Genomic DNA, 57,671 nt, shown 5'->3' on the forward strand with positions numbered 1-57,671 from the left:
GGGCGGGTGAACGTGATCGCGCGCGCCTGGGCCGCGAGATTCTCGATCTCGGCAACCTGGAAAATGAGGCCGACGGAATCGAGCACGGATACCGCTACGACAACTCGCCGGTCGTCTGTGCAGAACCCGGCAATCCCCCGGCCAATCCCTCGCACCGATACCTCCCGAGCACCGTGCCGGGTGCCCGGCCACCGAGTGTCTTCCTGCCGGACGGTACGGCTCTGTTCGACCTGTTCGGGTCCGGATTCACGCTGCTGCGCTTCACCGACGTCGACGTCATGGAGTTGGTCGCTGCGGCAGAGGATCGTGGCGTCCCACTGACCGTCGTCGATGTCCGCGACACGCATACCCGGAAGCTCTACGAGCGTGACCTGGTGCTGATCCGTCCCGATCAGCACGTGGCATGGCGCGGGAACAGCGGCCCCACCGACGCGGCGGCCGTGATCGACCGGCTCCGCGGCGCGGTCGGCGCCTCGATTCTGACTCCGCGAAAGGAGTACTCACGATGAGCAACAACACGATCGGCGCCCACAACGGTCTGCACAGCGCAGACGGAGCCCTCAGCGGCGAGCACCCGGGCCGCTCCCACAACCCGCTGACCAAGGTCGTCGACGTCGCGTGGCTGGAGTTCGACAAACCCGATCTGGCGCGCGCCGAGGCCTTTGCCCAGGCGTTCGGCTTCGGTACCGCACTCCGCACCGACACCGAATTGCACTTGCGCGGTAGCGATCCCGACGCCCCGTGCGTCCTCATCCGGCGTGGCCCGCAGACTCGGTTCCGCGGACTGGCGTTCGTCGCCGCGGACGACGCAGACCTGGTGCGACTGGCCGACAAGACCGGCTCCCGGGTCACCGCGCTACCGGAATCGATCGGCGGACTGGGTGTGCAATTGACCGACCCCAGCGGCATCCCGGTACGCGTGGTGTCCGGCACCCATCCGCTGAGTCCGCTGCCATCGCAGGTACCTCACACCCTCAACTTCGGCGACGACGTCACCCGGATCAACGCGACGCAGCGGCCGCCACGGGTGCCGACGACGGTGCAGCGACTCGGCCACGTCGTCCTACAGACCACCAAATACCGTGCGGCACTGGACTGGTACCTCGACACGCTCGGCTTGATCGTCAGCGACTTCCTGTACTTCCCGGGACAGCGCGAACGCGGGCCCGCCATGAGCTTCATCCGGTGCGACCGCGGGTCGATCCCGACCGACCATCACACCCTGGCGTTGGCGCTGGGGCCAGCGAACCGCTACGTGCATTCGGCCTACCAGGTCAGTGATCTCGACGCCCTCGCCGCGGGCGGTGAATACCTCAAAGACCATGGCTACCAACGCTCCTGGGGCATCGGGCGACACATCCAGGGCAGCCAGATCTTCGACTACTGGCGCGACCCCGACGGGTTCATGGTCGAGCACTTCACCGACGGCGACATGTTCGACAGCACGCTCGAACCCGGATGGGCAGAGTTCACCGCCTCCGGCCTGGCGCAATGGGGACCGCCCGCCACCGCCGACTTCCTCGGCACCAGTCCCAGGCACGCGCGCAGCGAGGCGCGCGAACTGCTCACCGCGCTACGCGGCAACAACGAATTCGACGTCAACCGCCTCATCGGCCTACTGAAAGCTGCCAAGTCATGACCATCTCCGTTCTTCGCACCTCCGACGCCTGGTGGGTGTACACCGCCACCGGCGCAACCAAGATCGCCACCGACGCGACCACCACCGGTGCGCTGCTGGCCGACCGCGCCGCTATCGAGGCCGCCGCTTCCGACCCCAGCACGGTGCCGGTCGACAGCCTCGATCTGCTCTCCCCGGTGACCGCACCGTGCCGCGTCGTGGCCCAGATGACCAATTTCGCCTCGCACGTCAGGGACGCCGGGATGGAACCGGCCTCGATCCCGTTGACCTTCTTCCGCAAATCGTCGGCGTCGATCACCGGCCCAGCGGACGCGATCGTCAAACCCAGCCACGTGCGGTTTCTGGACTATGAAGTGGAGATCGGTCTGGTCATCGGCACCGACATCCCGGTGGGCAGCACCATCGACGAGTCCAACCTGTCCGACTACGTGGCCGGGTTGGTGGTGACCAACGACGTGTCCGCCCGCGATATCCAGCTGCCGCAGACTCAGTTCTACGAAGCCAAGTCCTACCCCACCTTCACCCCCGTCGGGCCGGCGCTGGTGCTGCTGACCGCCGCCGAACTCAAGCGCTTCGGCGACCTGCGTCTGCAACTGCGCGTCAATGGCCAACTGCGGCAAGACATGCTCGTCGCCGGCGACATGATCTATCCGCCACTGCAGGCCCTGCGGTCACTGACCCGCTTCCAGGATCTCAGCGCCGGCGACCTGATTCTGACCGGAACACCCGTCGGCACCGCGTTGAGCGCACCGCCGAAACCGATCCAACTCATCGGGTCACTGCTGCCGCCGGCCGTGAAGTGGAAGGCCTTCTTCAAGAGCCAGGCGGAGAACCCCAAGTATCTGCACGACGGCGACGTCGTCGAGGCGACCGTCGCCACCGACGACGGCGCGATCGACCTCGGCGCCCAACACAACACCGTGAGGTATGCGTGAGCTCGAACCTGTTGTGGCCCAGTTACTCTGAACCAACGGACCTGGCCGACATCGAGTCGGTGCCGCTGTCCGACCGCGGCCTGCCCGACTCGACGTACGCGATGCTGGTCCGGGCCGCCCAGTTGTGGCCGGGCCGGGTCGCGGTCAGTGTCCTGCCCGATGGCCAGCGGTGGGAGCAGCCGGTTCAGCGTACCTTCGGACAGCTGTTGCACGACGTGCACCAAGCCGCCAACCTGTTGTACGACTTGGGTGTTCGGCGCGGCGACGCGGTCGCGCTGATCGCACCGAATTGCGACGAGCTCATCACCGCGACGCTGGCGGCCCAGCTGGCCGGTATCGCCGCGCCGGTCAATGGCGCACTCTCGCCCGGGCACATCAGCGAACTGGTACGGCGGTCCGGTGCCCGAGTATTGATCTCCTCGAATCCCGAACTCGACGCATCCGCGTGGGCGATTGCCGAACGACTCGTTGCCGACGGCCTCATCGACACCGTCCTGCTGATCGGGCCCACCGGTGCTGGCTCGAACGCCGTCCCCGCTCTCGCGGGTGCGAACGTGGGCTCTCTGGCTCGGCTGGCCGCAGACTACGACAGCACGCAATTCAGTGGCGACGCACCGCAATCCAGCGATCTGGCAGCACTGTTTCACACTGGCGGCACCACCGGCGCACCCAAACTGGCCGCGCACACCCACGCCAATGAAGTAACCGACGCCTGGATGATCGCCGCCAACACGGTGCTCGATGAGACTGCGGTGTTGTTCGCGGCCTTGCCGCTGTTCCATGTGAACGCTCTCGTGGTGACCACGTTGGCCCCGCTGCTGCGTGGGCAGCAGGTGTTGTGGGCCGGGCCGCTCGGCTACCGGGACATGGGGCTGTACGGGAACTTCTGGAAGATCGTTGAGCGCTACCAGGTCTCCACAATGAGCGCCGTCCCCACGGTGTACTCCGTGCTCAGCCAGCTCCCGGTCGATGCCGACATCTCCTGCATGCGGCTGGCGATCGTCGGCGCCTCCGCGCTCCCCGACGCGGTGCGCGGCGATTTCCAGTCGCACACCGGCGTCACGCTCGTGGAGGGCTACGGGTTGACCGAGGCGACGTGCGCGAGTGCCCGCTGCTTCCCCGAGCACCCCCGCCTGGGCTCGGTAGGTCAGCGGTTGCCTTATCAGCAGGTCAAAGCTGTCCGGATCGATGGCGACGGGACCTGGCACGACCTGCCGCCCGGGCAGATCGGAACCTTGGCGATCGGCGGGCCCACCGTGTTCCCGGGCTACGTCACCGGCCGCAGCGCGGATGGTTTCGTGCTCGACGGCAACGGCAAACTCGTCGACGGCTGGCTCGACACCGGGGACCTCGCCTGGATCGGCGACGACGATTTCGTGCACCTGTCCGGACGTGCCAAGGATTTGATCATCCGCGGCGGGCACAACATCGACCCGGTGCTGATCGAGGACGTCCTGCTGGCGCATCCCGACGTGACCGGCGTCGCCGCGGTGGGCCGTCCCGACGCACACGCCGGCGAGGTGCCGGTCGCGTACGTGACGGTGCGTCCCGAGGCAACAGTCACTCCGGAGTCGTTGCGCCAGTGGGCTGTTGAGCGGGTAGCCGAGGCGGCCGCCACACCGAAATCGGTGACCGTGATCGACGCCATCCCGCTCACCGCCGTCGGGAAACCGTACAAGCCCGCGCTGCGCGCCGACGCCGCCCGCCGCGCGATCATGGACGCACTGGCGGGCGTACCCGGCGTCGTGGATGTCGAAGCCACAGTCGACGACGGTTCCATCGTCGTGACTGTCGGCACCGCCTCCGACACCGACACGATCACTGCAATCCTGGGACGGTATGCGCTCACCTGGGGCATCAAGGAACGATCATGACTGCTCCCGTCTCGACGTCGTCGACGCAAATTCCTTACCCTGTAACGAAATCCGTCCCCGTTGTCGTCGTCGGAGCGGGGCCGACCGGCGTCGCCGCGGCGACGCTGCTGGCCGACTACGGCGTGCCGACGCTGGTTCTCGACCGATGGAAATCGGTCTATCCCCAGCCGCGGGCAGTCCACCTCGACGACGAGATTCATCGCATCCTCGCCCGCATCGGCGTGGCCGAGCAGTTCCGCGCGATTTCTCGGCCGGCGCTCGGCTTGCGGCTGCTCGACCAGAACCACCACACGCTGGCGCAGTTCGACCGCGACCCCACCCGCAGCAGGCACGGGTACCCGCAGGCCAACATGTTCGACCAGCCCGAGCTGGAATTGCTGCTGCGCGCGAACCTGACCAAGCGCCCGAATGTGCAGTTGCGCGGCAATGTGGACGTCACCGCCGTCACTCAGCTTGAGCCCGGCCGCGTCCGGGTCACCTACACCGACCGCGATGCCGGAACACAGCACGCCATCGAAACCAGCTACGTCTTGGGCTGCGACGGGGCCAACAGCATCGTGCGCGCCTCGATCGGCGCAGAGATGGACGACCTGCGGTTCGAGCAGCGGTGGCTGGTGGCCGATGTGGTCACCGACGCCGAGCTCGATCAATGGGATGGCGTGCACCAGGTGTGCGATCCCATTCGGGCCGCGACGTACATGCGGATCGGGCACAACCGCTACCGCTGGGAATTCCGTCTGCTGCCGTCGGAAGTCGCCGCCGACTTCAGCACGCTGAAAACCCTTCGGCCCCTGATCGTTCCGTGGATCGGCGACGTCGCTGACGACGAACTCGAGCTGGTACGCGTCACCGAGTACACCTTTCGCGCCCAGCTCGCCGACAAATGGCGGGACGGCCACGTCTTCCTTCTCGGTGACGCCGCGCACCTCACGCCGCCTTTCATCGGACAAGGCATGGGAGCGGGCCTACGCGACGCGATGAACCTCGCGTGGAAAATCGCCGCCGTCATCAACGCGGACATGCCCGCCGCCCTGCTGGATACCTACGAGCAAGAACGAAAGCCGCACGCACGCACCATGATCGGCCTGGCGTTGGGCATGGGATGGGCTATGACGGCCGGCGGCCAGGTCGGAAACACGGTGCGGCGCGCCGTCGCACCTCGCTTGCGGTGGATTCCGGGGCTTCGTGACAAGCTCACCAACGGCACCACCCCGCGGTTGCATCAGTCTGCCTTGGTGATCAAAAGCCGGACGCCGTGGCACCTGGCCGGAACCCTGTGCCCCAACCCCGTTGTAGCCGACGGCAGACGCCTGGACACGTTGCTGGGCAATGGCTTCGGTGTGGTCACCACGACTCGCCCGCTGGCATTTCAGCTCTCGGAGCTCGACGAGAACGGCATTGTCGTGCACGTCGCCGAACCCGGAGGTGAACTGGAGCGGTGGTTACGCCGCGGCCGTGCGACCGTCGCAATCATCCGGCCTGATCGCACGGTGATGTGTGCGGGCGGCGGCCTATGGAGACTGTGCGCGGCCATCCCGGGGTTTTCGGCGGCGTCCGGTCAGCGTGCTTGGGCGCGCGCCACCCACCGGCCCGCGTCCCGCACGGACACCGAACTGCAGCTGCGCGGTGCCGATCCCGGAACACCCAGCTGAGGCGCGCCCGCATTCTTTCGTCCACCGCCAATGACATGAGAGGGACATCAATGCAACGCCGACCCGCTGGCCTACCCAGCTACGAACCAGACATCTACTCGGTCGACGGCATCACCGACCCCTACCCGCACTACCAGAGACTGCGTGACCTCGGTCCGGTGGTATGGCTGGCGAAGCAACGAGCGTATGCGCTGCCGCGGTACGCCGAGTGCAAAGCGGTGCTACGCGACGACAAGAACTTTCTGTCGGGTCACGGTGTGGCACTCAATCCGATCACCAACCGAATGTCGCACGGCACCACGCTCAACAGCGACGGTGTCGAGCACGAACAACGCCGCAAGAGCGTCGCGCATCGCATGCTGCCGCGTGCGCTGCGCGCGATCAGTGACACCGTCGATGACGCAGCCCGCCGCGTCGTTGAAACTGCGCTCGACAAGGGGGAGATCGATGGTGTGGCCGACCTCGCGGCTGCACTCCCCTTGGCCGTCGTCCCCGACCTCATCGGTTGGCCGCGCGATCAACGCGATCACCTGGTTGCTTGGGCTGGAGCGACATTCGATGTACTCGGCCCGCTCAACTGGCAGGCGATCAAAGCGGTACCCAAAACCATGCTCATGCTGCGCTTCGCCAGGCGCGTGGTTCGCGAGCGCAACGTCATCGAGGGCAGCATGGCTCATGAGCTACTTGCCGCCGCAGACGAAGGCAAACTGGCGCACCGCGAATGCCCGCCGTTGCTCGTCGATTACCTCGCCCCGTCGATCGATACCACGATGAGCGCTATCTCCAACGCGTTGAGTCTCTTCGCCAGCCGCCCCGACCAGTGGCAACTGCTCAAGGAGGAGCCCGGCCTCATGGCAAACGCCGTCAACGAGATAGTCCGCTACGAGCCACCGCTGCGCGCCTTCGCACGGTGCGCAGCGCAGCAGAGTGAAATCGCTGGCGTGCGAATCCCCTCGGGCGCCCGGGTTCTGGTGATCTATGCCTCGGCCAACCGCGACGAACGCGAATGGGAAAACCCAGCGGTCTTCGACATCCGACGTGACGCCGGCCGTCACATCGGTTTCGGACACGGTGCCCACGCTTGCGCCGGACAGGGCCTGGCGCGGTTGGAAACAACCGCGATGTTGCACGCGCTCCTCGAGCGCGTGGACCGGATAGAGCTGACCGGTACGCCCGAGTGGGCGGTGAACAACATCATCCGCCGCCATGAACGCTTGCCTCTCAAGCTGATTGCCGCTTAGCCGCGCGTAACCGGGTCAGCGGACTGCCTTGGCGCTGCCACCGATGTCCTTCCTGATCCGCCACCGCCCGTCCTGCTTCTCGACCAGACCGCTGATCTCCAGCAGTGCCAGCGGTCCGAGTATGCGTTCGGGAGGTAGCGCCGCGCCGACCGAGATCTGTTCCAGGCTGCGGAATCCGCGGGCCGGCAGCGCCTCGTAGACCTGGAGCTGGTCAGGGGTCAGGTCGTCCAGCGGTGTGTCCGGATGGTCGGGTTCATCGGCGAGTTCGCCTATCCGGCCGATCAATTCGACGATCTGCTCCGCCCGGTCGACCAAGGTCGCACCGCTACGCAGCAAGACGTGACACCCCGCCGAAGCGGCCGAGGTCACCGGGCCCGGCACCGCACACACGTCGCGGCCCATCGCGCGCGCCCAGGCTGCCGTGTTGGCCGCACCACTGCGCAGACCCGCCTCCACGACCACTGTCGCGCCGGACAAGGCCGCCACCAATCGGTTACGGGTCAGAAACCGGTACCGCGTCGGCCGCTCCCCCGGCGGATACTCGCTGAGCAGCAGCCCGGACGTGGCGACGCGGTGCAGCAGCGCGGAATGCCCGGAGGGGTACGGCACATCGACAGCACCGGCCAGCACCGCCACGGTGACGCCGTCTGATGCCAGTGCGGCTCGGTGCGCCGCTCCGTCGATGCCATAGGTTCTATCGCTAGTAATAATTGTTGCACTGGAATCCCGTCGCTGTAAGCGAACTACCAGTTCGTAGACGTGGCTGCGTTGACTCGACCATACAACAGTTGTTCGGGTCCACCAGGGCATCAATGTAGACATCGCTGCAGCTGCGATGTGCCTAGTCGACATCGGTGAGGGTAGGCCGTGGGCAACTACGTTATCTGGGGTTGAATTCGGCCGTGTATTGCTGTTCCCGCTGAGGTGATGGTGGTGGGTTTGAGGTAGGCGGGAACAGCTGTGGTTGCGGGTGTTCCCGCTTTCGTTTGTCGATGTTGTGGTCGCTGGTGGGCGCAGGTTGTGTCGGCGTTGTCAGGTGGCGGATGGCGTGCCGGGGGTTGTGATGTTTAAAGCCGGTACATTTCGCGTTCCATGAGCGCTTCTCGGAAGAGTTTTTCGTGCTCGCCGTGGAAGTAGGGGTACTTGCCTTGTAGGAGGCGGGGCCAGTGGATCGGGCAGGGGCGGCGGCGCTTGGTGTTGTCCGGTGTGGTGGTGTTGGCGCCGGCTGGTGCGCGGGTGGGCTGGTCGGCGGCGACGCTGTCGATGGTTGGTTGGGTTTGGGTCGTGGCGGCTCGATGCCGGTGTGGGAGTAGCATTTTCATGGCCGGGTCCGTGTGGGTTGTTTTTGGGGCCACCAGCTGGCTTCGCGCAGGAGGGTGGCGATGGCCGGAACGGTGAGTGTGCGCACGAGGAAGGTGTCCAGCAGTAGTCCGCAGCCGACGATGAGGCCGACTTGGATCATGATGGCGATGGAGCCGGCCATCAGTCCGAACATGCTGGCAGCGAAGATGAGTCCGGCGGAGGTGATGACCGAGCCGGTTTTGGCGACGGTGCGTAGGACTCCGACGCGGATGTTGTGTTCGGATTCTTCGCGTAGTCGTGATACCAGCAGCATGTTGTAGTCGGCGCCGACCGCGACGAGGATGATGAACGCCAATAGTGGTACGGGCCATGCGATTTGGTAACCGAGTATCCATTGGAAAACGACGACGCCGAAACCGATGGAGGCCAGGTAGTTCAGCACGACGGTGCCCAGGAGGTAGAGCGGGGCCAGCGCAGCGCGCAACAGCAGGACCAGGATGAGTCCGACGACGACGAGGGTGGCGACGGCCAGTTGGGTGAAGTCGGCTTGTAGTAGGTGCTGGATGTCGGCGTTGACGGCCGGGAATCCGGCCACGGAGATGGTGGCGTTGGTCAGGGAGGTGTTGGGGCGGGCGGCTTCGGCGACGGTGACCATGTGGTGGGCCAGTGCCATGGCGGCGCTGCTGTAGGGGTCGAGTGTGGATTCGATAATGAAGCGGGCGGTTTTTCCGTCGGGGGTGATGAATTGTTTGGCGACGTCAGCGAATTGGCGGTTGTCGAAGGCGGTTGGGGGTAGGTAGAAGCCGCTGGCGGTGTCAGAGTTGGCGCTGGCGCGTGCGGAGTTTTGTAGTTGTGCAGCGATCTGGCTCATCCCGGCGAGCAGTTGAATGTTGCTGTCGGCCAGGGCGTGCACGCCGGTTGCCAATGCTTGTGCTCCAGAGGCGAGTTGGCTGATGCCGTGTTGCAGGCGTGCGATGTTGGTCGCCACGTCGGCGGGGTCACCCAGAGTGCCCAGGGCATGTTGCAGGGTGGTGATTGAGGTTTGGACGTCGGCGAGGGTGGCGGTGACGGTGGCGTTGGTGGCGGGGTTGTAGTGGTCGCCCAGCTCAGCGATGCGGTCGAAGAATCCGTTGGTGCGCAGGGCGTCCAGGACGCGCATCTGGTCGCGGAGTTCGGTGCATTTTGGTGTGGTGACGCACCAGGGTGCGGTGTCGAGGATGTCGCGCAGTGGCGAAACGGCGGCGATGGCGTTGCGAGCCTGTTCGGCCTCGGGGCGTAGTCCGGGTCCGGCTTGGATGGCGTGATCGATGTCGGGGGCGGTGGCCGACAGTTGGTGCAGCAGCGGGGTGAATCGCTGCATTTGGCTGCTGGCGGTGTGCGCTTGGTTGAGCAGGCCGCTCAAGGGTGTCAGCGCGGTGCGCAGGGTGCGGTCGAGTTGTGCCAGGCCGTTGGCGAGTTGGTCAGCGCCGCCGGTGAGTTGGGCCAGGTCGTTCTTGCGGGCGTTGCCGTCGGCGGCGGCGGTGGCCATCTTGTCGCCGATTTGTTGGTTCTGCCAGGACAATTGGGCTTGTTCGAGTCGGGTGCCGCCGGGGCGGGTGACGCCAGATACTTTGCTCACGCCGGGCAGTTGGGCGATGCGGGAGGCGAGTTCGTCGAGGTCGGCGAGGCCTTTGCCGGTGCGCATGTCGGCGGGGTTTTCCACGACGAGGAATTGTGTGAAGACCATGTCGGTGGGGAAATGCCGGTTGAGCAGCTGGTAGCCCAGGTTGCTTGCGGTGTCGGCGGGTTGGCCTTTGCGGTCGTCGTAGCTGATCTTGATGGTGGTGGCTGCCGCGGCCAGGGCCAGCAGGATGATGAGGCTGACGGTGAGCAGCGGCACGGGTTTGCGCACGACGGCGACCGCGATGCGGTTCCAGTAGCGGCGGGTGCGGTCGGGCTGGGGGTCGCCGATGCCGCGGCGGGCGGCCAGCGCCAGTACCGGTGGCAGCAGGGTGACGGTGGCCAGAAATCCGACCATCACGGCCACGGCGCAGGCGGGGCCGAGCGCGGCGAACACGCTGAGTTTGGCGAAGGTCATGGCCAGGAAGGCCAGTGCGACGGTGGCCGCTGAGGCCAGGATGACTCGTCCGATGCTGGCGGTGGCGTCGATCGCGGCCTGCGGCGGGGCGATGTCGGCGCGTCGCTGTTCGTGGTAGCGGCTGATCAGGAACACGGTGTAGTCGGTGCCGGCGCCGAGCAAGATCGCGGTCATGAACGCCACGGTGAATTCCGATACCGGTAAGCCGCATTCGCCGAGGGCGGAGAGCACCCCCCGCCCGACAGCCAAACTCAGCGCGATGACCAGCAGTGGCAGTAGCGCGGTGAATGCCGACCGGTAGACCAGCAGCAGGATCAGGGCGATGAGGCCGGCGGTGGCCATGGAGATGAACAGCAGATCGTGTTCGGCGCTGGCGATCTGATCGCTGAACGTGGCGGCGGGCCCGGTGACGTGCACGGTGGTGGTGCTGGCGGCGAAGACGCGGTGGGCGATGGCGCGCACGGCGCTGACCGATTCGGCGGCGGTCGGATCGCCGAGGGTGCCGGCGATGCCGACCGGCAGGTACCACGCGTGTCGGTCGGCGCTGATGGCGTGCGGTGCGGTGACCGGGTCGGCCAGCAGGTCCTGCACGAGCAGGACATGGCTGGGGTCGGCGCGCAGCTGCGAGACCAGCTGCGCGTATTTCTGGCGGGTTGGCGGGGTCAGGCCGGCGGGGTCCTCGAACGCGACGAACAGCACGGTCTTGGACCCCTGTTCGCCGAATGCTGCACTCATCCGGTCAACGGTCAGAAACGACGGCGCGTCGTGGGGCACCAAGTCCACCGACTGTTGGCGCACCACGGTTTCCAGTTGCGGAAAAAGCACCGCCAACAACACCGCGGCCCCGATCCACAGTCCGATCACCAGCGCCTTGTGGCGCAGGGTGAACGCCCCCAGGCGGGCCAGCGCGGGGCTGTATTCACTCGACGGCGCGGTCTCGGCGCGTGTGCGCCGGCGGCGCGGCGGTAGCCCGGGTGCGGCGGTGAGGGTCGGTCCCCCGCGCAGCGGATCGCTCACTGGCTGGCAGGGGCCGTGTCGTAGTCGGCGCTGTCCGCGGCGGGCACATCATGTCGGACCATCTGCACCCGGCCTCCGGGCATGCAGGCCATGTATCCGTGGCGCTTTCCGTACAGTTCCCATGCCGCCACGTGGGCGTCGGGCTCCACGTCGATCGAGTGACCGTCCGAGAACTGCAGGTGCAGGGCCCCATCGTCATCGCTGTGTGCTCGCACGCACACCGACCCGGCCAGGTCCAAAAGAGCGCGGTGCGCCGGCGCCACGTTCAGCGGGTCCAGCTCCACCACCTCGGCCGGGTACGGGCCCACCGGCGGCAACCCCAGACGGAGCCGCCGGGAGATGACCACCTCGTTGTAGTCCTCGAAGCTGAGCACCAGACCTTCATGCAGCGACACCCGCTGCAGGGTGCACCGTTCAATCCACTGATCGACCATGATCGCGTCCCCTGTCTCCGCACCAGCAAAACGATACTAAGCAGTATCGAAACGCTACACCGTGTAGCGATGTGGGGCAATGGTGGCGGGTTGGGCGCGCAGGATGAGAGCCATCGCCCGGTCGATGTTGTCCCGGGCGGCGGCGGCGGGCACCCGGCCGCTGATGAAGGCGGCCAGATTGGCCAACCACACGTCGCCGAGTAGGCAGGCCAGTTGCTGGTTGCGCGGCGACGGGGACGGGCCGCCCAGCGCGGCCGCTAGCAGCCTGTTGAGCACCGCCATTGTCCGCTCGACCTCGGCGGCCGCGGTGCTGTCGGCAACGACGAGCGCCCGGGTCAGCGCCTCGGTCAGCGGCAGATCACGCTGCCACTGCTCGTGCAGGCAGTTGCTGAGCGCGACAAGTCGCTGCTGGGGGCCGCCGGGCACCGCCGACCAGTCGCGCAGGGCCTGCACCTGCTCGACCTCGCGGGTTAGTGCGCAGACCAGCAAATAGGTCTTGGAGGGAAAGCGGCGGTAGATGGAGCTGACGGCGATGCCCGTGCGCTCGGCGACCGTGCGCATGTGTACTGCGTCGTAGCCGCCCATCGAGGCCACCGAGACGGCGGCATCGAGGATCGCGATGTCCCGGCCATCGCGAGCCGACAGGCCTGCCGCGCCTCTCATCGCTGCGTCCCGAGCCGGCGCCGATGCGGTGACAGCCATCCCCGGCAGATCGGGGTGCGCGGCGCCAAAAACGCTGATAGCCAGGTGTGATCAGGCAATCCCACATCTCCTGGTATAGGCGGTTTCGCTGCGCTACACGCGGTAGCATAGCTGTCCTGGGGTGTGGGCATCGACGATTCGCCACACCGGAGGCTGCGGACAATAAAGTGAGTGACTGTGAGTGAGTGGCCCGACTTCAGCGCCGACGGCTCTGATGATGACGATGATGTGGACCCGCGGCGTATCCGGTCACGCAACCGGCTCCTGGAGGCGGCCGCGGCCCTGCTGAATGCCGGCGGCGTTGAAGCGGTCACCGTCGACTCGGTCACCAAAGCCTCCAAGGTGGCCCGCACCACGCTGTATCGCCACTTCAAAACCTCCTCGCACCTGCTGGCCGCGACCTTCGAGCGGCTGCTGCCGCAGGTGACCCCTCCGGCACCACGCAGCGGACCGCTGCGCGAACAGCTCATCGAATTGCTCTCCCGGCAGGCAACGCTGTTCAACGACGCCCCGCTGCACATCACGACCCTGGCCTGGCTGGCACTGGGCCCGACCACCACCAAACCCGCCACCGAGGACCAATACCCGGCCGGCGCCGTCCGGGCCCTGGTCATCGACCAGTACCGCCAACCGTTCGACGCCCTGCTGCGCAGCGAGCAGGCCCGCGCCGAACTGGGCGACTTCGACCTGGAACGGGTGCTGTGCCAACTGGTCGGCCCCTTGGCCTTCGCCCGCATGACCGGCTTTCGCGTCATGGGTCACGACGACTGTGTCGCCATCGTCGATGACTTCCTGAGCGCCCACCGCCGCATCTCGCCAGCACCCACCGAAAGCGCCGACGCCACAGGTGCATGAGCCGCGCTGCGCGCGGTCACGCTCAGGTGGTGCCCTAGTGGCGGTCTTCGAGTTGCCCGTAGAGCAGTTCAATCATGGCTTGTTGTTGTGCCACGGTGGTTTTGAGTGTTCTGATCTCGTCTGATTGGGCGGTGATCTTGCGGCGCAGTGCGGCCACGATGCTGCTGTCGCGGCCAGGTTGCCGGCGTCACGGTGGTGGCGCTGGTGTGGGTGCGATGCGCGTCGATAACGGCCATCAGGTCGTCGTGCTTGTAGAAGACTGTGCCGCTGGCGATTTCAGGTACTCGCCGAATTCGGTGAACAGCAGTCGCACCGCGGCGGACCTGGTTGTCGTCGTCGGCACCCAAGCCCACGTCGACCCGGTCGGCGGCACCCCATCGAAGTCTGGGACACCGACGAACCATCCCTACGCGGCGTCGAAGGCATCGAACGAACGCGTCACCGACCTGCACGCACGCCTGACCGGATCACCTCAGTCACGCTGATCCAGCGCCGACCGCGGAGCGCCGCCGGGCGACCAAGCCCAACTTGTCGCCCAACGGTGATCCGGTGCTATTGCTTGCGTTCGCGCGACGAGGTTACGTTGCGCTTGGGGCGCCTCGCGGCCGATTGGAGCGGCGGTGTTCGACGTGACGCAATATCGGTCACCGGCCGGCTTTGCGTGCTCGTCGCTCGTTCCGTGGCCAGCAGCTGGATCACGTTGGCGTACAGCTTGATCTTCTGCTCCAGTTCGGCGCAGTGCGCTAGCAGCGCTCGATGTGCATCTTGCAGATCATCGAATGCGGCGGCGGTGCCCTGGAACGGAGCCGGCGTCCTACCCTCGTTGCGGACGCGCGCTTGAAACATCTCTTTGAGATCGACGTGCTGATGGGTGAGGTGCCACCGCGCCACACCGGCCTCGATGGCCAGCTGGGAGACGTTGAGCCGTCCGGTGGAGCGTAGCGGTTTGCCCGCCATCAAGCGGTCCATGGCGGCGAGGATCTTCTTGCGAACAGGGTCGGTTTCAGTGGCCTTCATCGTGCTCCCTGATGATCATGTCGATGCGAGCGAGTTCTCGTTGTTCTCGCTGATGCCGCAGTGGTGGGGCGGCACGATCGGCCACCGTTTCGGCAAGCCGATCTCGGTGTCGGCGGACTGTCTCCAGGTCACGATCGGTCCGGGCGATATTGCGGCAGCCGGGCCGGCAGTCGTCGACGTCGGGTGTCACCAGCGGATCGTCGCGAGCCCCCCGCAGCTGGCACGCGGCCTTCGTCGCGTCGAACACGCAGGTCATTCCCTCCCCGTGATAGATCTGCAGTAGAGGGTTGGCCAGCAGATCGCGAGCCTGCTTTTTGCTGGTCAGGGCATATCCGGCGAATCGACCGTTGGCGGCGCTCAGACGCTGGCGGTAAGTCTGTGAGGCCGGTCCGGATACGTGTTCCCCGTCGCTCAGGGCCTGTTCATCATCAGCGAATTGTTCCAACCGGGCAAGGTAGTCCTCGAATGCCAGCTCGTCGGGGAAGCCCGAGTCGTAGGCACCGGCGTAACCCTGAATCATGCGGGTATGCACGTGACCGTATTGGATCGATGCGGCGACCAGCCCGCGAGGCCGGCGGCGGATGAACCACGCGAGCGTTCGACGAAACCGGCTGATGGTCAGCTGGCCGTGTGGGTCCGACGGAATGGGGTCGATGCGGTGGTGAGCACACAGCTGGTCCACGAAATCGATGAACCGGTGCACGCTGTCGGTGGCGACCTGGGTGTTGAAGGCTAATCCCCCGGTACGGCGCTGCACGTAATTGCGGCTCAGGTCAATGCGGTTGGTGAACAGCAGGTCTTCGTCATGGAGCCGTTCAAGTACCTCGATCGCTCGCGCGACAGGCGCCACCACCACCCAAGGATCAGCCCGCGGCAGACCGGCGGGCACCTTGTTGCCGTGCTCGTCGACGGCATTTTTGAAGTACACGCCCGACATCAGGTACATATCGTTGGCATCGTCACGGTCGACGCAGCCACGACGCAGGTTCAACACCTCCGCGGGCCGAGCACCTGAGAGGTAGGCGACCACGATCAGGCCGGCGGTGTGCAAATGCCGCACGAGGTAGCGAGTCTGGTTGTAGGAAAAACGTCCGGGATGCCACGGCCGTCCCGCCACGGTGGCGGTGACCAGAGTGGACAGGTATGCGTCGTCATCGATCGGCAGACCGGAGGAGGCCAGCGCGGACTGGGCGGTCGCGTAGGACGCCCGTGGTAGCCGTGGGACCCCGATCAGCCTGCCGATAAACGGATAGTTGATTTCCCGCTCGCCGGCGTCGTTGATCCTGCCCGGCAACAAGCCTTGCTGTTGCCGAACCGATTCGGCGTAGTCGGTGACCAGTTTGATGGCCCCGCCTTGTGGCAATCGTGGCCGATCCGGTTCGTGCCCGGCCGTCACGTCCGGCCCGCGTGCATGCAGGAACACGAACTCCTCGCGGGCGGCGATGATGTCGTCGGCAAAATCTTCGACGAATCGCAGCGCCCACAGCAGCAGTGCTCCCATGGTGTCCTCATTGATACGTGGGGTGAGGTTCTCCATGTACGAGCGGACGTTGCCGAACAGCGCTCCGGCCGAATCACCGCCCCAGGGCGGCGTTTCGGGCAGCCGCATTGATTCCGGTAGCACCGAGCGGTACCCCCAGAGGCGGCGGACCTCGACGACGCATCGGTGCATCTGTCCCACGCTGTCCTGGTAGCGGCTCAGATATACCAAGTATTCGTCCAGCATCTCGGCTGTGACATCGCAGAACTGCCCAACACGGCGTTTGTGAAGCCAATTGAGGAAGATCCGCAGCGGATACCAGCACATCCTGACGGTGTACAACGACGGGCGAGTGGCCGTTGTGCGCCGCAATTGCATTGGCGGGTCGGTGTTGACCAGGACCCACACGTAGTGCTTTACCGCTTCTCGCAACGGTTTTGGTGCCAGTTTGAAGTTGATACTGATGATCTTCGAGCTCTCCTCGAAGATTCCTTGATCGAAGTGCCACACGTCGTCTGCGTACCGAGACAGCCCGGCCGGATCAGCATCTGGACGCAGCACCCGCCGCAAGAGCACGGTCGTGGATGGGTCAGGCCATTCCACGTGGTCGTCGTGCAACGCTGCGTGCCGCCGCTGCGTCGTCATCGCATGTCCAGTTCTCGGTTGAGGAAGCGGCCCACCATCTCTCGATGGGCATCGGTGGTTGCTGCTCGCACTGCACTGAGCTGCTCGTCGTCGAAGCCAGCGAGCAGATCGGATAACTGGGCATGCGGGAGTGCGAACCGGGTCGTCCAGGCCAACGGAGTCATGTGGTGGCGACGCTCAGCGAGACGGTCGAGCACCAACGTCTGCACCGGTAGGTGTCGAGGCAACCCGCGAGCGCACGGACAACTCAGGCACAGCATGAATGAGGCTCTACAGGGTTGGCCCGTGTCACCGTATGGCCCGTGCTGATTGTCAATGCACGCATTCATCACGGTGTCTAACTTGCCCTTCAGCATCCGGCGAACATCGGTGTGGGACAACGATAATTCCGACGCCAAAGTCGTCGGGTCGGCGTGCGCCTGAGCAACTTCGGCCGCCGAAAGCGCGGACATGAGGGGCAGTGCACGAGCCTTGGCCACCTGGTCCTGCAAGGCATCAGCGACAACGCGGCGGTACTCAACCAGGCTGCCGCGGTTTCGCCCCAGATAGTCATCGACGAGGGTCTGTTCGGTGTGTGCCACCGGTTTCTGGTGCAGCTCAAGGTATGTCATCCGCAATCGAACCAGCGACACTTCCAATGGTTTGGCAGGTGCGCCCTGGACCGCGTCACACAGCAGGCCCTGTTGGCGCGACCACGGCCTAACCCATCCCTCGGCCGAGCCGTGCGCACGAATACCGCGACCGTTGTGCCCATTTGCGCAGTAGGCAACCATCAGTCGGCCGCTGCCCTCGATCCGCCGGCTCGACGCGGTCAGCTCACACAGCAACATGTAGACGCCGAAGGCGGTGTGCAGTTCATCGCGGCGCGACATCGCGGTAGGGTCGTCAGGGATGCTGATCCAATCTGGAACGGCGGCAAGGGCCACATCCATGTCGGCGCGGCTGCCGCGGCGGGGCTTACGCATCTCGACAATCGCGGTCTTGGGTCCGCCTGCGTTGCCGTCGGCACGATGATGCCGTGCCGGACATTTCATGATGACGTACGGATTTTGGCCGGTCAGCACAGCCAGCAGCACTGCACCGGCGCTCACTTCCAGCGGACTCAGATGTGCCCAGCGAATGATGTCCCGGGTCCCGCCGAAACCACGCACCCACTTGGCCGTCAGCTGCGATTTGCTTGGGAAGTCGCCGCCACGGCGCGGCACGTCGGCATGACGTTCCACGTAGTCGAGCAACTCAAACCGGCGCGTTGGATCGTCGAGGTGACCCGACCGGTACTGCTCCAGCAGCACGCGGTTGCCTCGGATGCGTTGCGCGGCCCGCCGCAGGTCCGCGCGTGCAGCAGACGCTATCCGCAGGAACTCGGCACGGCTGTAGCTCTCGTGGCGCTTACCTGAACGCCGCGGCCGCGGGTGGGGCTCGGCGAGTTTGGCCACCATGGCCGGTTCCCACGAATCAAGCTGGCGTAGAATCATTTTCACTCCGCGCAGCTCCTCGGTGAGCTTCGCTGGCGCACCCGCGGCGCGACGCGCGGCCAAGAAGCCATCGATGTGGCGCGGAAGTAGGTCCGCCTTGCGGGCGGGTGGACGCGGCAAACCCGCGAGGTACCGCGTGAACAGACGCATCGATCGGAACGCGTCCCCGATCGACGACATTGACCGTAGACCGCTGCCGGGTCCGGTGCGTTTGGCGAACGCCTCGGCAAACATGCGCTGCAGCTCTGGGCTCACCGTCAACAGCGAACAGTCGAAGTCTTTCGGCTGGCTATTACCGTCCTCAAAGCAACGTACCGTGGTTCCGTCGGTGAGAACACCGCGCAGTGTCGCAGAGCCAGATTCAGGAAGCCGCGCGGCACGACCACGACGATTCATCGGCGCGCCACCGGATCTCCGAGAACCATCGAGTGATTGTCGAAAAGCTCGGCCAGCAATCCCGACACCGGCAATCCCTGTGTCTGGGCCAGCAACACCTCCACGTCGAGCGCTCGGAACGGTTCCAGGTATACGTCCCTGGTGGTTTCGACTCGACGGTGTCCCAACATCGTCTGCACCAGATGCCAGGTGTCACCGAATTGGACTCGGAAGTCGCGTGCCTCCACGTCCGAAAGGTGGCCCAGTCGCGACGAATAGACCAATTTGCCTACCGAGAACCACCGCAGGGCGAAAGAGTGTCGCAGCATGTGCGGTGTGCAGGTGAAGTTCTCCACACCCTGCGCTGCGATACGGTCGTTGGCCTCAGCGAAGGTGTGGTGCCATCCGTGTGGGTCGCGCGGGAGGCCATTTTCGTTCAGCCACAACCACAGTGGCTCAAGACCAGCTGGAGTGCGGCGAAATAGTCTGCGGCGCAACGCCAGACTAGTGATATTCCAGGCGCGATCGATGAATCCGCCGTTGCCGTCGGGCAGTCGCACCGATCCGGGACGCTTCGCGTCACCCACCTCGATCGTATCGCTCAGTTCCGCATAGCGGCCGCTGTCTTGGGCGCCGCGGATAGCTCGGGCACGGGCACCCTCCGCGTACGCATACATCCCGGCAAGCACGTGCCGCGGCATCCAATACGGGTGCCCATAGCCACCTTTGGCGCATTTGTCGGCCAGGTGACACTTGTAGAAAGGCCGGTCCGCACCGAGCGTTGGAAGTTCATCGATCGTGACCGAGGCCCATTCCGACAGCCGCAACCCTGTTCCATAAAGTCCGTCAAAAAATGCGACATCGCGCTGCTCATTTCGAGTACGGCACGAGCGGTCCCTGCGCCCGTGGAGATCGCGGCCACGCAACCCAACGTCGCGCCATCGATCTACCGCGGCAGGATCGAGCCATCGAACTCTGGCCGACCGCTTGGACGGCGGCGAAGCGACGTATAGGAAGACGTCGACGACATCTGCAAACCTCTCCGCTGTCCACGAATAGAACTTTTTGCACGCTGCAATATCCTTCGAAAAAGCAGAAGCACCAACGAGACTCGGGTTGTTCGGGTCGGTGCGCCTCCAGAACTCGAAATCCTCTGCGTCTTCCTCGGTCGCTTCAGACCACACGCGTCCGCTGGTCTGCAAGAAGTTCAGCCACAAACACAGCGACTGTGCGTAGTCACGGTTTGTGTTACTCGCTAGCGTTCGCATGCGAGCTGAAGACAGGAAGGCATTGACTCGTACGTCGACAAACCCATCGTTGCGTATGAGGAAGCGCTGTCCGTCAACGGCCCGCCAACGCGCCAACACGTCTCCGATATCAGGAATCGGACCCGTGACCTCCGTCGGCCAATCTGCGGCGAGCACATCAATGTCGTAGCGCACAACCGACCATGTCTGCATGTTGGCTCCCAGCCCGAGGGTGGCAGGAGCATAACAACAACAAGCCAATGGCTATAGAACCAGCACCCCGCCCGACACCACCGCGGCGTCGCGTTCGACGAGTCCCGCCGCGATCTCGGCGGTGACATGCTCACCGTACGACGTGCACGCCCGGGTGCCGACGATCGCCGCCGCTCGTTCGGCGACATCATCCAACCGGGCCGGACCCAGAGCCCACAGCACCATGGGCGGATAGCCGGATGGCCGATCCATCACCGCCTGGCTCGCGAAAGCGACGAACGACAGGTACGGCCACTCATCGTCATCGGGTGTGATCAGCCGCCCACCCCGGCGGTCCAGAATTTCCAAATCCCGGGCGGCACAATCGACCTCTCGACGGGCGGCCACGCTCCCCGTGAGGTCCTTGTCCTCCTGTCCGCGACGAATCATGTCCGCCGCCTCCACCGGACCGCAGTCGGCCACCAGCGTCGTCAACCGAGGGCACGGCGGCTCGGCCACTCGCGACAGGTACGCCCACGCCCGTCGTTCCGCATCGTCGGCACTCATCGCGCATCCCCCTCACGGAAACTCAGGGCCGTGCTGACGTCCTCGAGGCTCGGTGAATCTCGGCCGGCCAGATCCGCCAACGACCATGCGACCCGCAACGTGCGATCGACGCCGCGGATACTCAGCCGCCCGGAATCCAGCGACTTGCGCAGCGGCGCCATGGCATCCCGGCTCGGCCGGAATCTACGGCGCAGCAGCGGCCCCGGCACCTCCGCGTTGGTCCGCACCCCGACGTCATGCCAGCGCTCGGCCGCAGCCGCCCGGGCCGCCGCGACGCGAGCACGGACATCACTGGTGGATTCCGCAGCGTGGTCGCCGAACGCCCCGGCGAGTACCGGATGCATGTCGACCCGCAGATCGACCCGGTCCATCAACGGCCCGGAGAGCTTGCCCAGATACCGACGACGGTCGGCCGACGGGCACACACAGTCCCGCGGGTTCGGCGGCGCGCACGGGCAAGGGTTGGCCGCGAGCACCAGCTGAAAACGGGCCGGATAGCACGCCACGCCGTCGCGGCGGGCCAGCCGAATCTGTCCTTCCTCCAACGGCGTTCGCAAGGCTTCGAGCACGCTGACCCCGATCTCGGCGCATTCGTCCAGGAACAGGACGCCGCGGTGCGACCGGCTGATCGCGCCGGGCCGCGCCATCCCCGAACCGCCGCCGACCAACGCCGAGACACTGGACGTGTGGTGCGGCGCGACGAACGGCGGACGGGTGATCAGCGGCGTATCGCCGGTGAGCAGGCCCACCACCGAATGGATGGCGGTGACCTCCAACGCCTCGTCGTCGGTCAGGTCGGGCAGCAGCCCCGGAAGCCGTTGAGCCAGCATTGTCTTCCCGATCCCGGGCGGCCCGGTCAGCATCAGGTGGTGGGCGCCCGCGGCGGCGATCTCGACCGCCCACCGGGCTTGGGTCTGCCCCACCACGTCCGCGAGGTCGACGCTGTCGTCGGCGGCCGGCGCCGTTGTGTCGACCCGCTCGTCCAGCCCCGCCTTCCCGTTGAGCCACGCCTGCATCTGCCCGAGAGTGCGGACGCCCCACACCTCGATGCCGTCGACCAGACTGGCTTCGGCCAGATTCTCGGCAGGCACCACCGCCGACGGCCAACCCTCGCGCTTGGCAGCCATGACGGCCGGTAGTACCCCCTTGACCGGGCGCACCCGACCGTCGAGCGCCAATTCGCCCAGCAGGACCGTCTTTTCGAGCCGTGCCCAGTGCATCTTCAAATGCGCCGACAGCACCGAGGCCGCGATGGCCAGGTCGTACATCGACCCGCCTTTCGGCAAGGTGGCCGGCGACAGCCCGAGAGTGAGCCGTGACATCGGCCAGCTGTTGCCGCAGTTGGTGATCGCCGCCCGGACCCGATCCCGCGACTCCTGCAACGCCGCATCGGGCAAGCCGACCAGATGCACCCCCGGCAGCCCCGAGGTGATGTCCGCTTCGATTTCGACCATGACGCCGTCGAGCCCGCGGATGGCCACCGAGTAGGCCCGTCCGAGCGCCATCAGCCGATGCCCTTCAGGTGCACCAGTTCCGGCTCCCGGCCGCCGAGGCGCACGCCGACCACATCGATCCGGATATCAGGCCAGTGGGCGTTCTGCTCGGCGAGCCACACACTGGCCAGCCGGCGCAGGCGGCGTGCCTTCTCGGGCGTCACCGCTTCCTCGATACCGCCGAACTCCGTGGTGGTGCGGGTCTTCACCTCGACGAAAACCACTGCACCGTGGTCCTTTTCGGTGACAATGATGTCGAGCTCACCCCACCGGCAGCGCCAGTTGCGGGCCAGGACCGTCATCCCGAGCGAGATCAGGTGGTCGACCGCGAGTTGTTCGCCGAACGCGCCGATCTCTGCCCGGGTCATGCGTGGTGGTGTGTTCATGCCGCTACCGTGACCACTGTCACCGACATAACGAGGCGCCCTAGACCCCGGATCCGGCGCCCGGCAGCGAGTTATCCACAGTGCGTGATTCATCCACAGGGCGTGTTACCGACTGATTACTGCCGAGAAACGATCAATTGCTGCCAACACCCCATCTGCAGAAATACCCCCGCCGCCCGTCCCGTTGAACCAGGCATCAAAGCTTCAGATACAAGGAGTTGGGGACAATGAAGAAGCTCGGACTGGCCGCACTGTTGGCAAACGGAATGGTGGCCGCGGTGCTCGGACTGGCCGCACCCGCATCGGCGGACTACTCGCACCACGACTGGGTCAACGACATCCACCCGCGGGCCGAGGCGCCGCAGGTCGATAGCAGCGTGCACCAGAGCCGCTGACTGGCAACAAGATTCGGGGCGCCCCACTCGGGGCGCCCCGTTTTTTGTGTCCGGTGTCCCTGACCCCGGGCTGAGCAGGTTTACCAGCGGAAGCAGTGAGACCGAACGAAATTGACGGGTGTAAACCCGATTCGTTGGTTACCGTGATCAAGTGCTGACCGCCCTCAACGAACTGGTCGAGGGGGTCGCTCATACCCTGATGGCCGCCGACGCGGACAACTACGTCGCTGCCAGCGAGCAGGTTCTGACCGACGTGGCGGCGCATTTCGGGCTGGACGTCGCGTTCCTGCGGCACAACGATCACACCATTCGAGCGACAATCCTGATCGCTCAGTGGCCGATCAGGACCTACGTCCCGGACCCTGATCCCATCGGAACGGTGTACTTCAAGGACGCCGATCCGGTCTTCGCGATGGCCGAGCATGTCGAAGAGCCCGTGATCCTGCGACCGGGCGCCGAGCCGGATGAATTCCAGCAGCGCATCGAAGAAGGCACCACCGTCCCCGTCGTCTCGATAGCCGCCGTGCCGATGAACGTTGCGGATACGACCGAGGGGTCCGACGGCTTCATCACAACGGGCACACTGGGCTTCATCAAATACGGCGACCTTGCGTGGACAGACGACGAGATCACGGCGCTGAAAGTCATCGCCACCATGTTCGCTCACGTCAAGGCGCGGGTTGAAGCACAAGAATCCATCAGACACCTGGCCGAGCACGATGACCTGACGGGCTTGCGCAATCGCCGGAGTCTGCTCGACCACCTCGAGCATCGGCTTGCGGCAGGCCAGCCTGCCCCTGTCGCGGCGCTCTACATCGATCCCGATCAACTCAAAGCGGTCAACGATCTGCTCGGTCACGAGACCGGGGACCGGGTTCTTGTCGAACTCACGCAGCGGTTGCGCGAGCACACCGCGGACGTGGCATTCCTGGCTCGCCTCGGCGGCGACGAGATCATCGCGGTGCTCAACGTACCCACCACGCTCGCCGACGCCTACAAGTACGCCGAACAGCTGCGCCAGATGCTGGCAGCACGGCTGCTGCTGGGCTCGACCTACATCCGACACCGAGTGAGCATCGGCGTGGCCGTTGGGATTCCGGGCACCGACTCGGTGTCCGACCTGCTCAGGTATGCCGAACATGCGTTGACTGCTGCCAAGACCGCCGGCGGCAACACTGTGATCGCGTTCAGCGACGAGCTGGCGGCACGATATTCGCTCCAAACCGACATCGAAGTGCACCTGCATGACTGCGTAGAGAGCGGCGCGCTGTTCCTGCGTTATCTGCCCGAGGTCGATCTGCAGAGTGGAGAACTTGCCGCGGTGGAGGCCGTGGTGCGGTGGAACCACCCCACCCGCGGACCACTGCTGCGCGAGGAGTTCATGCCGATCGCTGAAGCCACCAACTTCGGTGGCGCCGTGGGGCGCGAGGTCTTACGGCTGGCTTGCGCGCAGTTCCAGCGCTGGCGCCGCGCGGGACTGGCGCACGAGACGATGCTGCGGGTGAAGCTGTCCCCCGCCCAGGTGGTGACCGACGGCTTCACCGAACACCTCACCGCGACGCTTACGGAATTCGACATTCCTGCGGCCGCGTTGTGCTTGGAACTGCCCGAAGACCTGCTGGTCGCCGAGGCACAGCGCTGTGGCCAAATTCTGCTGGCGCTCAAGAGCATTGGGGTTCGGTTGGCTTTGGACAATTTCGGGACCGGATACAGCTTCCTGCCGAGCTTGAAAGAGCTGCCCATCGACTCGTTGAAGGTCGGTCGCGAATTTGTGCGCACGCTCGATCGTGGTGGCGAGAATGAACTGTTCGTGCGGTCGATCGCCGCCCTGGCCGATGCATTCGGCCTCGAATTGACCGCTGATGGACTGGAAACCGAGTCCGCGGCGCAACGACTGGTCGCCATGGGTTACCGCCACGCGCAAGGCCCTCTGGTGTCAGGCCCGCTGGACGCGGACGCCACGGAAGCACTCTTGAAGAAGCCGACACTGCGGCAGCCGATGCGCGCCGGTGCACACCCGTAAAGCCTGCGGAGACCTCAGGCAGTTGAGCCTGCCGAGTGGTGGTGCAGCGTTGGCGTTTCTCGGTCTCGACGGTGGATATCCACCTATGCAATAGTGAGGAAATGCCGAGCCAGCATCGAGTGCCTGCCGGTATCTATCGCGCCGACGAAACACTGCGCAAGCGGGCGATCGAGGCTGCAGGACAAGTCGATTCGTGCTTGAACGCGCACATCAACGCGTTTCTCCTCTGGCTGGTCGGTGACACCGATGAAATGCCCGTCCGGCCCGCTCCGCACCGGATAGCCGACGCAAACAATGCTGACGGGCGTTGCGCTGAATTGAGAGTCGACAATGCAACCATCTGACGCGGACGAATACCGCCCGCAATTGCTCGATCCGACCAACGCGGCGGACGCGGCCACTCTGGGTCGACTTCGATCCGACCCGTACATCCAGGTCCTCGACCACCACGGCACCGAGTTGGAGAACCTGCGCCGGCTACGCCCCAGCCCCGCTGCGGCGCTCCTGGACGAACCCGGCCGCTGGGCCTGGTACCCGTGGCGGCGAAGCCTCGTCTCGATCCTGGGTCCGGTCGGCTTCAAGGCACTGCGCTTGGACCGCAACCGAAACACCATCACCGTCGAAGAACAGACTCGCCTGGCCGAACTCACCGTCGGCGTCGCCGGCCTGAGCGTCGGACACGTGATCGCTCACACCCTGGCCGCCCAAGGTCTCTGCGGGCGCCTGCGACTGGCAGATTTCGATCGCATCGAACTGTCCAACCTCAACCGGATACCGGCCACCGTGTTCGACATCGGCCTCAACAAGGCAGTCGCCGCAGCCCGCCGCATCTCCGAACTCGACCCCTATCTACCGGTCGAGGTATTCCTCGGAGGTCTGACCACCGACACCGTCGATGACTTCCTCGACGGACTGAATGTCCTTGTCGAAGAGTGTGATTCGCTCGATATCAAGGCGATCGTGCGCGTCGCCGCCAAGCACCGACGCATCCCGGTACTGATGGCCACCAGTGACCGCGGCATCGTCGACGTCGAGAGGTTCGACGACGAGCCCAACCGCCCGATCCTGCACGGGCTGCTCGGCCCGCTCGATATCGGCCTACTGCCGGGCATGAGCAGCAAGGACAAGATTCCGCACATCCTGCGTCATCTGGAAGCCGAAAAGCTTTCGCCGCGCACGGCGGCGTCGCTGATCGAACTCGAACGCACCCTGGCCACCTGGCCGCAGGTGGCCTCCGAGGTGATCATCGGCGCGTCAGCGGTCAGTGAAGCCGTGCGCCGCATCGGGCTTGGTGAGGAGCTGCGCTCGGGGCGGTGCCGCATCGACATCGGATCGTGCCTCGACCAGTTGACAGAACCGGCCATGGCCGCACCCCGACCCGTCTCGCCGACGGAACAACCACTCGTCGCCTCCAGCGTCACAGGTCTGGTCGCGGTCGCCGCGATGCGCGCCCCGTCGGGCGGCAACGTTCAGCCGTGGTTGATCGAAGCCGGCGAGGACGAGATCGCCATTTGCCTTGCCCCGCAGTACAGCCCGACAATCGACGTCGGGTTCCGGGGCAGCGCCGTCGCCGTGGGAGCGGCGGTTTTCAACGCGCGGGTGGCCGCCGCCCACCACGGCATCCTTGGACCCGTGACCGTCGACGAGCATCCCAGCGGGTCGTGGTCACCACTGCACGCCACACTCTGGTACGGCGCCGGCGGCTCGCAGGACCTCGCGGACCTGTACGGAGCGGTGCTGGTCCGCGAGACCAATCGGGACAAGGGCATTCCCACGCCGATCACCGACGACCTAGCTGGGGCTTTGACCGCCGCCGCTGACCGCGAGGGCGGGCACCTGCGGCTCATCACTGACTCCGCCGATTTGGCTTCGGCCGCAGAGATTCTGGGTGCCTCCGACCGCATCCGCTTCCTCACCCCGCACCTGCATCAGGAGATGATCGCCGAGCTGCGCTGGCCTGGCGATCCCGATCCGGACGCCGGGATCGATGTGCACAGCCTCGGCTTCGACGACGGCGGTCTGGTCATGCTCGAACTGCTGCGCCGGCCCGAAGTGATGGCCCAGCTGGCCGACTGGAATGCCGGCGATGCACTCGGCGATGAGATGCGCAGCCGCGTCACGGGCAGCTCGGCACTGGCCGTCGTCACCGTCACCGGCGGCTCGCTGCGGGACTATGCCGTCGGTGGATCGGCCGCCGAGTCGGTCTGGGTACACGCGCAGCAGCGCGGCCTGGCCGTACAACCGATCTCGCCGGTCTGGCTGTTTGCGCATGACCCTGCCGACCTCGAGAAGCTGTCCGGCAGGTTCGCCGACGAACTCGGCAGACTGCAACGCGAATTCATCGACCTGGCCGGCATTTGTGCCGACGAAAGGATCGCGTTGATCCTGCGGCTGAGCACCGCCCCACCGCCGGCCGTCACGAGCCGGCGCAGCGTCACCCGAGTCCGGCTATCCGAATAGATATCGCCGGGCTCATCGCCGCCTACGCGTCAGCGCCGGGATCGGCGCGCCCGCGACCATCGTGAAGGGCACGGCAAGCGGGAAGTCCGTTGTCAGAGAATTGATTTCAACGGCGCGCACGATCGTGGCGAGCGCGAGGGTGGCTTCCAGTACGGCGAAGTGATCTCCGATGCACGTTCGTGGCCCCGCACCGAATGGGATGTACTGCCAACGGTCGCGATCGTTGATGTTCTCCGGGCTGAACCGGCCGGGGTCGAATTGCAGTGGGTCTGCCCACAGTTTCGGGTCGCGCTGCATGCCGAAGATGCCGACCAGGACCATGCTGCCCGCTTCGATCTTGTAGCCGTCGACGGCGATATCCCGCAGGGCGGTCCGTCCCGCGACCACCACGGGCGGGCACAGGCGCAGAGCCTCGCGCAGGACCTGCGTGGTGTATTCGAGTCGGGGCGCATCCTCGTGAGTTAGGTCATGACCTCCGATGGCGGTGACTTCCTGGGCCACCTTGTCCTGAATTTCAGGGTGTCGCCCCAGCGCCCACAGGGCGTACGCGATGGTGGTGGCCGTGGTGTCGTGGCCGGCGACCATGAACGCAACGAGATCGTTGCAGATGTCCAGGTCAGAGAGCGCGTTGCCGGTCTCGGGATCGGTGGCGGCAATCAGTGCGTGTACGAGGGGCGCATCGCGGGTCGGGTCAGCGCGGCAGGATTCGAGGACGTCCATGGCGAGCCGGCGGAGCGTTTCCGTGGCGGCTCGGGCGCGACGTCGCGCCGGGGTGGGCAGCCACCAGGGGGCGCGGACGGGCCGCATGCCCCGATCGGCGACGTAGGCCAGGGCGATGTTGAGGGGATCGGCCAGGGCTTCGGCGCGATCATCCAAGTCCAGTCCGAGCACCGAACGTCCCAGGACTCGCATGGTGAGCCGACGCGCTTCGGCGTCCAGGTCGATTTGGGCTCCGTCGGGCCAACTGTCGCTGATCGTCGCGGCCGCCCCGGACATGTGCGCCCCGAATGCGGCAACACTGTGTCGCGTGAACACGGGTTGCAGCGTCCTCTTGCGGGACAGCCAGGGCGCGTTGGGCAGATCGGCGAGATTGTCCCCGAGCAGCCGCCGCATCTCGTGATGGACGAGCGTTCGATCGCATGCGTCGTTGTTGCGCGCCAGCGCATCACGCGCACCTTCAGGCGTCATGACGAACACGATGCTGGGGCCGAGCCAGCGTGGTCCAAGCCCTACTCGCGTAATGCTGCCACCGGCCTCACGCAGTACGACCTGCCCGTGGTGGTTTTGGCGGGCCCATTTCATTCGTTCGCCCACCGGTAGTGGGTTCATGGGAACCAGGGGCAGCTGGCCAGGATCGGGCAGAGCGTCGTTGAGATCGGCCATTGCCGTGCAAGTGCCCTTCAGCCGGAGACGGGAGCTATGCCAGGTGCCTTTCGAGAAAGTCTGTCATACGTTTCCAGGCGTCTTCGGATTCGTCGGCGAAGTAGGACAACCCGACCGCGCTTTCGATCTTGCGCATCGCCGGGGGCAACCGCCAATCGTTCATGAAGCTGTGTCCGACGTTCGGATACTCCTTGATGTCCCTCGGTACGTCACCACGGGCCAGCGCGGCGTCAAGCTTGGCCGCGCTGCCGCGGGCCACGATGCGGTCGTTGGCGCCGAAACTGGCGACCACCGGGCACGATTCCTTCAGCGGTTCAAGGTCACGCGGGAGGACACCGTAATTCGGTGCACTGACATCGAAGAGTCCACCTGGCGAGAGGTGGACGACGAATTGGGCACCCATGCAGAAACCAACCAGCCCAACCTTTCCCGTGCAGCGCCCGTCGGCAAGAAGGTGGTCGCGAGCAGCGATGAGGGCTTGCTGGGCGCCGCCCCGGCCTACCACGGCGGCGTAGATGGTGCTGATCATGCACTTGATCTTTGGACCGCGGCCGTAGAGGCCGGGGACCAAGGCCAGATAGCCGTTCTCAGCGAGTCGGTCGGCCGTTCGACGCAGGTCGGCGGTCATCCCCAGGACGTCCTGTACGACCACCACGCCCGGCCAAGGACCGGCGTTGCCCGGTACTGCGAGGTAAGCGGGTACCGGACCACCGGTGCCATCCTCATAAACAATGTCGGGCATGGTCCGCTACCGGGATTGGCCGGCGGCGGAGGCTTGGTTACACGCTGTTTGCCATGCCGCCATCGCTCGCAGCCCTTCCATTTTTGGGTATATTCAAAATTCGATAGGAGCAGTATGTATATGCTGCTCACCGATACGGCTATATTCTTCCACAAGATAGCTGTATGGTCGATGTGTGGCAGAGACCCGGCTATTTCCGTACAAGCCGCCCGCACCCCCAGAACCATCCACCGAGGAAAAGATCCTCGACGCGGCACTGACGGTGTACGCGCAGCACGGAATCACCGCCGCGTCGTTCCGCATGATCGCCGAACAAGCCGGGGTCTCGGTGGGCGCCGTGCAGCACCACTTCCACACCAAAGCGGATCTGACTGCAACAGTCGACAATTACGTCCTGCAAGTACTCGCCGAAGGCCTCGAGCCGGAGGCGATGCCGGACAACGGCGCCCTCGAAGAGGCCGGCAGGCGCATGACCCGCCTGATCGCTGATCATCCCCGCGTCATGGACTATCTGGCACGCGCGCTCGTAGAGATCGATTCAGGTTCAACAATCGGCGAAGTGATATTCGATGGACTGACCGCCATCAGCGAGGCGCAGGGCAAGCAATTTGTCGAACGGGGCGAAGTCCTCAATGACCTGGACTACAAATGGTTGATTCTCAACCCGCTGATCCTCCGCGTTGGACCCATGATCTTGCGTCGGCATATCGAGCGGTATCTCGGCGAGTCTTTCTACGATGGCGAGCAATTGGAACGCTGGGATAACACCATCACCGGTTTGTTACGGCATGGCGCATTCCAGCCCAAGGCCCCCATCCAGGACCAACCCTGACCTGACACGGCGCCACAAGCACGGCGCGCGCCCTGAAACGTGGTCACCAACACACCAGGTTTGACGGGCGAACCGAGTAGCACTGTGGCGCGGAAACTTCAGCGCTCTACAGCTTTCGGGCCGCAAGCAACAACGCCGGAAGGTTCGTCAACCCGAATTCATCGGTAGGGAAATTGCGTTCAGGGTGTCCCGGAAACTCCGGCGGCTTGACCGCGACCGAAGCGGGCTGCAGCCTGACATCGGACCAGTATTTGGCGACCGCCTCGGTGACTTCAGCTTCGGTCACCAAATTCGGAATCGGGAATGGGGAGTCCGGCGGCAACGCTTCGGTGGTGAACACCAACAGGTACAGCGCCGCACCGGGTTCCGCGGCGGCGTAGATGCCGCGCATGTAGTCGTCGCGCCCGTCGACGGGCAAGGAATGAAACAGCGTGCAGTCGAACACCGTATTGAAACGGTGGGGCAAGCCAAGGTCATCGAGACGGCGCATGTCTCCTTGCAGGAACTGAACGGTCGAAAGCCCGCGCGCTGCGGCGGCGGCTTCAGCCTCGGCGATGGCAACAGTCGAGATGTCCACCCCGGTGACGTCGTAGCCGCGTTCAGCGAGTGCCAACGCAAGGTCACCGACGCCGCAACCCGCGTCCAGGATCGGGCCGTGCACGTCCCCCTGCTCAACGAGCGTCAAGATTTCAGGTTGTGGAGCGCCGATATTCCACGGCGGTGGCCCCAAGAAAAGTTCACCACGATAGGCCTTGTCCCAGTCCATCACTTCGCCCATGGCCCAGAGCGTAGCGTCACGGCCTTCGGCACCGGCACGAAAAACCGCAGAGTGGCCTGGGCGCGATCCGACTTGCCAGGAAGCCGCACCGCCAGATCGCTGAACGCGTCAAAAGCAGGTTCCAGCACGCCATGGAGTGCACTTCATCCCCGCCGACACACCGCAGAAAATGACCCGATAACGTACAACAATTGTCGCGTATTGGTAGCTGGTAGTGTTGTATTGCAGTACGTGACGTGGGTATTGTTGGCTCACCAGGAACATGGCCACGACGACGTCGCCGCCACGGCCGCAACCGGCAAAGGCGGACCGTGGAATGAGCGCGACAGCACCCAACGCGCCCGCTCACCGACACCAGTGGCGGCGCCGGTCAATGTCGAGGGGTCATCGACCGGCGCTGCCGTACCGCTCCCGACACCTACCCGGTCGCCAAACCCAGACGGACTAACGCAGGGTGATCCTCGCGGGGACCGGACCACCGGCAACAACGGTGAACGGTGCAGCCATCGGGAATTCGGCGTCAAGAGAATCTATTTCGGCCAGACGCACGATGGTCGCCAACGCGAGAGTGGCTTCCAGCATCGCAAAGTGATCGCCGATGCATGCCCGTGGCCCACCACCGAACGGCACATACTGCCAGCGGTTACGAGCCTTCGAGGCTTCCTCGGTGAAACGGTCGGGATCAAACCGCAGCGGATCGGTCCACAAGCTCGGGTCCCGCTGAACAGACATGCGACCGACAACCAGCATCGTCCCCGCCGGAATCCGGTAGCCCGCCACCTCGACATCCCGCGTCGTCATGCGCGAGCCGGTGGCACCGGGGGGGCACAACCTCATCGCCTCTTTGAGGACCTGCACGGTATACCCGAGTCGAGGAACATCGTCTGGCGTGAGCCGAGCAGTACCCAGTGCGCAGACTTCAGCGGCAACCCGATCCTGAATATCAGGGTTTCGCCCGAGCTGCCACAGCGCATACGAGATCGACGTCGCGGTTGTGTCATGTCCCGCGAAAATGAAGATGATCAACTCATCAGCAATCTCGTTGTCCGTCAGGGGCTTTCCTGTGGCCGGATCCTTCGCCGCGATAAGTTGCTGCACGAGGGGCGCGCTGCGAGTCGGATCGGCCTTGCACGCCGCCACGATGCCCAGCGCCGCGTCACGCAAGTTGGCTGCCGCTCGGCGTGCCCGCTGCCGCGCGGGCGTAGGTAGCCAGCGAGGCGCCCGTATCGGGCTGATGGCCCGCGAGACCGCATAGCTGACGGCCTCCCGCATCGGTGCGGCGAGCGAATCGTTCTGACTGGTGAGCTCCAGGCCCAATACGGAGTGTCCGAGTGCACGCATGGTCAGCTTGCGCGCCTCAACATCCAGGTCGATCTCACCGCCGTCGCGCCAGGCACCACACACAGATTCGGTCGCCTTGGACATGTGGCCACCAAAGGTGTTGACCGACTGCTTCGTGAACACCGGCTGCAGAGTGCGGCGACGTGACTTCCACTGGTCGAAAGGAGTAACGAACAAGTTGGGGCCGATGAGACGCTGCATTTCCACGGTCACGCCGGCGGTTTTGTCGATCGAACTGTCACGGCATGCGACAACATCGCGAATACCTTGTGGCGACGTGACGACGACCAGCGGCGCCATCAACCATCTGGGTGCCAACGTGAAGCGAGTTACGGGACCACCTGCGTCACGCAACACATCGGTCCCGGTGTGAAAACTGCGGCATGCCGCCAGACGCTCCTTATACGGCAGCGGGTTCACCGGCGGTAGCGGCAATGACGCGACATCCCGAATCTCCGACGACACCGCCATAACGACCCTCCCCGAGAATGATGCGCCGACACAACTCCGGTTTCGCCGACACTGCCCCGCGGAAATAGGTCACACGTGGCCACGGTACCTATCCTCGGCTAACCGAATCGTCTTGTGCACATGCCGTTTACACCCCTAGGTTAGCCGATGGAAATGGTGCCGAGAACGGGCAACTCCACCCATCTACTCGGCACGGTGCCCCCGCACATCGCCGACCTGCGCGACGCCCGCAATTAGGAGAGCATCCTCCCGCGCAGCACTGCTTTCTGACCCCGCTTGTTTGGTGAACAATGCGCAAAAACGTGCTTCACCGATAGGCCTTGACGGACGATCAATACCTTCAAATTGTGAACGATATGAGCATATTGGTACATTCGATTGCGTTTCGCGTTCGCCTGAGACCACCCACCTGGGTGGCCACCGACCGACTCGCCACTGCTCAGGTTTGGGGGAACCAATTGAGTCCAGATCATTGCCGCGTCATCGAGGTACCCGCTCGGGGAGAGGCGCGAAAGTGACTGCGATGCTGCAGAAGCCGGCCGTTCCGGTGCAGCTGCCGCCGTGCCTGTCCGACCCGGACCGGTGGGCCACCGCCGGCGACGACGCCGAACCCAAGGCGTTGTGCCGCAGCTGTCCGCGTCGCCGACGCTGCGCCGGCGAGGCCATCAGCATCCCGGGAATCTCTGGCGTCGTTGCCGGCGTACACATACCCGAGGGAGGCCGCCCCCGCGCGTTCGCCTTGCGGCAGTTGCGGGCAGTGGCTGCCCTTGCCGGACAGGCCGGTGAACCCCAGTCCGAGCGCTGATTACAGCAGCGGCGGCACCGCCGCGTCGATGAGGTACGGCCCCGGAGTGGCATAGCCGAGGCGCAGCAGGTCTGCCAACTCCGCGGTGGTCGTGGCCTTGGCCGAGGGCACACCCATGGACGCCGCCAAAGCCGCAAAATCCGTCGTCGGGCCCGAGAGGTCAAGCATGGCAGCGGCTTTCGGACCGCCCGCCTCGGCGCCGACCCGCTGCAGCTCCATCCGCAGGATCGCGTAGGCGGCGTTGTTGAGGAGCACCGTCACCACGTTGAGCTGCTCGTGCGCCATGGTCCACAACGCCGAAATCGTGTACATCGCACTGCCATCGGCCTGCAGACACAACACCGGACGGTCCGGTCGGGCCACCGCGGCACCGACGGCATTCGGCAGCCCGAAGCCGATGGCCCCGCCGGTCAGGGTCAACAGGTCGTGCCGTGGCGCACTCATCGTCGCCTGGGGCAACAGGAATCCGCTGGTATTGGACTCGTCCACGACGATCGCGTCGTCAGGCAGCGTCGCCGCCACCACGTCGACCCAGTTCTGCGTCGTCAGTCCCGAATCTTCCGGCAGCTCAGGCGTTTTCAGTTCCGTCAACACCGGCTCGCCACCCGGTGCCACCGCATCGGCCAATGCCTCCAGCCGCTCGACGACATCGCCACCTACGGTGTGTACCCGGCAACCGACGGGCACCAGGTCGCTCGCCTTGCCGGGGTAGGCGAAGAACGACACCGGGGACCGGGCGCCGGCCAGCACCAGGTTCTCGGCACCGGTCAGCTGGAATTGGGCGGCTTCGGCGAGATACGCCAGCCGTTCGAAGTTGGGCCGTCCAGCGCCGCGTTCCAGCCTGGCCGGGAAGGTCTCGATCAGCACCTTGGTCCCCGTCGCCTGCGCGATCCGGCTGGCCGCACGCAGGCCGCGTTCGCGGCACGCCGAGCTGCCCAGCAGCATGACGGTGCCGGTTCCGAAGACCTCGGCACCGGCGTCGAGCAGCTCATGCTCATCCGGGTCGACGCCGGCGCGGTAGTCGAACGACGCCGGGCCCGTGGCCGGCTCCCCCGCCGACGGCTCGGCGCCTTCCGTCCACGAGACGTCGGCGGGCAGGATCAGCGTGGCCACCTGTCCCAGTTGTGCGGCCTCGATGGCAGCCAGCGCGTCGGTGGCGATGTCCACCGGCTTTTCGCAACGGCGCACCCAGCCAGACACCGTGCCGGCCATGGCGTCGATATCGGATTCCAGTGGCGCGTCGTACTTCTTGTGCCCCAGCGCGTGGTCGCCGACGACGTTGACCATCGGCGAATAGGCCCGTCGGGCGTTGTGCAGGTTGGCGATGCCGTTGCCCAGGCCCGGCCCCAGGTGCAGCAGGGTGGCCGCCGGCTTGTCGGCCATGCGCGCGTAGCCGTCGGCGGCCCCGGTGACCACGCCCTCGAAAAGGCAGAGCACGCCACGCATCTCGGGCACCGAGTCCAGCGCCGCGACGAAGTGCATCTCGCTGGTGCCGGGGTTGCCGAAGCAGACGTCGACACCGGCGTCGACCAGTGTGCGGATCAGTGCCTGTGCGCCGTTCATCGTTCTCCTTCAGGTGTTCCCGCAGCAGCCTGCGGACGACGGTACTACCGGTCCGCGATCAGGCCTTCCTGCACCAATGTCGCCACGCGGGTGCCATCCGCGCCGACCAGGGTCCCGGTGATGACTCCCCGGCCCCGGCCGGTGGCAGGCGAGCGCGATTCGAACAGATTCCACCGGTCGGCCCGGATCGGGTGGTGGAACCAGATCGAGAAATCGGTGGTGCCACTGCGGTGGGTGCGTGCCTGCATGGAGTGGCCGTGCACCTGCAGCGCCGGGTCGATCCCGTACAGGTCCGTTACGTAGCAGGCAATCATCATGTGCGACAACTGTTCCGGCGGCATGGGCACCGTGGCCCGCCACCACATGCGGCGCACGAACTCGCCCGACGACCGGTCGTCGACGATCCGGATGTCGAGTTCGTCCAGCGGTACCGCGGGCGCCGGTCCCGGCGGGCCGGTCACCGGCAGCAGCTCGGGATCGTCTGGGAGCGTGCCTGATTCATCGTGCTCGGGGCCCGCCAAATCCACGGAGAAGGACACGGTCGCAACGGTCAGCAGCCGCCCCGCCTGGCAGGCCTCGATCCGCCGCGACGCCGCGGTCCGCCCGTCGTACACCCGGGCCACCGCGTAGTCGGTGGCCGCGCCGGCCTCGCCACCACGCAAGTACTGCAGGTGCATGGCGGTGGGGCGCATGTCCGGGTTGACGGTCTGGCACGCGGCGGACAGGCTCTGCGCCATCAGCAGACCGCCGAAGGCCCGCTTACCCTCCGGTCCCCCGGCCTCGCCCACCCAGGCGTCGGCCCCGTCACCGGGTGACACCACCAGCAATCCAGGCAGCACGGTCACGCCACGGTCCCCGCTTCCGTGAGCCGCACGACGTCGTCGGCGCTCAACCCGAGCCGGCCGGTCAGCACTGCGGTGGTGTCGTCGCCGAGCGCCGGTGCCGGGCGGGCAGGCGGGTACTCGCCGTCGATCCGCAACGGCAGTCCCGGTGCCAGATACCGGCCGATACGGGGCTGGTCGAGTTCGGTGAACAGCGGATTGTCGGTCACCTTCGGGCTCACGGCCACCTCGGAGAAGTCGCGGTAGCGCTCCCACAGGATCGACGTGGCACCCAGCGCCGCAGCGATCTCATCAGCGGTGTGCGCACAGAACCAGACGGTGAACAGGCCGGTGAGGGCATCCCGATGGCGGTAGCGCTCACCTTCATCGCCGAAGTCCGCTCCGAACGATTCCGACAGTGCGGCAACAGCTTTCGTGGTACCGGTAATCTCGACCAGGTCCCGGAAATGACGCCCGGTCAGCGCGACGATCATGAACGCGGCGCCGTCGGCGCTGACGAACTGCTGCCCGTACTGGCCGAAGATCGAGTTGCCGATGCGTTCACGACTCACCCCGTTGACCATCACCTCGGTCAGGAAGCTGAGATTGCCTGCGGTCGCCAGGGCCACGTTCTCCAAGGGGATGCTGACCCGCTGGCCCTCGCCGGTGGTGTCACGGTGCCGGAGCGCCGCCGTCACCGCCAGTGCCAGGTAGAGGCCGCAGGACACATCCCAGGCTGCCAGGACGTGGTTCACCGGGGTCTGGAGTTCGGACGGGCCGGTGACCAATGGGAAGCCCAGCCCCGCGTTGACGGTGTAGTCCACCGCCGTGCCGCCGTCGGCCCGCCCCGACACTTCGGCGTGGATCAGGTCGGGCCGCAGCGCGGAGAGCGTCTCGTACGAATGCCATTGCCGGCCCGCCACATTGGTGATGAAGACGCCGGCGTCGACGATCAGCCGGGTGACCAGGTCCTGGCCTTCCGGCGAGCGCAGGTCCACCGCGACCGATCGCTTGCCCTTGTTCAGGCCCGCCCAGTAGATGCTGTCGCCGTCGTCGGTGACCGGCCAGCGGTGATAGTCCGCGGCGCCGCCGACCGGATCGACCCTGATGACCTCGGCGCCGAGCTGTGTCAGCGTCATCCCCGCCAGGGGCACTGCGACGAAACTGGAAATCTCGACGATGCGCACACCCGCCAGCGGACGCGCAGACTCCGGCACGGTCATTTGGACACCATAGAGGCCCTACGCAGCACAATCCGGCGGCCCCGGGCGGCTCGCGTCCCGCCGGACGGGAGGTGGTCGTCGCCGCGTGACATCCGCACCGTAATTTGGAACGTATGACTGAGCTGAAGGAAGTCCAGACCGAGCGCGGCACGCTGCGTTATTACGACGAGGGCACCGGCCCTGTAGTGCTGTTTCTGCATGGGTCCGGACCGGGCGTCACGGGCTGGCGGAACTTCCGCGGCATCCTGCCGACCTTCGCGGCGCACTTCCGCTGCCTGATCCTGGAGTTCCCCGGCTTCGGCGTCAGCGACGACTTCGGCGGCCACCCGATGATCGACGCGCAGTCCGCGGTGGTGCCCTTCCTCGACGCGCTCGGCGTCGAGAAGGTGGACATCGTCGGCAACTCGATGGGCGGCGGCGTCGGCATCAACTTCGCCATCAACAACCCCGACCGGATCGGCAAGCTGGTCACCATCGGCGGTATCGGCACCAACATCTTCAGCCCCGGTCCGTCGGAGGGCATCCGGCTGCTGCAGGAGTTCACCGAGGACCCCACCCGGCAGCGTCTGGTCGACTGGCTCAACTCGATGGTCTACGACGAGAAGATCGTCACCGAGGAGCTGATCGAAGAGCGCATGAAGCTGGCCTCCGATCCCGAGACGCTGGAATCGGCTCGCCGGATGTACGGCAAGGCCGCCTTCAAGATGATGATGAAGTTCATGCGGTCGGCCGACGCGCCGCCGCAGCCGTGGGCGCAGATGCACAAGGTGAAGGCGCCGACGCTGCTCACCTGGGGCCGCGACGATCGCGTCAGCCCGTTGGACATGGCGCTGATCCCGATGCGCACCATCTCCAACGCCGAGCTGCACGTGTTCCCGAACTGTGGGCACTGGGCCATGATCGAGGCCAAGGAGGCATTTGAGAGCACGGTGCTGGGCTTCCTGCAGCGCTGACCTTCTGCCGCGAGCGGCCGCGTCCGCACACCGATGCGATGGTGTGCGGTACGCGGCCGCTTGCGTTGGTAGTGCGGATCCGCTGCGCCCTACCTCATCACGATCGCGGCGACTGCGAATCTGCGGAATATATTGTCGGGCTTACCAATTGACCAGGGCGGAACATGCATCCCGGTGATGGAGATGCCGGGCGGCGTTGTGCGCCAACACGATTGCAGGTTCCCGACTCGCGGAGACAACGATCACACCCCGAAGTTCGTACCAAACGGCCGATTTCGCGCCAGCACCTCCACCAGCGCCTTAGGATCAGCCCCATGAATCGCTTGTCCGGTGCAGACGCCACCTTCTGGTTCGCGGAAACCAACAGCTGGCACATGCATGTCGCCGCGTCGTCGATCTACGACCCTACCGACGCACCGGATTTCACCTTCGAGTCGGTGAAAGCACTTGTCGCGGCGCGACTGCCGGAAATGCCGCAGTTGCGCTGGCGGGTCACCGGCGCCCCGCTCGGCCTCGATCGGCCGTGGTTCGTCGAGGACGAGGAACTCGATCTCGACTTCCACGTGCGCCACATCGCGGTCCCGGCGCCCGGCGGACGCCGCGAGCTGGACCAGTTGGTGGGACGGCTGATGTCCTACAAGCTGGACCGCTCCAGGCCGCTGTGGGAACTCTGGTTCATCGAAGGCGTCGAAGGCGGCCGGGTCGCAGTGCTGATGAAGATGCACCACGCCATCATCGACGGCGTATCCGGGGCGGGACTCGGAGAGATTCTGCTGGATTTCACTCCCACCCCGCGGCCGCCGGCCGCTGAGCCGAGCGGGTCGCTGGTCGGCGTCAAAGCGCCGGGGATCGAGTTGCAGGCGCTGGGCGGGCTGATCAACATCGGCATCAAGACGCCCTACCGGGTCGTGCGCTTCCTGGAGCAGACCGTGCGCCAGCAGATCGCGGCGCTCAGCGTCGCCAACAAGCCGCCCGGCTACTTCGACGCGCCACCCACGCGGTTCAACGGCCCCATCTCGCCGCATCGCCGGGTCAGCAATTCCGGCGTGTCCCTGGAGCGCGTGAAAGCGGTCAAGGAAGCGTTCGGGGTGAAGTTGAACGACGTCGTGCTGGCGCTGGTCTCGAGCGCCATGCGCAAGTATCTGGAGGACCGCGGCGAGCTCCCCGACAAGTCGCTCATCGCCCAGGTTCCGGTGTCGACCCGTACCGAGAGCTCCAGCGATCAGGTGGGCAATCAGGTCAGCGCGATGTCGGTATCGCTGGCGTCCGACATCGTCGACCCTGCCGAGCGGATCAAAGCCATCTACACCAGTTCGCAGAGCGCGAAAGAAATGGCGAAAGCGCTGACGGCACACCAGATCATGGGGTTGACCGACACCACGCCGCCCGGTCTGGTTGCACTGGCCGCCCGGGCCTACACCGCGAGCAAGCTCGGCGGGACGCTGAAGCCGATGAACCTCGTCGTCTCCAACGTGCCGGGACCGCCCGTGCCGCTGTACATGGACGGCGCAGTCCTGGAGCAGATGATGCCGATGGGCCCCCTGGTGATGGACGTGGGGCTGAACATCACCTGCTTCAGCTACCGCGACCGGATCGATTTCGGCTTCGTCACCACTCCCGAGATGGCCAACGACATCGACGCCATGGCCGACGCCATCGAACCCGCGCTTGTGGAACTCGAGATCGCGGCCGGCCTCGTCGAGCCCCCGGCCGCACCCGCCCGCAAGCAGGCCCCGAAAGGACGCAGCTGAACCGCTGATTACGCCTTCTGCGTCAGACCCGCGTCCACGACCAGCTGGGTGCCGGTGATGTACCGGGCCTCGTCGGATGCCAGGAACACCACCGCGTTGCTGATGTCCTCGGGCTCGACCCACGGCACCGGCAAGAGGTTGCGGGCGGAAAGGACTTCGGCGACGTCGTCGGCGGTCGGGTTCTCCAGATCGGGCCGGATGCGTTTGAACGTTTCCGGGTTCAGCACCATCGGGGTGCCGACTGCGCCGGGATGTACGGTGTTGACCCGAATCCGCTTGGGCCCCAGCTCATTCGCCAGGGTGCGGGCGAGACCGACCACCGCATGCTTGGTCGAGGTGTACGCCGCGGTGTTCGCGGTGCCGCGAAGTCCGTTGGTGGAGCTGATGATCACCACGGATCCGCCGGCCGGCCCGAAGTGCGGGACGCCGGCCTTGACCGTGTGCCACACCCCGGTGAGGTTGACCCCGATGACGCGCTGCCAGTCTTCGGCGCTCACCTCCCAGGCGGGTGCGGACGCCGAATGGACGCCGGCGTTGGCGACGACCACGTCCAGCCGGCCGAATTCCCAGACTCCTTCGTCGACCGCGGCCTGCACCTCGTCGAACGACGACACGTCGGCCACGCCGGTGTAGCAGCGCTGGCCGCGCAGCTTCACTGCGTCGGCAAGATCGGCCAAATCGGCTGCGGCACTCTCGACGTCGAGCGCGATGATGTCGGCGCCCTCGTCGGCGAATCGCTCGCAGTGCGCCCGGCCGGTACCGCGGGCGGCACCGGTGACGAGGACAACCTTGTTCAGCAGCCCTGACATCAACCGGCCTTGGTCAGTTCGAATCCCTTGTACCCGGCGGCCGCAACCTCGGCGCAGATGTCGTTGTAGGCGGCGAAGCCACCGATGAACAACATGAAAACCCGCGGCTTGGCGGGCACATTCGCGCCCATGTACCAGGAGTTCGCCTTCGGGAACAGCGTCTGGTCGGCGCGGCGGACCAGTTCGGCGTTCCAGCCGTCGACCGAATCGGTGGTGGCCTCGATGGCTGCATAGCCGTGCTGCCCGACGTACTCGATCGCGTCGGCGATCCAGTTCACGTGAGCTTCGGCGTGCAGCACCATGTTGGCCAGCACCGCCGGCGCACCGGGCCCGTTGACCAGGAACATGTTCGGGAAGCCGTCGACGCCAAGGCCCAGGTAGCTGCGCGGCCCGTCGACCCAGTTGTCTTTGAGCTTCTGTCCATCGCGGCCGGTGATGTCGATGCGCCCCAGCGCACCGGTGAGAGCGTCGAACCCGGTGGCGAAGATGATGGCGTCCAGGTCGAACCGGGCCTCGGTGGTGGTGATGCCGGTGGCATCGACCTGCTCGATCGGGGTCTGCTTCACGCTGACCAGCTTCACGTGCGGCTGGTTGAACGTCTGGAAGTAGTTGGTGTCGGTGCAGATTCGCTTGGCGCCGATCGGGTGATCGTTCGGGATCAGCATGTCGGCGACCGCGGGATCGTCGATGACCGCGCGCACCTTCTCCTCGTAGAACTTCTTGGCCTCGGCGTTGGCCACCGGGTCGACCATCTGGTCCAGGAAGGTCTTGCTGAACAGCACACCGCCCAGCTGCCAACGCTTTTCGAACTCGGCGCGACGCTCCTCGTCGGACAGTTCCATGGTGAGCTTCGGGTGCGCCAGGTGGGGCGAGCCACCACCGCTGCGCCACGACAGCTCACGCCGCTCGTCGTAGTTGGCCTTGACGTCGGCTTCGCGCTCGGCCGTCAGCGGCTCGTTGCCGGCCGGCACGGAGAAGTTCGGGGTGCGTTGGAAGACAACGAGTTCGGCGGCCTGGGCGGCCACGATCGGGGTGGTCTGGATGCCCGACGACCCGGTACCAATGAGGCCGACGCGCTTGCCGGTGAAGTCGACGCCCTCGTGCGGCCAGTTCGCCGTGTGGTAGGTCTGGCCGGCGAAGGTCTCGACGCCCGGAATGTTCGGCAGCAGTGGATCCGACAGCGCACCGGTGGCCATGATGCAGAACTGCGCGTCCACGGTTTCGCCGGTATCGGTGGTCACCGTCCAGCGCAGCGTCTCCTCGTCGAGGGTCGCCGAAGTGACGCGGGTGCTGAGGCGGATATCGCGGCGCAGGTCGAACCGGTCGGCGACATGGTTGATGTACGTGAGGATTTCGGCCTGGGTGGCGTACTTCTCGGTCCAGGTCCACTCCTGCTGCAGGTCCTTGTCGAACGAGTAGCAGTAGTCGATGCTCTCCACGTCGCAACGGGCGCCGGGATACCGGTTGTAGAACCAGGTGCCGCCCACATCGGAGGCCGCCTCGAACACCACGACCGAATGGCCCTCCGACCGCAGCTTGTGCAGTGCGTAAAGACCGGCGAACCCGGCACCGACAACGACGATGTCAACCTGTGTTGCGCTGCTCATAGGGTGAAGTTAGCCGTCCTCCGGATGACCCTGTACGAAGCATCCCGGTGAACGGACGGCCCACCGGAAGCCGTCTCGACCACCGGACCGGCCAGAGATCAGACGGTATCGGGTCCAGCCCAAGCGGGACCCGAGGGGCCGGGAACGATCATGGGGCCCGGTCCCATTGTTCCCGGTTCCGGCCCCCACTGGCCGTGCCCGTACGGGCCGGGTCCCAAGCAGTCTGAGTCCACACCGGCGGGACCCCAGCAGCCGGGCGGCTCTGCCATGGTGGTCGGGTGCATGATCGCGGCTACACAAACACCGAAGAGCACTGACGCGACGGCGACAGCTGTCGCCAGCGCGTTACGTCGCACCGATTCAGCCATCGCACTGCCTCTGTTCCGGTCGGTCGTCACCTAATCCCGGTCAATGATCCGCCGATCCGGGCCAACGCTGTAGGGCCCATCGGTCCGACACCCAGAGCCATAAGTCCCGTCTGCGGCAACGAACGCCCTGTTTGCCGACGGCGCAGATGCCGGCGAATCCCAAAACCGATGCGACGCAATGAGATACCCATCGGTGTTGCTACCGATCAAGCGGATGCTGGTCATCAGCGTCCCGATCATCGGACGCTCCACCACCACCTGTCCCGACCATCGGACCGGCCCATGACCAGAACTGGTCACCGGCGCCGAGCCTCGGTGACATGGCCGAGAACACCCGGTTCGACTTCGGGTAACGGAATTTCGCCCGCTCACCGGGAACAGCCCCGCGGTGCGCAGCGGGTGCGGTAAACCATTGGTTAGCCCATCACAGGAGTTAGGAAACGACCATGACCCAGCGGGTTATCGACAAGATCGGTGACATCGCCGACCAGCTTCGCGAACAAGCCTGGGAAGCAGAGAAGTTGGGCCAGCTGCCCGACGAGACCGTCAAGATGATGAAGGCCGCCGGCAATATCAAGCTGCTGCAGCCCAAGGAATACGACGGCCTGGAGGTGCATCCGCGCGAGTTCGCGGAGACCGTGATGGCGACCGCCGCCCTGGATCCCGCCGCCGGCTGGATCAACGGAGTGGTCGGCGTGCACCCCTACCAGTTGGCGTACGCCGACCCGAAGGTCGCCGCCGAGATCTGGGCATCCGACACCGACACCTGGGTGGCTTCCCCGTACGCCCCGCAGGGCGTGGCCAGGCCGGTCGACGGCGGCTACATCTTCAACGGCCGCTGGCAGTTCAGCTCGGGCACCGACCACTGTGAGTGGATCTTCCTGGGCGCCATGCTCGGTGACGCCGAGGGCAAGCCCCTCATGCCGCCGCAGATGCTGCACATGATCCTGCCCCGCAGCGACTACGAAATCGTCGAGGACTCCTGGAACGTCGTGGGCCTGCGCGGCACCGGCTCCAAGGACGTCATCGTCAAGGACGCCTTCGTCCCCACCTACCGCACCATGGATGCCACCAAGGTGATGGACGGCCGCGCCCAGCGCGAGGCCGGCATGACCTCGACGCTGTACCTGATGCCGTGGTCGACGATGTTCCCGCTGGGCATCTCGTCCGCCGTCATCGGTATCGCCGAGGGCGCCCTGGGCGCCGCACTCGACTACCAGCGCGAACGAGTCAACTCCAGTGGCGTGGCCATCAAGGACGACCCCTACGTCATGTACGCCATCGGAGAGGCCGCCGCCGACATCAACGCCGCCCGCCAGGAACTGCTGGCCAACGCCGACCGCATCTACGACATGGTCGACGCCGGCAAGGAGGTGTCCTTCGAGGACCGCGCCGCCGGCCGGCGCACCCAGATCCGGTCGGTGTGGCGCGCGGTGTCCGCGGTCGACGAAATCTTCGCCCGCTGCGGCGGCAACGCCACCCGCATGGACAAGCCGCTGCAGCGCTACTGGCGTGACGCACACGTCGGCCAGGCGCACGCCATCCACGTCCCGGGCACCACGTTCCACGCGTCGGCGCTGAGCAGCTTGGGTGTCGATCCCCAGGGCCCGCTGCGAGGCATGATCTGACGTGACCGATCTGAAGAGCCTGGGCTATGTGAAGGTCCAGACCGCCGATATCGAGCGCTGGCGCCAATTCGCTTTCGAGGTACTGGGTTTCGCGACCGGTAGCGGTCCCGACCCCGACGCGCTGTACCTGCGGATGGACGAGCGCACCGCGCGCATCATCGTGGTGCCGGGCGATGCCGACCGCATCGTCACCGTGGGCTGGGAGGTCCGCGACGGCGCCGCGCTGCGCCGGGTGCAGGCCACCCTGGACGGCGCCGGCGTGCCGTGGAAGCAGCTGTCCCTGGAAGAGGCCGACGCCCGCCGCGTCGATGAGGTCATCGCCTTCGTCGACCCGGCCGGCAACGACGTCGAGGTGTTCCACGGTGCGGTGCTGGACCACAGCCCCGTCGTCACGCCGTTCGGTGCCCGCTTCGTCACCGATGGCCTCGGCCTCGGCCACGTGGTGTTGCCCGCCCAGGACGCCAAGGGACTGTTCGACTTCTACACCGACGTGCTGGGCTTCCTGCCCCGCGGCGCCTTCCGCGTGCCCGCTCCCCCGGAGTTCGGCCCGCTGCGGGTGCAGTTCCTCGGCATCAACGAGCGGCACCACAGCCTGGCGATCTGCCCGGCCGCGACGCTGCGCGACCCGAAGCTGATCCACCTCATGGTCGAGGTGGACACCCTCGATGCCGTCGGGCAGGCGCTCGACCGCGTGAACCGGGACGGCTTCCAGTTGTCCTCCACGCTGGGCCGCCACACCAACGACAAGATGGTCTCGTTCTACGTCCGTTCGCCCGGCGACTGGGACATCGAGTTCGGCACCGAGGGCATGACGGTCGACGAACGGCATTACACCGCAGAGGAAATCACCGCCGACAGCTACTGGGGCCATGAGTGGATGGGCGTTCCGCCGCGGGCCATGCTGCCATGAGCACTGACCTGTTTCCGGTCCCGGCGTCGTCCATCACCGCATGGGACGACGAAGCTGACGTCGTCGTCGTCGGCTACGGCATCGCCGGCGCGGCCGCCGCGGTGGAAGCTTCTGCCGGCGGCGCCGACGTACTGGTCGTCGAGCGCACCGGCGGCTGGGGCGGCGCCGCCGCCATGGCCGGTGGGTTCATCTATCTCGGCGGCGGCACGGCGCTCCAAAAGGCTTGTGGCTTTGAGGATTCCGTCGAGAACATGGCGACCTTCCTGAAGGTGGCCATGGGCCCGGGCGCGGATGCCGAACGGATCGATGACTACTGCGCCGGCAGTGTGGCCCACTATGACTGGCTGGTGAGCTGTGGCGTGCCGTTCAAGCCGGTGTTCTGGGGTGAACCGGGCTGGGAGCCGCCAGGCGACGAGGGCCTGATGTTCACGGGTGGCGAAAATGCCTTCCCGTACAACACCATTGCCGCCCCGGCGCCGCGCGGCCACGTGCCGCAGATGGTCGGCAAGGTGACGGGCGAACGCAGCGGCGGCTACATGCTGATGAAGCCGCTGGTGGACACCGCGACCGCGCAGGGCGTCCGGTCGGTGTACGACACCGAGGTGCAGTCGCTGATCACCGAGGCCGACGGCCGGGTGGTCGGCATCGTTGCGCGCCGGTACAGCGACACCGTGGCCATCAAAGCCCGCCGCGGCGTGGTGCTGGCCTCGGGCAGCTTCGCCTACAGCGACGAGATGGTCGCGCAGTACGCACCCCGCATCGCGGGCCGTCCCGCGGCGAGCATCGAGCAGCACGACGGCCGGGCCATCCGGATGGCCCAGGTTCTCGGCGCGGACCTGGCGCACATGGATGCCACCGAGGTGGCGTTCTTCTGCGATCCGCAGCAGTTGGTGCGCGGCATCCTGGTCAACGGTTTCGGCCAGCGCTACATCGCCGAGGACACCTATCCCGGGCGCATCGGCCAGCAGACGCTGTATTACCAGGACAACGCCGCCTATCTGATCATCGACGGCGATGCCCAGGAGGAGGCGATGGCCGCGACGTCTGCGACACCGTTCCTGCGCCGCCCGGCCACCTGGGTCTGCGAGACGGTGTCCGAGCTCGAAGCCGAGATGGGGCTGCCGGACGGCGTCCTGCAGCACACAGTGGCCTACTACAACGAGCACGCCGCGTGCGGCGAGGATCCGCTGCTGCACAAGAAGCCGCAGTGGCTGCGTCCCATCGGGTCACCGATCGGTGCGATCGACCTGCGTAACAGCACCGGCGGGTTCACCCTCGGCGGCCTGTTGACCACGCTGGACGGCCGGGTGCTGCATGTCAGCGGCGAGCCGATTCCCGGTCTCTTCGCCGCCGGGCGCAGCGCGGCGGGCCTGTCTGCCTGGGGTTATGCCAGTGGCGTATCCCTGGGCGACGGCAGCTTCTACGGGCGCCGTGCCGGGAGGTCCGCGGCGCAGAGCTGAAACCGCAGGTCCGGCGTGTCGTCACTGCGCGTGTCGGCACCGCGGTAACCACGGGATCGTGTCCCAAATTTGGGCCATGAGCTGCAAAATCTATACGCGAGGTGCCCCCTGCCGGCCGGCTTGGGGCACTTCGTCGTGCATATATTCTGCCGCGCTCCTGCGAAATGTGTGACAAGCCCCACGGGCGTGTGATACAAACAGTCATATTCCTAATAGGAATATATACACGAAGCAACGGAGCTCGGAGGCCGACATGACAGCAGCAGTCGAATCCACCACCCCCAGCGCGGTCATCGACCGGGTATCGCTGGTCCTCGACGCGTTCGACGGCCCGGGCCGCCTGACCCTGGCGCAGATCGTGCGTCGCACGGGTCTGCCCCGTTCCTCCGCCCATCGGATGCTGGAGCGCCTGGTCCAGCTGCGCTGGCTGCGCCGCAACGGCCGCGACTACGAACTGGGGATGCGTCTGGTGGAGCTCGGCTCGCTGGCCGTGCACCAGGATCGCCTGCACCGGGCCGCCGGCCCGCTGCTGCACGAACTGCACCGCGCCACCGGCTTGGTCGTCCACCTCGCCGTGCTCGACGGCGGTGACGTCGTCTACCTGGAGAAGGTCGGCAACCGCATGATGACCGTGCTGCCGTCGCGGGTGGGTGGCCGCCAGCCGGCGCACTGTACCGCCATCGGCAAGGCCATCCTGGCCTACAACCAGGACGCCGAGGTCGACCTCATGAGCCGCAAGACCAAGTACTCCATCGCCAACCGCGCCCAGCTCGCCACCGAACTGTCCAAGGTCCGTGCCCACGGGGTCGCCTTCGAGCGCGAAGAGTCGGTGCCCGGATTCGGTTGTGTCGCTGCGCCGATCGGCCGCCAGGGTGAGGCCGTCGCCGCCGTCTCCGTGTGTGGTCCAATGAACCGCATGGCCTTCGAACAGCTGACCGCGCCCGTGCGCATGACCGCCATGGGCATCTGGCGCAACGCCGAGGATTCCCGCGTGGCACCGACGCTGCAGCCGATGCGCCCGCTGCGCATGGGTCCGGCGCTCCAGTACGCGTGAGTCACCAGCGAGTAGCGCGAGCGGATCGCGCATGAGCCTGGATCCGCAGATCGCCGGCCTGCTCGAGGCGCTCAACGGCGGCTTCCCCGACCTGCCCAACATGACCGGCGCGCAGGCGCGCGCCGCCATCCGCGGACGGTATGTCCCACCGGCTGAACCAGAACCGGTCGGCTCGGTCACCGATACCGAGGTCGACGGCATCCGAGTCAGGATCTACCGGCCCACCATCGATGAGCCAGGCGGGCCGCTGCCGATCTTCGTGTTCGCCCACGGCGGCGGATTCGTGTTCTGCGATCTGGACTCGCACGACGGACTGTGCCGCAGCTTCGCGAATTCGATTCCTGCCGTGGTGGTTTCGGTCGACTACCGGCTGGCGCCCGAACATCAGTGGCCGGCTGCCGCAGAAGACGTCTACACCGTCACTCAGTGGGCCGCCGCCCATGCCGCCGAACTCGGCGGCGATCCGGCGAAGCTCGTGGTCGGTGGCGACAGCGCCGGAGGCAACCTCTCCGCGGTCACCGCGTTGATGACCCGTGACCGCGGCGGTGCGCCGCTGGCCGCGCAGGTACTGCTCTACCCGGTGCTGACCGCCGACTTCACCTACGGCTCGTACCACGAGTTCCGCACCGGCTACTACAACACCACCGCCGCCATGCAGTGGTACTGGGACCAGTACGTCCCCAACACCACCGACCGCGAAAACCCTTACGCGGCACCGCTGTCCGCCTCCGTCGCCGGAGTGGCGCCGGCCGTGCTCGTGGTCACGGGCTACGACCCGATGCGGGACGAGGCCCTGGCCTACGCCGAGGCGTTGCGCGACGCGGGCGTGCCGGTCACCGAGTTGTATTACGGTGCCATTCACGGCTTCCTGACCATGCCCGTGCTCGACATCGCACACCGTGCCCGTCGTGACGTGGCCGACGCAGTGACCAAGTTGCTCGCCAACTAGACGGCGATTCCCCACCTACCGAGGAGTTCATCATCGGCACCTACGCTGTGACCGGTTCGGCATCCGGCATGGGATACCAAGCAGCGGGACAGCTACGCGCTCAGGGTCATACGGTCATCGGGGTCGACCTCAAGGACGCCGATGTCATCGCCGACCTGTCCACCGCGGACGGCCGGCGTACCGCCGCCACCCGCGTGCTGGAACTGTCTGAGGGCAAGCTCGACGGCGCCGTGCTGGCCGCCGGGATCGGCCCCGGTGACGGCAAGGACCGTGCCCGCCTGATCGCCCAGATCAACTACCTCGGCACCGTCGACCTGCTGACCGCCTGGCGCCCGGCGCTCGCGGCCGCCGGCAACGCGAAAGTCGTTGCGCTGGGCAGCAACTCCAGCACGACGGTGCCCGCAGTCCCCCGCCGCGCGATCCGCGCACTGCTGGCCGGCGACGCCGACCGCGCGGCCCGGGCCGTGCGCTTCTTCGGCGGCGGCGCCTCCGCGCTCATGTACGCCGCCTCCAAGATCGCCGTGGCCCGCTGGGTCCGGCAGACCGCGGTGACGGCCGACTGGGCCGGCCGCGGCATCCGGCTCAACGTGCTGGCGCCCGGGGCCATCATGACGCCGCTGCTGCAGGCTCAGCTCGATTCGCCGCGCGAAGGCAAGGCCGTGCGCGCCTTCCCCATCCCGACCGGCAACTTCGGCGATCCCGTGCACCTCGCCAACTGGATCACCTTCATGCTGTCGGACGCGGCCGACTTCCTGTGCGGCAGCGTCATTTTCGTCGACGGCGGCACCGACGCCTACTTCCGGCCCGACAGCTGGCCCAAGGGCGTCGCCGTGCGCGGCATCCCGCAGTACGTGTGGCGGCACCGCCGCTTCGCCAAGACCCGCTAGGCGAGCTCGGCGCGGATTGCCTTGGGGCTCATCCCATACCGGCGCTTGATCGCGGTACTGAGCGCGAAGGCCGTGCTGTAGCCGACCCGGCGCGCCACGGTCTCGATGGTGGCGTCGGATCCGCGGAGCAGGTCCGTGGCCAGCGCCAGACGAATCTCGGTCAGCAGTGCCATCGGCGGTTCGCCGACGAGTTGGGTGAACCGCCGGGCCAGCGCCGCCCGTGACAGCCCGACCTCGGCAGCCAGCGAGCCTACCGTCCACGGGTGTGCCGGGTTGTTCTCGATGAGCCGAAGCGCCGTGCCCACCTGCGGATCTCGATAGGCGCGATACCAGGCCGGGGCGTCCTCGCGGGCCAACCAGCTGCGCAGCGCAGCGATGGTCAGCAGATCCAGCATCCGGTCGAGCACGGCGCCCTGCGCCGGTTCGTCGCACGACATCTCGTCGAGCAACAGGTCCACCAGCATGCCGTTGACCTCGCCCCGCCGCACCACCACCAGCGGTGGCAGCGCGCTCAGCAGGCGGCGGCACACGGCGCCCACCTCTTCGTAGGCGCCGGTGATCAGCAGCGTGTCGGCGTCCGGGCGGGTACCCCAGCTCCGGACTCCGAGACTCAGTGCCTCACACAGTGGTTCACCGTCCACGGTGGTGGTGACCTGGCCCGGGTGCACGACGACCTGAGGCGCGGTGGCGGCGTCATCGGCAACGGTGTAACCGTCGGGCCCACGGAATATCGCGATGTCGCCGGCCTCGAGGTCCCGGCCCGCCGCGCCGTCTGGCAACACGGTCGCCGATCCGCGGGCCACCACCACGATGGTCAGCGGAGCCTGGTCTTCGACCCGCAGCGACCACGGCGGGTCGAGCAACGACCGCATCAGAAACGCGCCACGGGCGCGTGGCCCTTCCAGCAGTCCCGCCAGGGCGTCCACATACGCAAGGGTAGACGCTCGCGTATGTAAATGAGCCTTTTGGCGATGGATCGTCCACCACTCCCTGAATACGGTCGGACCATGACCTTCAGCAAGCTGCCCCAATCCCTCGGCGTGACCGCGCTCATCGTTGCCCTGCTGGCCTCCGGACTCCTGGCCGGTCTCTACTACTCCTACGCGGTGTCCGTGATGCCCGCACTCGGCGCGTTCGACGACCGGACCTTCAGCGACGTCATGAACAAGATCAACGTGGTGATCGTCAACCCGCCGTTCATGCTGACCTTCCTGGGGTCGGTCGGATTCACCGCACTGGCCGGGGCGTTCTGCCTCAAGCCCGATGCCCGCCCGGTACTGATCTGGGTCGGAATCGGCTTGGCGCTCAACATCATCAGCCTCGTCATCACGTCCACGATCAACGTGCCGCTGAACAACAAGCTCGCCACCGCGGCCACCTCGACCGCGCCCGCCGACCTCGCGACGCTCCGGGCGCAGTTCGAGTCGACCTGGGTGCACTGGAACGCGATCCGCGGCCTGGCCAACACCGCAGCCGCCGGCGTACTGGCCTGGGCCCTAGTACTGGCGGCGCGCAGCTAGGCCCGATTAACGCACGGTGAACACAACCGTGGAGCGGTGCGCACAATTGCGGCATCGTCGCGTCGGTGGTGAGTTCGGAGATCAAAGCCAGCGACGCGCAGCTGGCAAAAGGGCTGCGGCGCAGGCATTTGAACCTGATCGCACTCGGTGGGGTGATCGGCGCCGGGCTGTTCGTCGGTAGCGGCGTCGTGATCGGCAGCGCCGGACCCGCGGCCATCGTGTCGTTCCTGGTCGCCGGCATCATCACGCTGCTGATCATGCGGATGCTCGCCGAGATGGCTGTGGCGCAACCCGTGGTCGGCTCGTTCTACGTGTACGCCCGGCAGGCCCTCGGGCGCCGCGGTGGCTTCGTCACCGGCTGGATGTACTGGTACTTCTTCGTCATCGTCGTCGCGGTCGAAGCCGTCGCGGGCGGACGCATCCTGCATCTGTGGCTCCCCGCGGTGCCGCTGTGGCTGTTGAGCCTCGGCCTCATGCTCGCCCTCACCGCGAGCAACCTGGTCTCGGCGCGCTCATTCGGGGAATTCGAGTACTGGTTCTCGTCGGTGAAAGTCATTGCCATCGTGGTGTTCCTGGCCATGGGCGCACTGTGGATCACCGGTCTGTGGCCGCACTCCACCCCCGGTCTGGCCAACCTGATCGATCACGGCGGCTTCGCGCCGCTCGGCTGGGGCGCGGTGCTGGCCGCCGTGGTCCCCTGCGTCGCCTTCTACACCGGCGCCGAGATCGTCACCATCGCCGCCGCCGAATCCGACGAGCCCGAGCGCGCCGTGTCGCGGGCGATGAAGTCGATCGTCTTCCGCATCATCGGGTTCTACGTCGGATCGATCCTCGTGGTGGTGGCCATCCAGCCGTGGAACACCAAGAGCGTGGGCATCAGCCCCTACGCGTCGGTGCTCACGGTTCTGGGCATCCCCGGCGTCGCGACGATCATGAACTTCATCGTGCTGACCGCGGTGCTGTCCTGCCTCAACTCAGCGCTGTACACCACTTCGCGAATGTTGTTCGCGCTCACCACCTCTGGCGATGCCCCGCGGTTCTTCACCAAGCTGTCCGCCAGCGGCGTCCCGCGCCGGGCGATACTGCTGGGCACCGCCGTCGGCTACGCGTCGGTCGCGGCGACCTACGTATGGGGCGACGTTGTGTTCAACTTCCTGATCCACTCCTACGGCGCAGTCGCGCTGTTCGTCTACCTGATCATCGCCATCTCCCAGGTCGTGCTGCGCCGCCGCGTCGAGCGCAGCGCACCGGGCAGCTTGAAACTGAAGATGTGGCTGTTCCCGTGGCTGAGCTACGCCACCATCGCACTCATGGCGGCCGTCATCCTGGCGATGGCGTTCCTACCCGGCACGCGATCACAGTTCCTGATGAGCGGCGTGACCCTGCTGGTCATCCTGAGCTCCTTCGAGGTGGTCCGGCGGCGCCGCCCAGCTGCGACGGAGCCCGCCGCCCCAGCCTCGGTCACCGACGAAAGCCGGGTGCCCGTCGACGCGCTCGACACCTGAACCGAAGTCACTGCCCCGCCGCGAGGATGCTGATCGCGATGTCGGTGGCCGGGCCGATGACGCTTTCGATCTCCCGGTCGTCTTCGGCGGTTTGGGCGGCCAGCTCGCGCACGCCGGCCAGCAGCATCACGGCCTTGGGCCTGGTGATGGCAGGAAGTTGCGCGCGCTGAAACCCCGGGTTGGTGGCGAGTTCTTCGAGCAGCGCCGCGAGTTCCGCGAAATTGCGCCGCTGAATCGGACGGGCGGCCGCCCCCAACGCCGGGAGATCGCGTATCCAGCTCAGCGAAATCGCCGGGCGCGCAGTGAGATGCGCGATGTAGGCGGTGAACATCTGACGAATTTGCTTGTGCCAGTGCGCATCTGAATCGACAGCCTGCCGAATGTCGGCAACCAGGTCGTCGGTCACCGAAGCCAGCAACGCCAGGTAGCACTCCTGCTTGTTCGCGAAGTGCAAGTAGAAAGTCGTCTTGGAGGCCTGTGCCACCCGCACGATGTCGACCACGGACGTCGCGGCATAGCCGCGCTCGGCAATCAGGGCAGCGAGTGCGTCGATGAATCGCTGCCGGGCCACGTCCGGCGATTCACCACCTTCGACGTCGCTGCCGACCTCCTTGTTGCGCATGCCAGTACGTTATCGTACTGTGCCCTGAAGTGCGAGTACGACAGCGTACTCGGGCCTGCGGAGGGACATGACGATGCGAGATGTGCGACACCGGCAGCGTGGCCCCGTCGCTTGGCTGGCGCTGAGCGCACTACTGGCACTGCTGGCCGTTCTCGGCGGTCCGGCGACTCCGGCCTCTGCTGTGGCGATCTCCCGATGCCCGTGGCGCGCCTCCACCGTCGCGAGCGGCCTGGGTTCGTTGGAGAACCTCGGATTCGACGGTTCGGGCACCATGCTGGTGTCGCGCACGGTCGGCAATTCCGGGCAGCTCTACCGCCTCACGCCCGATGGCAGGGGCAGCATATTCGTACCGAATGTCGCTGCGCCAGGCAGCATTACCGTCGCCGGCGGCGCCGCCTATTTCACCACCGGCAACAGTTTCCTGTCCGGAATATTCGGCAGCAAAGACGGCACCATCGACCGAGTGGATCTCGGCACCGGAGCACTGACGACGATCGCCGCCAAACTCACCATGCCCAACGGCATGGTCCGGTTGCCCGACGGTTCGTTCATCGTTTCGCGCAACCTGGGTTGGACCACCGGACTCACCAGGATCACCGCGGACGGCACCCACGAAACACGCTTCGTCCCATCGGTGACCATGGCCAACGGCCTGACCTACGACCCTGCCCACAACGCCGTGATCGCATCGATGGATCTGCACCCCGTCAGCACCCTGGCCGTCGTGGATCTGGACAACCCGGTCCACATCCGCACCGTCAATCTGGGACTGTTCGGGCTATTCGGGTTCCCCGACGACCTCACGGTCGGCCCGGACGGCCTGATCTACCTGGCCATGGACGGCGGCGACATCGTCCGCATCGATCCCGACCAGCACGCCGCATGCATTCTGGCCTCGGGAATGTTCGGCAGCACTTCGGTGCGCTTCGGCGCAGGCCCCGGTTGGGACCCCCACGCCTTGTACAGCACCGATCTCGGCGGCACCATCCACAAACTCACGCCAACTGCCGGTTGAGAAGGCATCCCGGTGACCGGGCAACGGCTGTTCACGGGAACACCAGTACCGCAAGAATCCTTCGGCAACGAAAGGACTTGCAGCATGGATAGATTCAGCGACCGCCGGGTCATCGTGACCGGTGCCGGCTCGGGCATCGGCCAGGCCACCGTGGCCCGCCTGCTCGATGAGGGCGGCACTGTCGTCGCGTGCGACATCTCCGCCGAGGGACTGGCCCGCACCAAGGAAGCGGCCGAAAAGGCCGGTACCGCAGCGCGTCTCACCACAACGGTGCTCGACATCTCGTCCGAAGAAGCCGTCACCAAGGGCGTCGACGCCGCGATCGCCGACATGGGCGGCCTGGACGTACTGGTCAACGTGGCCGCGATCGAGACCTGCTCGCACACCCACGAAACCACGCTGGCCGACTGGAATCGCATCATCTCGGTCAACCTGACCGGCACCTTCCTGATGACCCGCCAGGCCCTGCCGGCCCTGCTGGCCTCGGGGCGCGGCGTGATCATCAACTTCACCTCGACCTCGGCGAGCTACGCCCACCCGTACATGGCGGCCTACTCCGCCAGCAAGGGCGGCATCCTGAGCTTGACCCACTCGCTGGCCCTCGAATACGCCAAGCAGGGGCTGCGCGCGGTGAACATCCAGCCCGGTGGTGTCTCCACCCCGCTGGCCAACGGCACGTTCGCCAAGATGCCCGAGGGCGCCGACTACGGCCTGTGGACCAAGCAGATACCCATGCTCAACACCGGCAACGAATCGAACTTGGGTGACCCCAGCGCGGTTGCCGCGGTGGTCGCCATGGCGGCTTCCGATGACGGCGCGTTCCTCACCGGCACCGAGATCCGGATCGACGGCGGCGCGCACTGCTAGTTCCCTGCGGGGCCAGAACTTCCGCGGGTGCTCAGCTGACCGAGTCTGATTTGTCCGCTCAGCGGACCGAGTCCGACTTGTCCGCTCAGCGGACGATGACGTCGCTGGGCACCCGCGGATCACCAAGCATCGCCCGATGCGAAGGCGGCGTCCGGCCGTCCACGTCGGTGATGCCGTAGCGCTGGGCCTCTTCAGCGGCGATCACGGTCTGCCCGCTGATGCCGTCCAGGTCCGGGTCCTGGTACAGCGCATTGATCACATGCCCGACGAATTCCGGCGTTTCGAAGTTGCCCGCGGCCTTGGCCAGCGTGTCGGCGTCGAACGCCTGCTTGAACTTGTCGGTGAGCAGAATGCCCATCCAGACCGACAACGTCGATACCCCGGTGCCATGGAAGTCGACGGCCATGTCGGCCGCCATCTTGTCCACACCGGCCTTCTGCGCACCGTAGGCCGGGCCGTGCATGTAACACACCGCCCCCGGCGATGACGTGAATGCGATCAGGCCCCGCTCTTGCGCCAGCAGCAACGGCGCGGCGTGCCACGACGCGACATAGGCCGACCGCAGGCCGACGTCGAGCACGTCACCCAGGCCGATCGGCTTCTCCCAGAACGGCTTCGGGTCGACAAGGTTGTCGTGCACCACGGCAGCGTTGTTGACCAGCAGATCGAGCCGCCCGGCCTCGTCGGCCACCCGGGCGAACAATGCGGCCACCGCATCGTCGTCGCGATGGTCCACCGCAACGGCGATGCCGCCGTCACCGGGGTCGGTGACGGTGCGGCCGGTGAGATAAACCGTCCACCCGTCGGCCACCAACGCCGCGGCAATACCCTTGCCTGCGCCCCTGCTGGCGCCGGTGACGACCGCGACCCGCTTGTCTGAGCTCATGCGGCTATGGTGCCACGCCCAGTTCGTCCTGGACGACGTGCACGACACCGGCCGCCACCGCCGCGGCGATGGACTCCTTCAGCTGGCCACAGGCCAGGAAGATCCGGCCCGGCAGGCACTCCGCCCGCTGGCGTTCCTCGCACCTCGCGGCCGACTCGGAGGTCCACTGCACGCTGGTCTGCTGCCAGCTGCCCTTACGCGCCAAAACCTCGGCGCCACAAGCACGGCAGGCCACCGGCACCATCGGCATGTCGGCCAGCCGGATGTCGGGCCGCGCGGTCATCAGACCGACTCCGCGGCCCGCGCTGCGATGTTGGCTGCCATCTCCCTCGTCCACGCCTCGCGCGGGACGGTGGTGTCCAATTCGTATTCGAAGCGGTCGGTCATCTCCGGCACCACCTCGGCGGCGTCGACGTAGAACTGCTCGTACCACCGGCGCAGCTGGTAGACGGGACCGTCCTCTTCGACCAGCAGCGGGTTGTCGATGCGGGCCTTGTTCTTCCAGATCTGCACGTCCTGCTCGAAGCCCTGCTTCACCCAGTCGCCGAGCGCGTGCGCCGTTGCGACGGCCACCTCCTCGGGCAGACCCTCGACCTTCTTGACGATGATTCCATACTGCAGCACAAAGGAATTCGAGTCGATCGGGTAGTGGCAGTTGATCAGGATCGTCTTGTGATCGGCGTCCGGGTAGTGGTACGTCAGGTCGTCGATCATGAAGGACGGCCCGTAGTACGACGCCACCGATGTCGACCCGAGCATCTTCGCGCCCTCGGTGCCCTGCATGTCCTCGCGGCCGCCACCGTTCATGTACTGCGTCGCGACCTGGCCTTCGAAGATGTTCTTGAAGTGCGACGGCACCGCACCATGGATGTAGAAGAAGTGCGCCATGTCGACCACGTTGTCGATGATCTCGCGGCAGTTGACGTTGACAACCGTTGTGTACCAATGCCAATCGGTCCACTCGCCGCTGCCCGCCTGCTCGATGCGCGGGATGTAGACGTCCTCCGGCGGTGCACTGCCCTCGGGGTCGTTCCAGATGAACAACATCCCGTCCTGCTCGAGGGTCGCCCACTTCGCGGTGCGCGCAAGCCGCGGCGTGCGCTTGGCGTAGGGCACCAGCTTGCACTTGCCGTCGCCGCCCCAGCGCCAATCGTGGAACGGGCAGGCGATCGCGTTGCCCTTGACGGTGCCCTGGCTCAGGTCGCCGCCCATGTGCCGGCAGTAACTGTCCAGCACGTTGAGCTGGCCATCTTCCCCACGGAACACGACGAGCTTCTGTCCGAAGGCGTTGAACGAGTGCGGCTTGCCGTCACCGAGATCCTTGGTCAGGCCAAGGCAGTGCCAACCACGGGCAAACCGGGTCGGCGCTTCACCGGCTTCGATCTGGCGAACATCGACATCATCCAGCGACATCTGATGGACCATCCTTACCTTGAAA

51 protein-coding genes and 2 pseudogenes are annotated in these 57,671 nt (G+C 66.1%); 26 read left to right on the top strand and 27 right to left on the bottom strand.

Going from position 1 to position 57,671, the window contains the following annotated elements:
- The 6 genes from TL10_RS31265 to TL10_RS18305 all read left to right on the top strand — a co-directional run.
- A partial coding sequence (locus TL10_RS31265; protein ID WP_043986735.1) for an aromatic-ring hydroxylase C-terminal domain-containing protein occupies positions 1 to 509 on the top strand: 509 nt, incomplete at its 5' end.
- Positions 506 to 1,639 carry a VOC family protein gene (locus TL10_RS18285; RefSeq protein ID WP_043986737.1) on the top strand — a complete coding sequence of 378 codons (1,134 nt, stop codon included), beginning with the start codon at positions 506 to 508 and terminating at the stop codon, positions 1,637 to 1,639. The genes TL10_RS31265 and TL10_RS18285, both read left to right, overlap by 4 nt.
- Complete coding sequence (locus tag TL10_RS18290) at positions 1,636 to 2,574, top strand: fumarylacetoacetate hydrolase family protein (RefSeq protein WP_043986738.1); 939 nt, start codon at positions 1,636 to 1,638, stop codon at positions 2,572 to 2,574. The genes TL10_RS18285 and TL10_RS18290 overlap by 4 nt, the downstream gene beginning before the upstream one ends.
- Positions 2,571 to 4,448 (top strand): acyl-CoA synthetase, encoded by a 1,878-nt coding sequence (locus TL10_RS18295; RefSeq protein WP_043986739.1) that lies wholly within the window; start codon positions 2,571 to 2,573, stop codon positions 4,446 to 4,448. The genes TL10_RS18290 and TL10_RS18295 overlap by 4 nt, the downstream gene beginning before the upstream one ends.
- The gene (gene mhpA / locus TL10_RS18300; RefSeq protein ID WP_082067994.1) at positions 4,445 to 6,100 is read left to right on the top strand and encodes a bifunctional 3-(3-hydroxy-phenyl)propionate/3-hydroxycinnamic acid hydroxylase MhpA; all 1,656 of its coding nucleotides are present in this window, start codon (positions 4,445 to 4,447) and stop codon (positions 6,098 to 6,100) included. The genes TL10_RS18295 and mhpA overlap by 4 nt, the downstream gene beginning before the upstream one ends.
- A 50-nt stretch (positions 6,101 to 6,150) precedes the next feature.
- Complete coding sequence (locus TL10_RS18305; protein WP_043986740.1) at positions 6,151 to 7,341, top strand: cytochrome P450; 1,191 nt, start codon at positions 6,151 to 6,153, stop codon at positions 7,339 to 7,341.
- Positions 7,342 to 7,356: 15 nt separating this feature from the next.
- Here the strand turns inward: TL10_RS18305 and TL10_RS18310 are convergent.
- From TL10_RS18310 to TL10_RS18330, 5 genes and pseudogenes are all read right to left on the bottom strand, one after another.
- Positions 7,357 to 8,094, bottom strand: a pseudogene (locus TL10_RS18310) (DNA-processing protein DprA); the annotation flags it as partial.
- A 314-nt stretch (positions 8,095 to 8,408) separates the two neighbouring features.
- Complete coding sequence (locus TL10_RS18315; RefSeq protein WP_043986741.1) at positions 8,409 to 8,663, bottom strand: hypothetical protein; 255 nt, start codon at positions 8,661 to 8,663, stop codon at positions 8,409 to 8,411.
- Positions 8,660 to 11,737, bottom strand: a complete 3,078-nt coding sequence (locus TL10_RS18320) for an MMPL/RND family transporter (RefSeq protein ID WP_192830261.1) — start codon at positions 11,735 to 11,737, stop codon at positions 8,660 to 8,662. The genes TL10_RS18315 and TL10_RS18320 overlap by 4 nt, the downstream gene beginning before the upstream one ends.
- The gene (locus TL10_RS18325) at positions 11,734 to 12,171 is read right to left on the bottom strand and encodes a DUF6188 family protein (protein ID WP_020103722.1); all 438 of its coding nucleotides are present in this window, start codon (positions 12,169 to 12,171) and stop codon (positions 11,734 to 11,736) included. Before TL10_RS18325 ends, TL10_RS18320 begins: the two co-directional genes overlap by 4 nt.
- A 54-nt stretch (positions 12,172 to 12,225) precedes the next feature.
- Complete coding sequence (locus TL10_RS18330) at positions 12,226 to 12,873, bottom strand: TetR/AcrR family transcriptional regulator (RefSeq protein ID WP_110789129.1); 648 nt, start codon at positions 12,871 to 12,873, stop codon at positions 12,226 to 12,228.
- 177 nt (positions 12,874 to 13,050) lie between these two features.
- On the opposite strand from TL10_RS18330, the gene TL10_RS18335 reads away from it, so the two are divergent.
- Complete coding sequence (locus tag TL10_RS18335) at positions 13,051 to 13,728, top strand: TetR/AcrR family transcriptional regulator (protein ID WP_020103724.1); 678 nt, start codon at positions 13,051 to 13,053, stop codon at positions 13,726 to 13,728.
- 34 nt (positions 13,729 to 13,762) lie between these two features.
- On the opposite strand, the gene TL10_RS31990 is transcribed toward TL10_RS18335, so the two are convergent.
- Positions 13,763 to 13,885, bottom strand: coding sequence for a hypothetical protein (locus TL10_RS31990; RefSeq protein ID WP_020103725.1), 123 nt, complete (start codon positions 13,883 to 13,885; stop codon positions 13,763 to 13,765).
- A 1-nt stretch (position 13,886) separates the two neighbouring features.
- On the opposite strand from TL10_RS31990, the gene TL10_RS31735 reads away from it, so the two are divergent.
- Positions 13,887 to 14,213: a hypothetical protein gene (locus tag TL10_RS31735; protein ID WP_036421526.1), complete on the top strand. Its 327-nt coding sequence runs from the start codon at positions 13,887 to 13,889 to the stop codon at positions 14,211 to 14,213.
- Between the two features lie 67 nt (positions 14,214 to 14,280).
- Here TL10_RS31735 and TL10_RS18345 read toward each other — a convergent pair whose 3' ends face one another.
- The 7 genes and pseudogenes from TL10_RS18345 to TL10_RS18375 form a co-directional block, all read right to left on the bottom strand.
- Positions 14,281 to 14,745 carry a hypothetical protein gene (locus TL10_RS18345; protein WP_020103727.1) on the bottom strand — a complete coding sequence of 155 codons (465 nt, stop codon included), beginning with the start codon at positions 14,743 to 14,745 and terminating at the stop codon, positions 14,281 to 14,283.
- Entirely contained in the window at positions 14,732 to 16,870 is a 2,139-nt protein-coding gene (locus TL10_RS31545) for a hypothetical protein (RefSeq protein WP_043986743.1), read from the bottom strand. The genes TL10_RS18345 and TL10_RS31545 overlap by 14 nt, the downstream gene beginning before the upstream one ends.
- The gene (locus TL10_RS18355) at positions 16,867 to 18,606 is read right to left on the bottom strand and encodes a hypothetical protein (RefSeq protein ID WP_131630762.1); all 1,740 of its coding nucleotides are present in this window, start codon (positions 18,604 to 18,606) and stop codon (positions 16,867 to 16,869) included. Before TL10_RS18355 ends, TL10_RS31545 begins: the two co-directional genes overlap by 4 nt.
- Positions 18,607 to 18,737: 131 nt before the next feature.
- On the bottom strand, positions 18,738 to 20,180 hold the full coding sequence (locus tag TL10_RS30675) for a site-specific integrase (protein ID WP_110789130.1): 1,443 nt from the start codon (positions 20,178 to 20,180) through the stop codon (positions 18,738 to 18,740).
- Positions 20,181 to 20,246: 66 nt separating this feature from the next.
- Positions 20,247 to 20,726: pseudogene (locus tag TL10_RS18365) on the bottom strand (DNA-processing protein DprA); the annotation flags it as partial.
- Entirely contained in the window at positions 20,723 to 22,231 is a 1,509-nt protein-coding gene (locus TL10_RS18370; RefSeq protein ID WP_043986744.1) for a YifB family Mg chelatase-like AAA ATPase, read from the bottom strand. The gene TL10_RS18370 and the pseudogene TL10_RS18365, both read right to left, overlap by 4 nt.
- Entirely contained in the window at positions 22,231 to 22,587 is a 357-nt protein-coding gene (locus TL10_RS18375; RefSeq protein ID WP_043986747.1) for a YraN family protein, read from the bottom strand. The genes TL10_RS18370 and TL10_RS18375 overlap by 1 nt, the downstream gene beginning before the upstream one ends.
- 245 nt (positions 22,588 to 22,832) lie before the next feature.
- Here TL10_RS18375 and TL10_RS31470 point away from each other — a divergent pair, with 245 nt between their 5' ends.
- The 4 genes from TL10_RS31470 to TL10_RS18390 all read left to right on the top strand — a co-directional run bounded on the left by TL10_RS31470 (position 22,833) and on the right by TL10_RS18390 (position 27,483).
- On the top strand, positions 22,833 to 23,000 hold the full coding sequence (locus tag TL10_RS31470; protein WP_192830262.1) for a hypothetical protein: 168 nt from the start codon (positions 22,833 to 22,835) through the stop codon (positions 22,998 to 23,000).
- Positions 23,001 to 23,151: 151 nt separating this feature from the next.
- The gene (locus TL10_RS18380; RefSeq protein WP_052506455.1) at positions 23,152 to 25,023 is read left to right on the top strand and encodes a putative bifunctional diguanylate cyclase/phosphodiesterase; all 1,872 of its coding nucleotides are present in this window, start codon (positions 23,152 to 23,154) and stop codon (positions 25,021 to 25,023) included.
- Positions 25,024 to 25,058: 35 nt separating this feature from the next.
- Positions 25,059 to 25,367, top strand: coding sequence for a hypothetical protein (locus TL10_RS18385; protein ID WP_131630763.1), 309 nt, complete (start codon positions 25,059 to 25,061; stop codon positions 25,365 to 25,367).
- Positions 25,354 to 27,483, top strand: a complete 2,130-nt coding sequence (locus TL10_RS18390) for an Rv1355c family protein (protein ID WP_043986749.1) — start codon at positions 25,354 to 25,356, stop codon at positions 27,481 to 27,483. The genes TL10_RS18385 and TL10_RS18390 overlap by 14 nt, the downstream gene beginning before the upstream one ends.
- 12 nt (positions 27,484 to 27,495) lie before the next feature.
- Here the strand turns inward: TL10_RS18390 and TL10_RS18395 are convergent, their stop codons facing one another.
- Positions 27,496 to 28,866, bottom strand: coding sequence for a cytochrome P450 (locus TL10_RS18395; RefSeq protein WP_043986750.1), 1,371 nt, complete (start codon positions 28,864 to 28,866; stop codon positions 27,496 to 27,498).
- Between the two features lie 34 nt (positions 28,867 to 28,900).
- The gene (locus TL10_RS18400; protein ID WP_043986751.1) at positions 28,901 to 29,608 is read right to left on the bottom strand and encodes a dienelactone hydrolase family protein; all 708 of its coding nucleotides are present in this window, start codon (positions 29,606 to 29,608) and stop codon (positions 28,901 to 28,903) included.
- A 175-nt stretch (positions 29,609 to 29,783) separates the two neighbouring features.
- Between TL10_RS18400 and TL10_RS18405 the strand changes: the two genes are divergently transcribed.
- Positions 29,784 to 30,440 carry a TetR/AcrR family transcriptional regulator gene (locus tag TL10_RS18405; protein WP_043986752.1) on the top strand — a complete coding sequence of 219 codons (657 nt, stop codon included), beginning with the start codon at positions 29,784 to 29,786 and terminating at the stop codon, positions 30,438 to 30,440.
- Between the two features lie 106 nt (positions 30,441 to 30,546).
- Here the strand turns inward: TL10_RS18405 and TL10_RS18410 are convergent, their stop codons facing one another.
- A complete protein-coding gene (locus TL10_RS18410) occupies positions 30,547 to 31,218 on the bottom strand; it encodes a class I SAM-dependent methyltransferase (RefSeq protein ID WP_043986753.1) in 672 nt (223 codons plus the stop codon).
- A gap of 444 nt (positions 31,219 to 31,662) precedes the next feature.
- The gene (locus TL10_RS18415) at positions 31,663 to 33,030 is read right to left on the bottom strand and encodes a cytochrome P450 (protein ID WP_043986754.1); all 1,368 of its coding nucleotides are present in this window, start codon (positions 33,028 to 33,030) and stop codon (positions 31,663 to 31,665) included.
- Positions 33,031 to 33,553: 523 nt separating this feature from the next.
- Between TL10_RS18415 and TL10_RS18420 the strand changes: the two genes are divergently transcribed.
- Positions 33,554 to 33,835, top strand: a complete 282-nt coding sequence (locus tag TL10_RS18420) for a WhiB family transcriptional regulator (RefSeq protein ID WP_043986755.1) — start codon at positions 33,554 to 33,556, stop codon at positions 33,833 to 33,835.
- On the opposite strand, the gene TL10_RS18425 is transcribed toward TL10_RS18420, so the two are convergent.
- Genes TL10_RS18425 through TL10_RS18435 form a run of 3 tightly spaced genes read right to left on the bottom strand, consistent with a single transcriptional unit; the run spans position 33,836 to position 37,442 of the window.
- Entirely contained in the window at positions 33,836 to 35,398 is a 1,563-nt protein-coding gene (locus TL10_RS18425) for an acetolactate synthase large subunit (RefSeq protein ID WP_043986756.1), read from the bottom strand. It lies immediately after the preceding gene.
- Positions 35,399 to 35,442: 44 nt separating this feature from the next.
- Positions 35,443 to 36,243: an acyl-CoA thioesterase gene (locus TL10_RS18430; protein WP_043986758.1), complete on the bottom strand. Its 801-nt coding sequence runs from the start codon at positions 36,241 to 36,243 to the stop codon at positions 35,443 to 35,445.
- Entirely contained in the window at positions 36,240 to 37,442 is a 1,203-nt protein-coding gene (locus TL10_RS18435) for a CoA transferase (RefSeq protein ID WP_043986759.1), read from the bottom strand. Before TL10_RS18435 ends, TL10_RS18430 begins: the two co-directional genes overlap by 4 nt.
- A 113-nt stretch (positions 37,443 to 37,555) precedes the next feature.
- On the opposite strand from TL10_RS18435, the gene TL10_RS18440 reads away from it, so the two are divergent.
- Together TL10_RS18440 and TL10_RS18445 are read left to right on the top strand one after the other, a co-directional pair.
- Positions 37,556 to 38,395: an alpha/beta fold hydrolase gene (locus TL10_RS18440; RefSeq protein WP_043986760.1), complete on the top strand. Its 840-nt coding sequence runs from the start codon at positions 37,556 to 37,558 to the stop codon at positions 38,393 to 38,395.
- Between the two features lie 314 nt (positions 38,396 to 38,709).
- Positions 38,710 to 40,146, top strand: coding sequence for a WS/DGAT/MGAT family O-acyltransferase (locus TL10_RS18445; protein WP_043986761.1), 1,437 nt, complete (start codon positions 38,710 to 38,712; stop codon positions 40,144 to 40,146).
- An 8-nt stretch (positions 40,147 to 40,154) separates the two neighbouring features.
- Here TL10_RS18445 and TL10_RS18450 read toward each other — a convergent pair whose 3' ends face one another.
- Positions 40,155 to 40,955 carry a mycofactocin-coupled SDR family oxidoreductase gene (locus TL10_RS18450; RefSeq protein ID WP_043986762.1) on the bottom strand — a complete coding sequence of 267 codons (801 nt, stop codon included), beginning with the start codon at positions 40,953 to 40,955 and terminating at the stop codon, positions 40,155 to 40,157.
- A complete protein-coding gene (locus TL10_RS18455; protein ID WP_043986763.1) occupies positions 40,955 to 42,562 on the bottom strand; it encodes a flavin-containing monooxygenase in 1,608 nt (535 codons plus the stop codon). Before TL10_RS18455 ends, TL10_RS18450 begins: the two co-directional genes overlap by 1 nt.
- Before the next feature lie 814 nt (positions 42,563 to 43,376).
- Here TL10_RS18455 and TL10_RS18460 point away from each other — a divergent pair.
- The 6 genes from TL10_RS18460 (at position 43,377) to TL10_RS18485 (ending at position 49,818) form a co-directional block, all read left to right on the top strand.
- The gene (locus tag TL10_RS18460; protein WP_043393489.1) at positions 43,377 to 44,558 is read left to right on the top strand and encodes an acyl-CoA dehydrogenase family protein; all 1,182 of its coding nucleotides are present in this window, start codon (positions 43,377 to 43,379) and stop codon (positions 44,556 to 44,558) included.
- A gap of 1 nt (position 44,559) precedes the next feature.
- A complete protein-coding gene (gene bphC, locus TL10_RS18465) occupies positions 44,560 to 45,468 on the top strand; it encodes a biphenyl-2,3-diol 1,2-dioxygenase (protein ID WP_043393487.1) in 909 nt (302 codons plus the stop codon).
- On the top strand, positions 45,465 to 46,928 hold the full coding sequence (locus tag TL10_RS18470) for an FAD-dependent oxidoreductase (RefSeq protein ID WP_043986764.1): 1,464 nt from the start codon (positions 45,465 to 45,467) through the stop codon (positions 46,926 to 46,928). Before bphC ends, TL10_RS18470 begins: the two co-directional genes overlap by 4 nt.
- Positions 46,929 to 47,181: 253 nt before the next feature.
- A complete protein-coding gene (locus tag TL10_RS18475; RefSeq protein WP_043986765.1) occupies positions 47,182 to 47,982 on the top strand; it encodes an IclR family transcriptional regulator in 801 nt (266 codons plus the stop codon).
- A gap of 31 nt (positions 47,983 to 48,013) precedes the next feature.
- Entirely contained in the window at positions 48,014 to 48,931 is a 918-nt protein-coding gene (locus TL10_RS18480; protein WP_043393483.1) for a LipP1 family hormone-sensitive lipase, read from the top strand.
- A 32-nt stretch (positions 48,932 to 48,963) separates the two neighbouring features.
- Entirely contained in the window at positions 48,964 to 49,818 is an 855-nt protein-coding gene (locus tag TL10_RS18485; RefSeq protein WP_082067995.1) for an SDR family oxidoreductase, read from the top strand.
- On the opposite strand, the gene TL10_RS18490 is transcribed toward TL10_RS18485, so the two are convergent.
- A complete protein-coding gene (locus TL10_RS18490; protein WP_043986766.1) occupies positions 49,815 to 50,744 on the bottom strand; it encodes an AraC family transcriptional regulator in 930 nt (309 codons plus the stop codon). The two genes, TL10_RS18485 and TL10_RS18490, sit on opposite strands and share 4 nt — an antisense overlap.
- A gap of 81 nt (positions 50,745 to 50,825) precedes the next feature.
- Here TL10_RS18490 and TL10_RS18495 point away from each other — a divergent pair, with 81 nt between their 5' ends.
- A complete protein-coding gene (locus TL10_RS18495) occupies positions 50,826 to 51,338 on the top strand; it encodes an anthrone oxygenase family protein (RefSeq protein WP_043986767.1) in 513 nt (170 codons plus the stop codon).
- A 68-nt stretch (positions 51,339 to 51,406) separates the two neighbouring features.
- On the top strand, positions 51,407 to 52,843 hold the full coding sequence (locus tag TL10_RS18500; RefSeq protein ID WP_043986769.1) for an amino acid permease: 1,437 nt from the start codon (positions 51,407 to 51,409) through the stop codon (positions 52,841 to 52,843).
- A 7-nt stretch (positions 52,844 to 52,850) separates the two neighbouring features.
- Here TL10_RS18500 and TL10_RS18505 read toward each other — a convergent pair whose 3' ends face one another.
- Positions 52,851 to 53,465, bottom strand: coding sequence for a TetR/AcrR family transcriptional regulator (locus tag TL10_RS18505; RefSeq protein ID WP_043986770.1), 615 nt, complete (start codon positions 53,463 to 53,465; stop codon positions 52,851 to 52,853).
- Positions 53,466 to 53,538: 73 nt separating this feature from the next.
- Between TL10_RS18505 and TL10_RS18510 the strand changes: the two genes are divergently transcribed.
- Both TL10_RS18510 and TL10_RS18515 read left to right on the top strand, forming a co-directional pair.
- Positions 53,539 to 54,480 carry an SMP-30/gluconolactonase/LRE family protein gene (locus TL10_RS18510; RefSeq protein WP_131630764.1) on the top strand — a complete coding sequence of 314 codons (942 nt, stop codon included), beginning with the start codon at positions 53,539 to 53,541 and terminating at the stop codon, positions 54,478 to 54,480.
- Positions 54,481 to 54,564: 84 nt separating this feature from the next.
- Entirely contained in the window at positions 54,565 to 55,347 is a 783-nt protein-coding gene (locus TL10_RS18515) for an SDR family NAD(P)-dependent oxidoreductase (protein ID WP_043986771.1), read from the top strand.
- 85 nt (positions 55,348 to 55,432) lie between these two features.
- Here TL10_RS18515 and TL10_RS18520 read toward each other — a convergent pair whose 3' ends face one another.
- From TL10_RS18520 to TL10_RS18530, 3 genes are read right to left on the bottom strand one after another with little or no spacing between them, the layout of a single operon-like run.
- The gene (locus TL10_RS18520) at positions 55,433 to 56,233 is read right to left on the bottom strand and encodes an SDR family NAD(P)-dependent oxidoreductase (RefSeq protein WP_043986772.1); all 801 of its coding nucleotides are present in this window, start codon (positions 56,231 to 56,233) and stop codon (positions 55,433 to 55,435) included.
- Positions 56,234 to 56,237: 4 nt separating this feature from the next.
- Positions 56,238 to 56,516, bottom strand: coding sequence for a hypothetical protein (locus TL10_RS18525; protein WP_043393468.1), 279 nt, complete (start codon positions 56,514 to 56,516; stop codon positions 56,238 to 56,240).
- Complete coding sequence (locus TL10_RS18530) at positions 56,516 to 57,646, bottom strand: 3-ketosteroid-9-alpha-monooxygenase, oxygenase component (RefSeq protein ID WP_043986798.1); 1,131 nt, start codon at positions 57,644 to 57,646, stop codon at positions 56,516 to 56,518. Before TL10_RS18530 ends, TL10_RS18525 begins: the two co-directional genes overlap by 1 nt.
- Positions 57,647 to 57,671: the final 25 nt, after the last annotated feature.

It is taken from the genome of Mycolicibacterium llatzerense, assembly GCF_000878195.1.
GTDB classification, from domain to species: domain Bacteria; phylum Actinomycetota; class Actinomycetes; order Mycobacteriales; family Mycobacteriaceae; genus Mycobacterium; species Mycobacterium llatzerense.

Excerpts from the sequence above, each read along its gene's own strand:
- TL10_RS31470 (WP_192830262.1), top strand. The coding sequence starts at position 22,833 with ATGAAGAAGCTCGGACTGGCCGCACTGTTGGCAAACGGAATGGTGGCC.
- TL10_RS18330 (WP_110789129.1), bottom strand. The coding sequence starts at position 12,873 with ATGGCTGTCACCGCATCGGCGCCGGCTCGGGACGCAGCGATGAGAGGC.
- TL10_RS18460 (WP_043393489.1), top strand. The coding sequence starts at position 43,377 with ATGACCCAGCGGGTTATCGACAAGATCGGTGACATCGCCGACCAGCTT.
- TL10_RS18325 (WP_020103722.1), bottom strand. The coding sequence starts at position 12,171 with ATGGTCGATCAGTGGATTGAACGGTGCACCCTGCAGCGGGTGTCGCTG.
- TL10_RS18480 (WP_043393483.1), top strand. The coding sequence starts at position 48,014 with ATGAGCCTGGATCCGCAGATCGCCGGCCTGCTCGAGGCGCTCAACGGC.
- TL10_RS18515 (WP_043986771.1), top strand. The coding sequence starts at position 54,565 with ATGGATAGATTCAGCGACCGCCGGGTCATCGTGACCGGTGCCGGCTCG.
- TL10_RS18390 (WP_043986749.1), top strand. The coding sequence starts at position 25,354 with ATGCAACCATCTGACGCGGACGAATACCGCCCGCAATTGCTCGATCCG.
- TL10_RS18525 (WP_043393468.1), bottom strand. The coding sequence starts at position 56,516 with ATGACCGCGCGGCCCGACATCCGGCTGGCCGACATGCCGATGGTGCCG.
- TL10_RS18425 (WP_043986756.1), bottom strand. The coding sequence starts at position 35,398 with ATGAACGGCGCACAGGCACTGATCCGCACACTGGTCGACGCCGGTGTC.
- TL10_RS18470 (WP_043986764.1), top strand. The coding sequence starts at position 45,465 with ATGAGCACTGACCTGTTTCCGGTCCCGGCGTCGTCCATCACCGCATGG.
- TL10_RS18520 (WP_043986772.1), bottom strand. The coding sequence starts at position 56,233 with ATGAGCTCAGACAAGCGGGTCGCGGTCGTCACCGGCGCCAGCAGGGGC.
- TL10_RS18305 (WP_043986740.1), top strand. The coding sequence starts at position 6,151 with ATGCAACGCCGACCCGCTGGCCTACCCAGCTACGAACCAGACATCTAC.
- TL10_RS18370 (WP_043986744.1), bottom strand. The coding sequence starts at position 22,231 with ATGGCGCTCGGACGGGCCTACTCGGTGGCCATCCGCGGGCTCGACGGC.
- TL10_RS18285 (WP_043986737.1), top strand. The coding sequence starts at position 506 with ATGAGCAACAACACGATCGGCGCCCACAACGGTCTGCACAGCGCAGAC.
- TL10_RS31545 (WP_043986743.1), bottom strand. The coding sequence starts at position 16,870 with ATGACGACGCAGCGGCGGCACGCAGCGTTGCACGACGACCACGTGGAA.
- TL10_RS18455 (WP_043986763.1), bottom strand. The coding sequence starts at position 42,562 with ATGAGCAGCGCAACACAGGTTGACATCGTCGTTGTCGGTGCCGGGTTC.
- TL10_RS18505 (WP_043986770.1), bottom strand. The coding sequence starts at position 53,465 with ATGCGCAACAAGGAGGTCGGCAGCGACGTCGAAGGTGGTGAATCGCCG.
- TL10_RS18290 (WP_043986738.1), top strand. The coding sequence starts at position 1,636 with ATGACCATCTCCGTTCTTCGCACCTCCGACGCCTGGTGGGTGTACACC.
- TL10_RS18450 (WP_043986762.1), bottom strand. The coding sequence starts at position 40,955 with ATGTCAGGGCTGCTGAACAAGGTTGTCCTCGTCACCGGTGCCGCCCGC.
- TL10_RS30675 (WP_110789130.1), bottom strand. The coding sequence starts at position 20,180 with ATGCAGACATGGTCGGTTGTGCGCTACGACATTGATGTGCTCGCCGCA.
- TL10_RS18475 (WP_043986765.1), top strand. The coding sequence starts at position 47,182 with ATGACAGCAGCAGTCGAATCCACCACCCCCAGCGCGGTCATCGACCGG.
- TL10_RS18315 (WP_043986741.1), bottom strand. The coding sequence starts at position 8,663 with ATGAAAATGCTACTCCCACACCGGCATCGAGCCGCCACGACCCAAACC.
- TL10_RS18375 (WP_043986747.1), bottom strand. The coding sequence starts at position 22,587 with ATGACCCGGGCAGAGATCGGCGCGTTCGGCGAACAACTCGCGGTCGAC.
- TL10_RS18400 (WP_043986751.1), bottom strand. The coding sequence starts at position 29,608 with ATGCCCGACATTGTTTATGAGGATGGCACCGGTGGTCCGGTACCCGCT.
- TL10_RS18435 (WP_043986759.1), bottom strand. The coding sequence starts at position 37,442 with ATGACCGTGCCGGAGTCTGCGCGTCCGCTGGCGGGTGTGCGCATCGTC.
- TL10_RS18530 (WP_043986798.1), bottom strand. The coding sequence starts at position 57,646 with ATGTCGCTGGATGATGTCGATGTTCGCCAGATCGAAGCCGGTGAAGCG.
- TL10_RS18510 (WP_131630764.1), top strand. The coding sequence starts at position 53,539 with ATGCGAGATGTGCGACACCGGCAGCGTGGCCCCGTCGCTTGGCTGGCG.
- TL10_RS18345 (WP_020103727.1), bottom strand. The coding sequence starts at position 14,745 with ATGAAGGCCACTGAAACCGACCCTGTTCGCAAGAAGATCCTCGCCGCC.
- TL10_RS18395 (WP_043986750.1), bottom strand. The coding sequence starts at position 28,866 with ATGGCCGATCTCAACGACGCTCTGCCCGATCCTGGCCAGCTGCCCCTG.
- TL10_RS18440 (WP_043986760.1), top strand. The coding sequence starts at position 37,556 with ATGACTGAGCTGAAGGAAGTCCAGACCGAGCGCGGCACGCTGCGTTAT.
- mhpA (WP_082067994.1), top strand. The coding sequence starts at position 4,445 with ATGACTGCTCCCGTCTCGACGTCGTCGACGCAAATTCCTTACCCTGTA.
- TL10_RS18410 (WP_043986753.1), bottom strand. The coding sequence starts at position 31,218 with ATGGGCGAAGTGATGGACTGGGACAAGGCCTATCGTGGTGAACTTTTC.
- TL10_RS31735 (WP_036421526.1), top strand. The coding sequence starts at position 13,887 with ATGCTGCTGTCGCGGCCAGGTTGCCGGCGTCACGGTGGTGGCGCTGGT.
- TL10_RS18445 (WP_043986761.1), top strand. The coding sequence starts at position 38,710 with ATGAATCGCTTGTCCGGTGCAGACGCCACCTTCTGGTTCGCGGAAACC.
- TL10_RS18420 (WP_043986755.1), top strand. The coding sequence starts at position 33,554 with ATGCTGCAGAAGCCGGCCGTTCCGGTGCAGCTGCCGCCGTGCCTGTCC.
- TL10_RS18495 (WP_043986767.1), top strand. The coding sequence starts at position 50,826 with ATGACCTTCAGCAAGCTGCCCCAATCCCTCGGCGTGACCGCGCTCATC.
- TL10_RS18415 (WP_043986754.1), bottom strand. The coding sequence starts at position 33,030 with ATGGCGGTGTCGTCGGAGATTCGGGATGTCGCGTCATTGCCGCTACCG.